Annotated in this window: 60 protein-coding genes (2 of these 60 cut by a window edge); 31 read left to right on the top strand and 29 right to left on the bottom strand. The window is 61.6% G+C overall.

All coding sequences use genetic code 11. From position 1 onward, the window contains the following. The 3 genes in view from ACN9MW_RS28630 to ACN9MW_RS28640 are tightly spaced (at most 23 nt apart) and all read left to right on the top strand, a layout consistent with a single transcriptional unit that may run on beyond the window. Positions 1-290, top strand: the 3' portion of a protein-coding gene (locus tag ACN9MW_RS28630; protein ID WP_426165303.1) for a hypothetical protein. 82 nt of this gene lie to the left of the window's left edge; the window shows 290 of its 372 coding nt (coding positions 83-372); the start codon falls outside the window, past its left edge; it ends in the stop codon at positions 288-290. Then, entirely contained in the window at positions 265-825 is a 561-nt protein-coding gene (locus ACN9MW_RS28635) for an exonuclease (RefSeq protein ID WP_426172326.1), read from the top strand. The genes ACN9MW_RS28630 and ACN9MW_RS28635 overlap by 26 nt, the downstream gene beginning before the upstream one ends. Positions 826-848: 23 nt before the next feature. Next, entirely contained in the window at positions 849-1,493 is a 645-nt protein-coding gene (locus ACN9MW_RS28640; RefSeq protein ID WP_426165305.1) for a hypothetical protein, read from the top strand. Positions 1,494-1,499: 6 nt separating this feature from the next. Here ACN9MW_RS28640 and ACN9MW_RS28645 read toward each other — a convergent pair whose 3' ends face one another. Next, entirely contained in the window at positions 1,500-2,048 is a 549-nt protein-coding gene (locus ACN9MW_RS28645) for a prolyl hydroxylase family protein (protein WP_426165307.1), read from the bottom strand. A gap of 99 nt (positions 2,049-2,147) precedes the next feature. Here ACN9MW_RS28645 and ACN9MW_RS28650 point away from each other — a divergent pair, with 99 nt between their 5' ends. Genes ACN9MW_RS28650 through ACN9MW_RS28670 form a run of 5 tightly spaced genes read left to right on the top strand, consistent with a single transcriptional unit; the run spans position 2,148 to position 4,531 of the window. Then, positions 2,148-2,888, top strand: coding sequence for an NUDIX hydrolase (locus ACN9MW_RS28650; RefSeq protein ID WP_426165309.1), 741 nt, complete (start codon positions 2,148-2,150; stop codon positions 2,886-2,888). Between the two features lie 4 nt (positions 2,889-2,892). After that, positions 2,893-3,216, top strand: a complete 324-nt coding sequence (locus ACN9MW_RS28655) for a hypothetical protein (protein ID WP_426165311.1) — start codon at positions 2,893-2,895, stop codon at positions 3,214-3,216. 14 nt (positions 3,217-3,230) lie between these two features. Further along, complete coding sequence (locus ACN9MW_RS28660; protein ID WP_426165313.1) at positions 3,231-3,662, top strand: HD domain-containing protein; 432 nt, start codon at positions 3,231-3,233, stop codon at positions 3,660-3,662. After that, complete coding sequence (locus tag ACN9MW_RS28665; protein ID WP_426165314.1) at positions 3,659-4,105, top strand: hypothetical protein; 447 nt, start codon at positions 3,659-3,661, stop codon at positions 4,103-4,105. Before ACN9MW_RS28660 ends, ACN9MW_RS28665 begins: the two co-directional genes overlap by 4 nt. A gap of 21 nt (positions 4,106-4,126) precedes the next feature. After that, positions 4,127-4,531, top strand: coding sequence for a cupin domain-containing protein (locus ACN9MW_RS28670; protein WP_426165316.1), 405 nt, complete (start codon positions 4,127-4,129; stop codon positions 4,529-4,531). 84 nt (positions 4,532-4,615) lie between these two features. Here the strand turns inward: ACN9MW_RS28670 and msrA are convergent, their stop codons facing one another. After that, positions 4,616-5,140 (bottom strand): peptide-methionine (S)-S-oxide reductase MsrA, encoded by a 525-nt coding sequence (gene msrA, locus ACN9MW_RS28675; protein WP_426165318.1) that lies wholly within the window; start codon positions 5,138-5,140, stop codon positions 4,616-4,618. Positions 5,141-5,291: 151 nt separating this feature from the next. On the opposite strand from msrA, the gene ACN9MW_RS28680 reads away from it, so the two are divergent. Both ACN9MW_RS28680 and ACN9MW_RS28685 read left to right on the top strand, forming a co-directional pair. Next, positions 5,292-5,798, top strand: coding sequence for a flavin reductase family protein (locus ACN9MW_RS28680; protein ID WP_426165320.1), 507 nt, complete (start codon positions 5,292-5,294; stop codon positions 5,796-5,798). Positions 5,799-5,834: 36 nt separating this feature from the next. Then, a complete protein-coding gene (locus ACN9MW_RS28685) occupies positions 5,835-7,013 on the top strand; it encodes an acyl-CoA dehydrogenase (protein WP_426165322.1) in 1,179 nt (392 codons plus the stop codon). Positions 7,014-7,099: 86 nt separating this feature from the next. Here the strand turns inward: ACN9MW_RS28685 and ACN9MW_RS28690 are convergent, their stop codons facing one another. From ACN9MW_RS28690 to ACN9MW_RS28700, 3 genes are read right to left on the bottom strand one after another with little or no spacing between them, the layout of a single operon-like run. Further along, the gene (locus ACN9MW_RS28690; protein ID WP_426165324.1) at positions 7,100-7,534 is read right to left on the bottom strand and encodes a hypothetical protein; all 435 of its coding nucleotides are present in this window, start codon (positions 7,532-7,534) and stop codon (positions 7,100-7,102) included. Positions 7,535-7,545: 11 nt separating this feature from the next. Next, positions 7,546-8,094, bottom strand: coding sequence for a hypothetical protein (locus ACN9MW_RS28695; RefSeq protein ID WP_426165326.1), 549 nt, complete (start codon positions 8,092-8,094; stop codon positions 7,546-7,548). Beyond that, positions 8,094-9,530, bottom strand: a complete 1,437-nt coding sequence (locus tag ACN9MW_RS28700; protein WP_426165328.1) for a hypothetical protein — start codon at positions 9,528-9,530, stop codon at positions 8,094-8,096. The genes ACN9MW_RS28695 and ACN9MW_RS28700 overlap by 1 nt, the downstream gene beginning before the upstream one ends. A gap of 96 nt (positions 9,531-9,626) precedes the next feature. Between ACN9MW_RS28700 and ACN9MW_RS28705 the strand changes: the two genes are divergently transcribed. After that, entirely contained in the window at positions 9,627-10,097 is a 471-nt protein-coding gene (locus tag ACN9MW_RS28705; RefSeq protein ID WP_426165330.1) for a group II truncated hemoglobin, read from the top strand. Here ACN9MW_RS28705 and ACN9MW_RS28710 read toward each other — a convergent pair. The 4 genes from ACN9MW_RS28710 to ACN9MW_RS28725 form a co-directional block, all read right to left on the bottom strand. Next, positions 10,075-11,202, bottom strand: coding sequence for an alpha/beta fold hydrolase (locus ACN9MW_RS28710; RefSeq protein WP_426165332.1), 1,128 nt, complete (start codon positions 11,200-11,202; stop codon positions 10,075-10,077). The two genes, ACN9MW_RS28705 and ACN9MW_RS28710, sit on opposite strands and share 23 nt — an antisense overlap. Positions 11,203-11,325: 123 nt before the next feature. Then, complete coding sequence (locus tag ACN9MW_RS28715) at positions 11,326-12,006, bottom strand: OmpW/AlkL family protein (RefSeq protein WP_426165334.1); 681 nt, start codon at positions 12,004-12,006, stop codon at positions 11,326-11,328. 21 nt (positions 12,007-12,027) lie between these two features. Next, a complete protein-coding gene (locus tag ACN9MW_RS28720) occupies positions 12,028-13,401 on the bottom strand; it encodes an SGNH/GDSL hydrolase family protein (RefSeq protein ID WP_426165336.1) in 1,374 nt (457 codons plus the stop codon). 170 nt (positions 13,402-13,571) lie between these two features. Beyond that, positions 13,572-14,489: a LysR substrate-binding domain-containing protein gene (locus tag ACN9MW_RS28725; protein WP_426165338.1), complete on the bottom strand. Its 918-nt coding sequence runs from the start codon at positions 14,487-14,489 to the stop codon at positions 13,572-13,574. A gap of 72 nt (positions 14,490-14,561) precedes the next feature. Here ACN9MW_RS28725 and ACN9MW_RS28730 point away from each other — a divergent pair, with 72 nt between their 5' ends. Further along, positions 14,562-15,905: a S41 family peptidase gene (locus ACN9MW_RS28730; RefSeq protein ID WP_426165340.1), complete on the top strand. Its 1,344-nt coding sequence runs from the start codon at positions 14,562-14,564 to the stop codon at positions 15,903-15,905. Here ACN9MW_RS28730 and ACN9MW_RS28735 read toward each other — a convergent pair. After that, complete coding sequence (locus ACN9MW_RS28735) at positions 15,865-17,286, bottom strand: alpha/beta hydrolase family protein (protein ID WP_426165342.1); 1,422 nt, start codon at positions 17,284-17,286, stop codon at positions 15,865-15,867. The genes ACN9MW_RS28730 and ACN9MW_RS28735 overlap by 41 nt on opposite strands. 397 nt (positions 17,287-17,683) lie before the next feature. Between ACN9MW_RS28735 and ACN9MW_RS28740 the strand changes: the two genes are divergently transcribed. The 3 genes from ACN9MW_RS28740 to ACN9MW_RS28750 all read left to right on the top strand — a co-directional run bounded on the left by ACN9MW_RS28740 (position 17,684) and on the right by ACN9MW_RS28750 (position 20,458). Next, positions 17,684-18,526: a hypothetical protein gene (locus ACN9MW_RS28740; RefSeq protein WP_426165344.1), complete on the top strand. Its 843-nt coding sequence runs from the start codon at positions 17,684-17,686 to the stop codon at positions 18,524-18,526. Next, entirely contained in the window at positions 18,499-19,374 is an 876-nt protein-coding gene (locus tag ACN9MW_RS28745) for a hypothetical protein (RefSeq protein ID WP_426165346.1), read from the top strand. Before ACN9MW_RS28740 ends, ACN9MW_RS28745 begins: the two co-directional genes overlap by 28 nt. Positions 19,375-19,471: 97 nt before the next feature. Continuing rightward, on the top strand, positions 19,472-20,458 hold the full coding sequence (locus ACN9MW_RS28750) for a T6SS immunity protein Tli4 family protein (RefSeq protein WP_426165348.1): 987 nt from the start codon (positions 19,472-19,474) through the stop codon (positions 20,456-20,458). A 5-nt stretch (positions 20,459-20,463) separates the two neighbouring features. On the opposite strand, the gene ACN9MW_RS28755 is transcribed toward ACN9MW_RS28750, so the two are convergent. The 8 genes from ACN9MW_RS28755 to ACN9MW_RS28790 all read right to left on the bottom strand — a co-directional run bounded on the left by ACN9MW_RS28755 (position 20,464) and on the right by ACN9MW_RS28790 (position 29,040). Continuing rightward, positions 20,464-21,477, bottom strand: coding sequence for an L-threonylcarbamoyladenylate synthase (locus ACN9MW_RS28755; RefSeq protein ID WP_426165350.1), 1,014 nt, complete (start codon positions 21,475-21,477; stop codon positions 20,464-20,466). Then, positions 21,474-22,715, bottom strand: a complete 1,242-nt coding sequence (locus ACN9MW_RS28760; RefSeq protein ID WP_426165352.1) for a 5-(carboxyamino)imidazole ribonucleotide synthase — start codon at positions 22,713-22,715, stop codon at positions 21,474-21,476. Before ACN9MW_RS28760 ends, ACN9MW_RS28755 begins: the two co-directional genes overlap by 4 nt. A gap of 4 nt (positions 22,716-22,719) precedes the next feature. Continuing rightward, entirely contained in the window at positions 22,720-23,208 is a 489-nt protein-coding gene (gene purE, locus ACN9MW_RS28765) for a 5-(carboxyamino)imidazole ribonucleotide mutase (RefSeq protein ID WP_426165354.1), read from the bottom strand. A 21-nt stretch (positions 23,209-23,229) separates the two neighbouring features. Continuing rightward, positions 23,230-24,126 carry a phosphoribosylaminoimidazolesuccinocarboxamide synthase gene (locus ACN9MW_RS28770; protein ID WP_426165356.1) on the bottom strand — a complete coding sequence of 299 codons (897 nt, stop codon included), beginning with the start codon at positions 24,124-24,126 and terminating at the stop codon, positions 23,230-23,232. 126 nt (positions 24,127-24,252) lie between these two features. Further along, a complete protein-coding gene (fba, locus tag ACN9MW_RS28775) occupies positions 24,253-25,317 on the bottom strand; it encodes a class II fructose-bisphosphate aldolase (protein WP_426165358.1) in 1,065 nt (354 codons plus the stop codon). Between the two features lie 52 nt (positions 25,318-25,369). Next, a complete protein-coding gene (gene pyk / locus ACN9MW_RS28780; RefSeq protein ID WP_426165360.1) occupies positions 25,370-26,839 on the bottom strand; it encodes a pyruvate kinase in 1,470 nt (489 codons plus the stop codon). Between the two features lie 64 nt (positions 26,840-26,903). Further along, positions 26,904-28,097: a phosphoglycerate kinase gene (locus tag ACN9MW_RS28785; protein ID WP_426165362.1), complete on the bottom strand. Its 1,194-nt coding sequence runs from the start codon at positions 28,095-28,097 to the stop codon at positions 26,904-26,906. A gap of 130 nt (positions 28,098-28,227) precedes the next feature. Further along, entirely contained in the window at positions 28,228-29,040 is an 813-nt protein-coding gene (locus ACN9MW_RS28790; RefSeq protein WP_426165364.1) for a helix-turn-helix domain-containing protein, read from the bottom strand. A 217-nt stretch (positions 29,041-29,257) separates the two neighbouring features. Here ACN9MW_RS28790 and ACN9MW_RS28795 point away from each other — a divergent pair, with 217 nt between their 5' ends. After that, on the top strand, positions 29,258-30,202 hold the full coding sequence (locus ACN9MW_RS28795; protein ID WP_426165367.1) for an alpha/beta fold hydrolase: 945 nt from the start codon (positions 29,258-29,260) through the stop codon (positions 30,200-30,202). On the opposite strand, the gene ACN9MW_RS28800 is transcribed toward ACN9MW_RS28795, so the two are convergent. The 3 genes from ACN9MW_RS28800 to ACN9MW_RS28810 form a co-directional block, all read right to left on the bottom strand. Then, positions 30,199-30,567, bottom strand: coding sequence for a VOC family protein (locus ACN9MW_RS28800; RefSeq protein WP_426165369.1), 369 nt, complete (start codon positions 30,565-30,567; stop codon positions 30,199-30,201). The genes ACN9MW_RS28795 and ACN9MW_RS28800 overlap by 4 nt on opposite strands. A gap of 86 nt (positions 30,568-30,653) precedes the next feature. Continuing rightward, positions 30,654-30,983 (bottom strand): AzlD domain-containing protein, encoded by a 330-nt coding sequence (locus ACN9MW_RS28805; protein WP_426165371.1) that lies wholly within the window; start codon positions 30,981-30,983, stop codon positions 30,654-30,656. Further along, positions 30,976-31,713, bottom strand: coding sequence for an AzlC family ABC transporter permease (locus ACN9MW_RS28810; protein ID WP_426165373.1), 738 nt, complete (start codon positions 31,711-31,713; stop codon positions 30,976-30,978). Before ACN9MW_RS28810 ends, ACN9MW_RS28805 begins: the two co-directional genes overlap by 8 nt. Positions 31,714-31,811: 98 nt before the next feature. Here ACN9MW_RS28810 and ACN9MW_RS28815 point away from each other — a divergent pair, with 98 nt between their 5' ends. The 5 genes from ACN9MW_RS28815 to ACN9MW_RS28835 are packed head-to-tail and all read left to right on the top strand — an operon-like array spanning position 31,812 to position 35,317. Next, on the top strand, positions 31,812-32,000 hold the full coding sequence (locus ACN9MW_RS28815) for a zinc-finger domain-containing protein (protein WP_057263119.1): 189 nt from the start codon (positions 31,812-31,814) through the stop codon (positions 31,998-32,000). Positions 32,001-32,021: 21 nt separating this feature from the next. Continuing rightward, the gene (locus ACN9MW_RS28820) at positions 32,022-32,444 is read left to right on the top strand and encodes a YybH family protein (protein ID WP_426165375.1); all 423 of its coding nucleotides are present in this window, start codon (positions 32,022-32,024) and stop codon (positions 32,442-32,444) included. 42 nt (positions 32,445-32,486) lie between these two features. Then, positions 32,487-33,449: a YheT family hydrolase gene (locus tag ACN9MW_RS28825; protein WP_426165377.1), complete on the top strand. Its 963-nt coding sequence runs from the start codon at positions 32,487-32,489 to the stop codon at positions 33,447-33,449. Positions 33,450-33,452: 3 nt separating this feature from the next. Continuing rightward, the gene (locus tag ACN9MW_RS28830) at positions 33,453-34,058 is read left to right on the top strand and encodes a DUF2946 family protein (protein ID WP_426165379.1); all 606 of its coding nucleotides are present in this window, start codon (positions 33,453-33,455) and stop codon (positions 34,056-34,058) included. A gap of 2 nt (positions 34,059-34,060) precedes the next feature. Next, positions 34,061-35,317 (top strand): hypothetical protein, encoded by a 1,257-nt coding sequence (locus tag ACN9MW_RS28835; RefSeq protein ID WP_426165381.1) that lies wholly within the window; start codon positions 34,061-34,063, stop codon positions 35,315-35,317. A gap of 4 nt (positions 35,318-35,321) precedes the next feature. Here the strand turns inward: ACN9MW_RS28835 and ACN9MW_RS28840 are convergent, their stop codons facing one another. Further along, positions 35,322-36,935 (bottom strand): M48 family metalloprotease, encoded by a 1,614-nt coding sequence (locus tag ACN9MW_RS28840; protein ID WP_426165383.1) that lies wholly within the window; start codon positions 36,933-36,935, stop codon positions 35,322-35,324. Between ACN9MW_RS28840 and moaC the strand changes: the two genes are divergently transcribed. Genes moaC through ACN9MW_RS28855 form a run of 3 tightly spaced genes read left to right on the top strand, consistent with a single transcriptional unit; the run spans position 36,915 to position 39,373 of the window. Beyond that, positions 36,915-37,391, top strand: coding sequence for a cyclic pyranopterin monophosphate synthase MoaC (gene moaC / locus ACN9MW_RS28845; RefSeq protein ID WP_426165385.1), 477 nt, complete (start codon positions 36,915-36,917; stop codon positions 37,389-37,391). The genes ACN9MW_RS28840 and moaC overlap by 21 nt on opposite strands. Continuing rightward, entirely contained in the window at positions 37,391-38,617 is a 1,227-nt protein-coding gene (locus tag ACN9MW_RS28850; protein ID WP_426165387.1) for an AGE family epimerase/isomerase, read from the top strand. The genes moaC and ACN9MW_RS28850 overlap by 1 nt, the downstream gene beginning before the upstream one ends. A 57-nt stretch (positions 38,618-38,674) precedes the next feature. Next, positions 38,675-39,373, top strand: a complete 699-nt coding sequence (locus tag ACN9MW_RS28855) for a flagellar brake protein (RefSeq protein WP_426165389.1) — start codon at positions 38,675-38,677, stop codon at positions 39,371-39,373. A gap of 31 nt (positions 39,374-39,404) precedes the next feature. Here ACN9MW_RS28855 and ACN9MW_RS28860 read toward each other — a convergent pair whose 3' ends face one another. From ACN9MW_RS28860 to recA, 6 genes are all read right to left on the bottom strand, one after another. Beyond that, complete coding sequence (locus tag ACN9MW_RS28860) at positions 39,405-40,049, bottom strand: FHA domain-containing protein (protein WP_426165391.1); 645 nt, start codon at positions 40,047-40,049, stop codon at positions 39,405-39,407. 63 nt (positions 40,050-40,112) lie between these two features. After that, positions 40,113-40,994, bottom strand: a complete 882-nt coding sequence (gene sucD / locus ACN9MW_RS28865) for a succinate--CoA ligase subunit alpha (RefSeq protein WP_155454657.1) — start codon at positions 40,992-40,994, stop codon at positions 40,113-40,115. Between the two features lie 13 nt (positions 40,995-41,007). Beyond that, positions 41,008-42,174: an ADP-forming succinate--CoA ligase subunit beta gene (gene sucC / locus ACN9MW_RS28870; protein WP_426165393.1), complete on the bottom strand. Its 1,167-nt coding sequence runs from the start codon at positions 42,172-42,174 to the stop codon at positions 41,008-41,010. Between the two features lie 58 nt (positions 42,175-42,232). Next, the gene (locus tag ACN9MW_RS28875; RefSeq protein WP_426165395.1) at positions 42,233-42,799 is read right to left on the bottom strand and encodes a DUF2889 domain-containing protein; all 567 of its coding nucleotides are present in this window, start codon (positions 42,797-42,799) and stop codon (positions 42,233-42,235) included. 131 nt (positions 42,800-42,930) lie between these two features. Further along, positions 42,931-43,389, bottom strand: a complete 459-nt coding sequence (gene recX, locus ACN9MW_RS28880; RefSeq protein WP_426165397.1) for a recombination regulator RecX — start codon at positions 43,387-43,389, stop codon at positions 42,931-42,933. A 130-nt stretch (positions 43,390-43,519) separates the two neighbouring features. Continuing rightward, a complete protein-coding gene (recA, locus tag ACN9MW_RS28885; RefSeq protein ID WP_426165399.1) occupies positions 43,520-44,593 on the bottom strand; it encodes a recombinase RecA in 1,074 nt (357 codons plus the stop codon). Positions 44,594-44,726: 133 nt separating this feature from the next. On the opposite strand from recA, the gene ACN9MW_RS28890 reads away from it, so the two are divergent. From ACN9MW_RS28890 to ACN9MW_RS28920, 7 genes are all read left to right on the top strand, one after another. Beyond that, positions 44,727-45,419: a response regulator gene (locus ACN9MW_RS28890; protein ID WP_426165401.1), complete on the top strand. Its 693-nt coding sequence runs from the start codon at positions 44,727-44,729 to the stop codon at positions 45,417-45,419. Further along, the gene (locus tag ACN9MW_RS28895; RefSeq protein WP_426165403.1) at positions 45,416-46,933 is read left to right on the top strand and encodes a sensor histidine kinase N-terminal domain-containing protein; all 1,518 of its coding nucleotides are present in this window, start codon (positions 45,416-45,418) and stop codon (positions 46,931-46,933) included. The genes ACN9MW_RS28890 and ACN9MW_RS28895 overlap by 4 nt, the downstream gene beginning before the upstream one ends. Beyond that, entirely contained in the window at positions 46,926-47,195 is a 270-nt protein-coding gene (locus ACN9MW_RS28900; RefSeq protein WP_426165405.1) for a DUF4212 domain-containing protein, read from the top strand. The genes ACN9MW_RS28895 and ACN9MW_RS28900 overlap by 8 nt, the downstream gene beginning before the upstream one ends. After that, the gene (locus ACN9MW_RS28905; protein WP_426165407.1) at positions 47,192-49,228 is read left to right on the top strand and encodes a sodium:solute symporter family protein; all 2,037 of its coding nucleotides are present in this window, start codon (positions 47,192-47,194) and stop codon (positions 49,226-49,228) included. The genes ACN9MW_RS28900 and ACN9MW_RS28905 overlap by 4 nt, the downstream gene beginning before the upstream one ends. 148 nt (positions 49,229-49,376) lie before the next feature. After that, the gene (locus ACN9MW_RS28910) at positions 49,377-51,347 is read left to right on the top strand and encodes an alpha/beta hydrolase family protein (protein ID WP_426165409.1); all 1,971 of its coding nucleotides are present in this window, start codon (positions 49,377-49,379) and stop codon (positions 51,345-51,347) included. A gap of 123 nt (positions 51,348-51,470) precedes the next feature. After that, entirely contained in the window at positions 51,471-53,438 is a 1,968-nt protein-coding gene (locus tag ACN9MW_RS28915) for an alpha/beta hydrolase family protein (RefSeq protein ID WP_426165411.1), read from the top strand. Between the two features lie 42 nt (positions 53,439-53,480). Further along, entirely contained in the window at positions 53,481-54,695 is a 1,215-nt protein-coding gene (locus ACN9MW_RS28920) for a 6-phosphofructokinase (protein WP_426165413.1), read from the top strand. Here ACN9MW_RS28920 and ACN9MW_RS28925 read toward each other — a convergent pair. Further along, positions 54,692-54,721, bottom strand: the end of a protein-coding gene (locus ACN9MW_RS28925) for a LysR family transcriptional regulator (protein ID WP_426165415.1). Its footprint extends 864 nt past the window's final position; only the last 30 of its 894 coding nucleotides appear in the window; the start codon falls outside the window, past its right edge; its stop codon occupies positions 54,692-54,694. The two genes, ACN9MW_RS28920 and ACN9MW_RS28925, sit on opposite strands and share 4 nt — an antisense overlap.

The raw sequence follows: 54,721 nt of genomic DNA on the forward strand, positions 1-54,721 counted from the left end.
GCTTAACGCTAACGCTTGTCTTGCTGTCCTATCTTTACAGGGGCTTCGTGAGGGCGCGCGTGGTTACCGGCGTGCTGCTTCTTGTCGCGACAATCTACGGCGCCGTTGCAGCGGCTTCGCTGCAGTCATGGGTCTTGTGGGCACTGCTTGCCTCGTATAGTTTCTCGCTGTATGTTGTATGCCTCTCGCCTTCAGTTCGAAAGTTCTTCGCAGCACAAAAAGCACAACGCACTCACATTCCGCAGGAAGTCCCTGCCAATGGCAATGAACGAAATTTACATCAGTACTGACGTCGAAACCGACGGACCGATTCCTGGCCCCCACTCGATGCTCAGCTTCGGATCCGCTGCATACACTGCGGATAAGAAACTCGTATCGACCTTCTCCGCCAACCTTGAGACATTGGAGGGCGCGGCGCCACACCCAGAAACCGCAAAATGGTGGGCAACGCAGCCGGACGCATGGGCGGCCTGCAGAAAGGACCTGCAGCCTCCAATGACTGCAATGCTCGCCTACGTGGAGTGGATTAAAGGGCTCAAGGGCAAGCCGGTATTCGTGGCATATCCGGCAGGCTTCGATTTTCTCTTTGTCTACTGGTACCTCATGCGTTTCGTCGGCGAAAGTCCTTTCAGCCATTCGGCCCTGGACATGAAGACTTATGCGATGGCGGTCCTCAAGACCGGATATCGCGAGAGCACAAAACGCAACATGCCAAAGGAATGGTTCGACAAGCTGCCGCACACACACGTGGCATTGGACGACGCAATTGAGCAAGGAGCGCTGTTCTGTAATATGTTGAAGTCCAACCTGCGCCAATCACGATAGTGCACGGCGGCTTACAAAAGCTCATGCTTTCCGCTAACTACACATCCGAAAATATCTGCCGCGCGCTTGGGCTGGGCGGCTTTGCGAACGATTGGCAACTTGCTGAATCCGATGAGTGCGTTCGCGTCCTATTAAAGCCATCCTTCCACCGAGAGGTCTGCATTTCTGTGCTGAGCAAGGCAGGAAACGTGTCGGTCTCCGTGGTCGCAGCGCTGTCCCAAATCTGGCTTCAGGATTGGCCCCTGCCACAGTTGACGCAGGTGGAACAGGAGGCCGGGGCCATCACCGAGCAGCAGTTCGTTCGTTTGTTGTCCTTGTTGAAATTGGCCGACAAGCAGGAACGCCCCTCGCGTACCGTCATCATGGATGGAATGCAGGCCCATACAGTCCTGCGCGTAGATCGTGAAGGCAAACTGAACCAGGAGCAAAACGTTAGCGAAGACGAGAGCTACACCTGCTTTGTCACAGAGGTAATCAAACAATCCCATGGCGCGATCAGTGGCGCCACAATTCGCAATGCCCTTGCCGATGCCGCGAGTTATGCGGGCTTACGGATCCCGCTCGAAGCAGTACCTCGACCAAAGGACCTTGTGCGCACACTGGTGCTGGGAAGCCAGGAGGAGTCGGCTCAACTCTTCGAGGCTCTTCGCAAGCAGCATGAAGGCTAAGACGATTTAGCTGGTCCTTTCATACATGACGTCAGACCTCAACACGTATTTGGTGCCCGCGCTGATCTCTGCTCCTTGGTGTGACTGATTGTGCGGGAAGACCAGCAGCATGCCTTCCTGCGGGCGCACGGTCTCCCACCTGAACTGGGTGTCGCCGCCTTCGAAGCCGGCATTCAGGTAGATCAGGAACGTGAGCAGGCTCACCTCGTCCGGCGACTTCTCGAACGAGCCATCCTTGTGCCATTTGAAGTACTCACCGCGTCCGTACCGATAAAAACGAAAACGTTCGTTCAGGCCGCTCAGGCGCCACTCACCCATGGTCGCTGGGAGCAACGGCGCGGCACGCGTGAATAGCAACTCGGCCAGGCATGGATCGTCGAAGATCACCCGGTCGTTGTTGCGAATGTCCGTGCGCCGAACCGATCCCATAGGGAGATTGACTTCAGAGGGCTGGTAGCCCATCTGCTCGCCCATTGCGATGTAGTGCTGACATTCGGCTTCATCGAGGAATTGATTTACCGTGAAGACGCCAAGACCCAGTTGTTCTGCTTTCATGATGTCGCCTTATTTTCTTTGTTAGTGCAAATAATACACTAAGTTATTTTCTTTTGACACTAAGGGGATTAAAATGGCCGCCTATGAGCGAGGACATCAATGAGCAGCCGCGAGACTGAGCAGGAATTTCTGCGGAAATACAATATTCATGACTTCGACGTGCCCCTGACCAGCGTCGACCTGGTCATTCTCACGATTCGAGAAAATGCGCTGCACGTCCTGCTGGTACGCCGAGGCGAACACCCGCACAAGGGACGCTGGGCGCTGCCTGGCGGCTTCATCGACGTTCACCGCGACGCCGACCTTGATGCCACGGCGCTGCGCAAGCTACGCGAGAAGACGGGCGTCGAGGCGCCCTACCTCGAACAACTGCAAGGCTTCGGCAGCGCTACGCGCGATCCGCGCGGCTGGTCCGCGACCTTCGCCTACTTCGCCTTGATCGGATCGGACGGCGTGGAGCTGCACCATGGTTCCGGCAGCGACGCGGCCAGTTGGCATCCGGTGGATGGCTTGACGGCGAAAGATGCGCTGGCGTTCGACCACGCAACGATCCTCGACGTGGCCCTGCAGCGCGTGCGCAACAAGGTCGAGTACACGTCGATCCCCGTGCATTTGCTGGCGCCCGAATTCACCTTGTCGGACCTGCAGCGCGTGTACGAAACCATCCTGGGGCGCGCGGTGGAGAAGAGCGCATTCCGCAAGCGGATCAAGGAGGGCGATTTCCTCGAAGAGATTCCAGGCAAGCAGCGCCACGGCAGCAACCGGCCGGCCCAGTTGTACCGCCTTCGCGCCGGCCATCCAACGGTCTACTTCAATCGCGTAATGAGCGCTGGAGGTTGAGCCTATGTTGAAGCCTCGCGTGGTACGCTATCTGCGCCCACTCTCGTATGTCCCGATCTTCCTTGTAATCGCCGCGCTTGTTTGGGACAATTTTCGTCCCAGGGGACAAGCCTGTCCAAGCATGTCTTGCGTCGGACAAGGCCTGGGCGAGGCGATGGCGCTGATGTGCGCACTCGTCGTGGCAATTATTCTGGGTGCTGTGCTCAACATCGCATCGTTCCGGCGCCAGGAATCGCCCAGGTCGACGCTGCGGAAGCTTGAACTTTGGCTGTTCGTGTCGCCGTTCATTCTGACGTTGGGATTCGTCATCCTCTTCATCCTCAGATAGCAGTAGGAGCCGCAATGTCTACCCTTGAGCGAGCCGTCGAAATTGCAGCTGCAGCCCATGCCGGCCAGGTCGACAAGGCCGGCCAGCCCTATATCCTGCATCCACTGCGGGTAATGCTTCGCGTCTCTACCAATGACGAGCGCATGGCAGCGGTGCTGCATGACGTGGTGGAAGACACGCCGGTTACATTGGCGCAGTTGACAGAGGCCGGCTTTCCAGCTGAAGTAGTCGAAGCCATTGAGGCGCTTACCAAGCGCTCCGGCGAAACCAGGATGCAGGCCGCGGCACGCGCAGCATTGAATCCGATTGCACGCGTCGTCAAGCTCGCCGACAATGCGGAAAACATGGACCTGAGCCGCATCGCCAACCCGACCGAGAAAGACTTCGCGCGGGTTGAGGAATACAAACAGGTTCGCGCCCTCTTACTGAATTCGGATTCAAATTGACACGCACGCTGGACATCGCACTTGCCCTTGGCCTCGGAGCAGTACTGCTCACGGCAGTTTTCATCTTCGGTGATCCAGCCTATCTGGGTCCATGGTATTACCTGCTGGCCTGGGGCGGCGTGATCGGCCTGATCCAGATTGGCAAAGCACCTCCTTTGTCTACTTTGGGCGCTACGACTGCCTTGACTGTGACCCTCCTCGGCTACTGGGCATGGCAAGCCTCGCTGCCGCGACCAGAGGGATTGCTTGGACTCGGCCATTTGTTCTCACTGCCCGGCCTTGCGCTGGCGGCAGTCGCTGTTGCAGTGCTCGCGCGGCGCCGTGGCTTGAAGCCTGCCAGCGCTTTTGCCGCGACCTTCGCCGCATGTTCCGCAGGTTTCTGTATCGCGCAGTTCATTGTTTGCAGGACTGCCCTCTATTGCGGGGCGATCTCGGGAATGTGATTTGCTGAAGGAGTTTCCGCCATGAAGACTGCTGTTGGACCATTCAATACCGTCGAAACTTACCTGCACCTTGGCCCTGATGGAACTTCGGTGCCACTTGAAGTCAACGAATCGTTCTGGCAAGACCTGACTTCGGGCGCATTCGCCCACCTCGGGCCGGGGCGGCTGGTATCGACTTATGACTTCAGCGAGGACTGGGCAAGCTGGGAGCAGCACCCGGCCGGCGAAGAAGTTGTCGCCCTGATTTCTGGCGCCATCCAATTCGTGCTGGAAGTGGATGGCGGCGAACGCAAGGTTGAGTTAGACCAGCCCGGTCAATTCCTCATCGTCCCACGCGGCACCTGGCACACGGCGAACATCGCGCGCCAGGCCAAGGTCCTGTTCATTACTCCCGGCGAGGGTACAAGCCACCGTCCAAGGGTTTGATGATGGCCATAGCATAGTTCAGCCCGAGATATGCGCCGAGTGAAATCGCTGCGAGCCTGACGGTGCCGGGCGGACGCCGGCTGGCTACTTGAGCTTCTCGGCGTACATCTTACGGAACTTGGCCACCTTGGGCGCCACCACGAAGGCGCAATAGCCTTGCAGCGGATGCTGGGCGAAGTAGTTCTGGTGGTAGTCCTCGGCCTTGTAGAACGGCGCGGACGGCGCCAGTTCGGTGACGATCGGCGCGTCCCAGACATGGGCCATCTCGGCGATCACCTGCCGCGCAGTGGCTTCCTGCTCAGGAGTTTCGTAGAAGATCACGGAGCGGTACTGGGTGCCAACGTCATTGCCCTGGCGATTCAGGGTAGTCGGGTCGTGAATGGTAAAGAAGATGACCAGCAGGTCGCGGTAGCTGACTTGGGCCGGGTCGAATTCCAGCCGCACCACTTCGGCGTGACCGGTTTCACCGGTACACACCTGTTCATACGTGGGATTCGGCTGCGCGCCGCCCATGTATCCCGATTCGACCTTGGTGACACCTTTCGCCTCCAGGTACACCGCCTCGGTGCACCAGAAACATCCACCGCCCAGGATTGCTACTTCAGCCATATCGCCCTCCTCACGTACCGGAAGTATTACTGTAGCGCAAATCGGCGCGCACTGCTCAAAAAGTGCCGCCTTAGCTAAAATCCCCGTCGCTTTCGCCAAAGGTTAGACTATCGTTCTTTGGCATAATCTCTTTGAAACAAACAGGTCCCGCATGAATACCAGCTCCCCACGCGCCGCCTCGCGCGAATTCGACAGTGTGCATTTTCGCCAGGCACTGTCGCAATTTGCCACGGGTGTGACCGTGATTACCACGCGGCTCGCTGATGGCAGTTTCCGTGGCTTGACGGCCAGCTCCTTCAATTCCGTCTCGCTCGACCCGCCATTGGTGCTGTGGAGCCTGGGCACCGGCGCCAACAGCCTGCCCATATTCAGCGGTAACTCGCACTATGTGATCAATGTGCTGAGCGCCGACCAGGCCCATTTGGCCAAGCTGTTTTCGACCCGCACGGAAGACCCGTTCGGCACGGTCGAATTCGAGCTGTCGCGCACCGGCCAGCCGATCCTGAAGGGCTGCACGGCGTGGTTTGAATGCCACAACCGCAGCCGCTACCCGGAGGGCGACCACGTGATTTTCGTGGGCGAGGTTGAACATTGCGAGTTTGCAGGAAACGCACCGCTGGTTTTCCACGGCGGGAAGTTCCGCGACCTGTTGAAATGATTGATTTTTTATAAACAAAGAGAGACAGGAAGCATAATGAGCAAAGCCGCATTCCACTGGGACGATCCCCTGCTGCTGAACGACCAGCTGACCGACGACGAGCGCATGGTGCGCGACGCCGCCGCGGCTTATTGCCAGGACAAGCTGGCTCCGCGCATCCTGGAAGCCTTCCGCCACGAGCAGATGGACACTTCCATCTTCCGCGAAATGGGCGAACTGGGCCTGCTGGGCCCTACCATCCCTGAGCAATACGGCGGCCCTGGCCTGAACTACGTGGCTTACGGCCTGATCGCGCGCGAAGTGGAACGTGTCGATTCCGGCTACCGCTCGATGATGTCGGTGCAGTCCTCGCTGGTGATGGTGCCGATCTATGAATTCGGCACCGAAGCCCAGAAACAGAAATACCTGCCAAAGCTGGCCACCGGCGAGTGGATCGGCTGCTTCGGCCTGACCGAGCCAAACCACGGTTCCGATCCAGGCTCGATGATCACCCGCGCCAAGAAGGTGCCAGGCGGCTACTCGCTGACCGGCTCCAAGATGTGGATCACCAACTCGCCGGTAGCCGACGTATTCGTGGTGTGGGCGAAGGACGATGAAGGCGCGATCCGCGGCTTCGTGCTGGAAAAAGGCATGAAAGGCCTGTCGGCCCCTGCGATCCACGGCAAGTTCGGCCTGCGCGCTTCGATCACTGGCGAAATCGTGATGGACGAAGTGTTCTGCCCGGAAGAAAACGCCTTCCCGGACGTACGCGGCCTGAAAGGCCCGTTCACCTGCCTGAATTCGGCCCGCTACGGCATCGCCTGGGGCGCGCTGGGCGCGGCGGAAGCCTGCTGGCATACCGCCCGCCAGTACACGCTGGACCGCAAGCAGTTCGGCCGTCCACTGGCGGCGAACCAGCTGGTGCAGAAGAAGCTGGCCGACATGCAGACCGAAATCACCCTCGGCCTGCAAGGCTGCCTGCGCCTGGGCCGCATGAAGGACGAAGGTACTGCCGCCGTCGAAATCACCTCCATCATGAAGCGCAACTCCTGCGGCAAGTCGCTGGACATCGCTCGCGTAGCGCGCGATATGCTGGGCGGTAATGGCATCTCCGATGAATTCGGCATCATCCGCCATATGGTGAACCTGGAAGTGGTCAACACCTACGAAGGCACGCACGACATCCACGCCCTGATCCTCGGCCGCGCGATGACTGGCATCCAGGCCTTCCAATAAAGCAAGAAATGTCCACCCGGGGTCAGGAACCGAGTGGACAAATGTTTCCTGCCAGCCCCGCCGCGAGCGGGGCATTTTATTGATGCTTAGACCGGCTGCGTGAGGAAATTGAGATTGGCCGCTGCGGTGGCTTTTCCTTTCGCAGCACCCTTCTTGCCGTCCGTCGACAGCTTCTGCCAACGATCGACGAAATCTGATAGCGCGTGCATCAGCGCGACTTGTCCCTGCGCCTTGGCGATGATCTCGCCGAGCTCCTTGTGCAGGCGGCTCGATTCATCCACGATCTTCTGCGTCGGCGATTCAGTCGACACCGGGCCAAAGCGATGCATGAACGCTTCATGCGCTTCGCGCAAGCGCGCAATCATATTGGCCATGTCGAGATAGGCTGCCGCGGCTGCGGCACGGGCGCCATCCGTGCTGCCAGGGTCGGAGGCAGCGTCTTCGAATTCATTCTGCTTTGCTTTGAGCCGCCGCAGGGAGTCGAAGTAGTCCAGCATGTATTGTTCGGTGAGTGACGCCATCTTCGCCTCCATTAATCATTGGCTTTCTTTTCTGCTTCTTCAATTTTCTTTTTGCCGTCTTCAATGCTGTCCTTTACAGCCTTGATGAAAGCCTGCAGTTCGCTGCGCCGGATATCCCAGCCGAGTTCCTCACCCATTTCCGCCAGCCTTGCCTGGGCAGTGCCGGTAGCGCTGCGGCTGTTTGGAATTGGCGTCAACAGGGCCGCAACTGCTGCTTCGTTCCTGGCGTTGGTATCCGAGTATTCGGCCTGGATCAAGGCCAGCCCTTCAGTATTTGCAACCAGGTTGTCGATCAGCGTTGCCGACAGCTTGTCGCCCGCCGCAACACGCGCCTGCAAGTCGCGCTGCTTTTCGCGATCGATGAAGGCGATTGCCTTGCGCTGGGCGAGCAGGGACTCGGCGCGGGCATCCAGGGAATTTTTCTCCACACGCCGGAATTCGCTCAACGAGGATTCAAGTTGGGCAATCAGGCCGACGCCGTGGTGTGCCTGCTCCATCGCCGGCTTTGGCGTTGAACATCCGCACAGCGCCAGCGCTACAGTCATCAAGAGGATACGCATTACTGAACTCCTTTCGCGATGAACAGCAATGCAATCGAGTTCACCAGGCTTGTAATGTCTTCCTTGCGCACACCCGCATCCCCATATTCCGCGAGCTGGTTGACGGTCGACGAAATCAGCACGTTCCACTGAGCGATATTCCCCTCCGCATAAGCGATGGCGCGCTCATGGTCGAGCGCATTGCGCTGGATATCGGTCTTGTTCACTTCCGCCGCCAGGCGCCCGTTGGCATCGAGGTAGGAGGCCGCACTCTTCCAGACCTTGGTCTTGTCTTCAAAGGCCTTCCCGGAAGTGGCTTTCGCCGTTTCGACCGGCGCCAACGCAGCCCGAACCTGCATCGCGGCCATCTCTGCGCTCACTGCCTGCAAGGCTTGATGACCGTAGCTCAGAGAGCGAAGCTGCTCGAGTTGCCAGTTCATTTTCGACTCGAGCAACTGCAACTCCATTGCCTGTAGTTGGGCGTCCTTGGCGGCGGCATCGGCTTTGGCCTGCTCGAGGTTGCGCAGCAAGAGCGCAGCAGCCAGGCGCGGCTTTTTCGTATCCGCAAGCGCCACGCGCGACTGGTCGAACCATTCAGCAAGGCTGGCCAAGGCAGCACCGGTCGCACTGCTCTCGCCCTTGCCATCGACGTTTCCCGCCAACGAAGCCAGAGCCGTATCAAGCGCTTTCACCTTTTGCTCCGACACGAACTGGCGCGAGACCGGGTCCGGCAGCTTCTCGATCTTTGCCAGCGCTTCACCAAGCTCCCTGGCGATGGACTTCAATTTGTCCTGTGCGCGCGAAGGATCGGCAGCGAGCTTTTCCAGCTCACCGCTATATTCCTTTGATAGCCGGGAAACCTGGTTACGCGCCTCGAGGCTCGCTGCCTTTGCACCGCCGATTGCAGCGCGGGCATCGGCAATCGACTTCTGCGTCATCGCCAATGCACCAGCCCTGAACTCGAAACTGGAGCCGGCAGTCATCCCGATACCGGAGCATTCATCAACGGCACTCATCCAGGCTGCGCGCAAGTATGCCGGCGCGCCAGCATGGGACTGCGCCCAATCGTCAAACGACTGCTTCGTCAGAACACCGCAAGCAGGCATCTCGACACCTGCACGCGTGAATTCGATTTCAGCGTCATGCAGGTTGCTCTTGGCCCTCGCCTCCTTCTTCAGGGCGGCGGTCCAGGCGACAGCAACTTGCGGCGAACCGGCCAGCGCCACCAACTGCTTCTCGATCGGGTCCTTCAATTGCGCTGCCACAGTGCCTTCAAAAACCATGGAGCGAATCAGGGCATCGCGCCTCGCTTTCTGCAGCGCCTCTTCTGTCCTGAGCTGTTCGGCCAACAGCGCTGCCTCCCCCTTACGCGCGGCGCCAAGCTGGCCGCCGATGTCGACCGACTTCCAGGCTTCCTTGACGGCCTCGCCCTGCTTGTGCCGAGTTTCGCTATACACTGCACAACCGGTGAGGCTGAAAAATGCCGGCAGCAATGCGGCAAAACATATCGTTCGAAATTGCAAGCTACTCTCCTCCTCTAAAGGACCGACACCATGCCCCAGGATCATGTTCCAACTTTGTACGATTGGGTTGGCGGCACCGAAGCGCTGAACCGCTTGACCACTCGTTTCTACCAGCACGTCAAGGCCGATGCACTACTCGGCCCAGTCTTTACCCATATGGGCGACCATCATCCCGCACACGTCGCGGCCTTCCTCGGCGAAGTGATGGGCGGCCCCACAGCATATTCCGAAGCACATGGCGGCCACGCACACATGATCCGGCAACACCTCAACCGCCACTTATCGCAGGAACAGCGCCGCCGCTGGGTGGCGCTGCTGCTGGAGACCGCCGATGAACTGTCGATGCCGGATGATCCTGAATTCCGCTCGGCCCTGGTGGGCTACCTGGAATGGGGATCGCGGCTGGCCGTCATCAACTCCCAGCCCGGTGCGACGGTCGATGCCGACCAGCCGATGCCGAAGTGGGGCTGGGGCGAAGTCAAGGGACCGTATAACCCTTAGTACTGCGCTTGCCCTCCTTCAGCGCCAGCGGGCGCACGTAAGTGAGCAGGCTGGCCAGCGTCTTGCCCGGTTCTTCCCACGGCATCATGTGGGCTGAATGTTCGAACCAGACGCTTTGCTTGTACGGCGCCTTGAGCTGCGCCATCCATTTCACCACCGGCTCGGTCGGCGTGGTGTAGTCATGCCGGCCGAGGAACATCACCACCGGAATCGGGAACTTCCTGATGGTGGAAAAATCCACCTCCGTCCACTCTTTCAGCACGGTGCCGAGCGTCATCTGGCTGCCTTCGCCGATCGCCTCCCAATCGGCCTGGTCGTACTCGGGCGACAGCATCGGCGCACGGAAGTAATACACCGAATCGCTCTTGTATGCGCTCAAGCCACCGTAATACTGCGGCCACTTGCGGGCAATGATGATGCGCTCGCGCGTAATCGGCTCGTTGCCGGGATACGGCGCGATGGATTCCATTTCCTTCAGCGCTTCGGCGTTGTTGTGCTTTCTGGCCTGCTCGATACCGAAGTCATAGCTGATCCGTTCGTTCTCGCGCATGTTGGCGATCTGGCCGATGCCGACGTAGGCATGGAACAGGTCCGGCCGCTTCAGCACGGCGCGCGTGGAAACCACGGTGCCCCAGCTATGGCCGACGATGATCAGCTTGTCCTTCTTGTACTTGGCGCGCAGGTGCTCCGCCACTTCGATCGCATCGTCGACGAAGCGGTCGATGCGCAAGGTGCCGGCCACCGCATCCTTGTCGTTGGCACGCAGGGTCTTGCCGACGGCACGCTGGTCGTAGTGCGCGACGGTGAAATACTCCTCGATGGGGCGCTGCCATTGCCAGGTCGTCGGCATGGCGGGAGACGCCGGACCACCGTGCACGAACAGGATCATCGGGTTGGCTTTGTCCTGGCCGCGCACATTGATCCACTGGTCGATGCCGCCGATTTGGGTCTTGTAGGTTTCCTGCACGCCTTCCGGCGCGACAATGCGGGTCAGGTCTTCCACGGCGGCGCGGGCGCGCAAGCAGGGCGGCGATTCGGCGCAACTCTGCGCCACGGCGGCTGTACTGAGACACAGGGCAGCAAAGCCCAGCCAGACTGTTTTCATGCGGGTTCCTTTCGACAAATGGATTTGCGAAATGCGCGATGATAATAGTGCAATTTTTGCGTCCCCGCTTGCCGCAGGGACGAAAAAAAAGCCGCCTTGCGGCGGCTTGGGGGGATGCCGGGCTTAGAAGCGGTAGCCAACCGACAGGCTGACTGCCAGCGGGTCCAGCTTGATGTCCAGCGTTTGCCCGGTGGAGAAGTGGGCGGTGGTCTTGAGCTTGGTCTTGACCACGTTCACGTCGGCGTAATAACGCTCGCCCAGCTTGGCGGTGGCGCCGAGCACCAGGCTGCCCGCGTGTTTTGCATCCAGCGAGTAGGTGGCAGGCTCGCCACCGGTGTTCAGCACGGCGGTCAGCTGGGCGGAGCCAGTCTCCTTGCGGAAGTAGGCGTAGGTGTAGCCAAGGCCAACGTAAGGACGCACCGTCGCATTCGGCTCGAACATGCGGTACTGCAGGAAGATGGTCGGCGGCAGCGCTTCGGCGGTACCAAGCTTGCCGGTGCCTTCGATCGAGCCGGCGCCGTACAGGGTGTGCTTGTACGGCACGCCCAGCATCAGCTCAGTGCTCACGTTATCGGTGATCATGTAGCCGACGCTGAAGATCGGCTTGGTGTCGGAACCCACCTCGGCCTTGATGCCTGGCTTGGAAGGTGCGGTGACGTCGCCGGAAGTGACGTCCGGCGAAATGCGGTTGACGCCGACCTTTGCCAGCCATTCACCCTTGGATTGCGCCGATGCGCCCGATGCTGCGCCCAGCGCGGCCATCACGGCCAGCAGCTTTACAGCGGTGTTGATGCGTTGTGTCATTGTGTCTCCATTATCCTTTGATTACAGCCAGCCCTTGGCTACCATTTTTTCCGAAACATAGCGTGCCAGCAGCAGGTGCAGGAACGGGGTCGGGTGCACGGTGTCGGCGTAGGAATAGTGGCTGACGTCGCCGGCCTTCAGGTTGCTGGCGTTGCAGCCCAGCGAATTGCCCAGCGGGTTCTTGGCAGGCGTCAGGTCGCAGGCGGTGTCGGTGACGTTGGTCAGGCCATACGGCGCCGGATTGGTTGCCTGGTCGTGGCTGACGCTGAACGTATCCACCAGCAGGATCTTGGCGTCGCCCGACAGGCCGGCCGACAAGGTGTCGTTGAAGGCCTTGACCATGCTGTCGATCAGGGCACGGGTGCTGGCCGATTGCGCCAGGCCGGACGGGGTGTTGGCGATGTCCGGCATATTGTTCACCACCACGAAGTTGGCGCCGTTGGCCACGATCTGGGTCTTGACCAGTGCCACCAGTTCAGCGCCCGCCTTGGCGATGTTCTGCACCAGGATCGGCGCTTGCGCGGCGGCGTAGTCGGCACCGGCCTTGGCGCCTGCGGCAGTCGCATCAGCCTGTGCCTTGACGACCATTGGGCCGTAAACGCTTGCCGAGACGGCGGCAGTATTGCCAGCCGAGTAGGCGGCAGTTACAGCGGCCTGCACGATGCTGGCGCTGGTGCTGCCGGCGCGTGCGGCTTCGGTGGCGATGGCCAGCGAGATGGATTGCACTGCAGTGGCTGGATCGGTGGCGCCGGCTGCCAGCTGGGTGGCCAGGCTGGTCGCAAAGACGGTGTTGCCTGCTGCAGTACCGGCGGCGGTAGCGCCAGCCGACAGTTGTTCAAGGCCGATCAGCACGTCGTTGTTGCCGCCCATGACGTAGACGATTTCATCGCCCTTGAATTTGCCGCCCACGGCAGCCAGGTGGTTCTTGACCTGGGTGACGATCGGCACGGTCAGCGCACCGAGCGGGCTGCCGGTCAGTTTGTTGCCGGGGCCGACAGGATTGGTCACACGAGCGCCGCCCTGCGCATAGCCATAGCAGCCTGCCTTGGCTTGCACTGGTACGCTGAAGCCCTTGGCCGCATCGCCATCGAGGCCGGTCACGGCCGGGCACGGTGCAGGCAGGCCGACTTGCGCGGCCATCAGCTCGGTCCAGTTCTTGCCGGTCAGCGCCGGATTGGATTTGGTGTTGTCACCGTTGATGGTGAAGGTGCCGCCGCCGATGGCTTGCACGGTGCCGACCTTATAGGTGCCCACGTCCGACAGGCTGTCGCCGAAAGAAACCTGGGCAGAATATTTGAGTTTAGGGCTTTGGTCGCCTGGGCGTGGGTCGCTGCCGCCGCAACCGGCAATAACTGCCGCTGCCATGACCGTCATGGCAAGTTTGAAATGACGCATTGTGTCTCCAGAGGGGATGATTTTTTATGTGCTTTGCGAACGCGCGTGCTATTCGCTGCCGAACTAATATGCCAGCTTGGACTTGCTTGTTACAAGTAGAAATTTGTAAAAACAACAGCCGTGCACAACCAAGGGGCGCGACTGTAGCAGCCACGCATCAGCATTGCAAGTCACTGTTCTTCCAGCCAGGCAGGACGGGCGAATTGCTGCTTCAGGAAATCAACGAAAAGGCGCGTGCGCTGGGGGCGCTGGCGGGCGTTGGCCGGCAGCAGGGCGACGATATCAGCCTCCGGCAACACATGGTCGGGCAATACGCGGCACAGGGCGCCGCTGCGCAGCTCACCCGCAACGTCCCATTCCGAGCGCAGCATGATGCCGTGGCCGTCGAGCGCCCATTGCTTGACGACGCGGCCGTCGTTGCAAGCTAGCGTGGGTTCGATGCGCAAGGTACGGAACTGGCTGGCGCCGGGCGGCATCAGCTTCCAGCGCGTGGCGTCTTCCTCATTCTCGCGCAAGGCCAGGCAGGCATGGCCGGCCAGTTGTTCCAGGCTGCGCGGGCTGCCGTGCCGGGCGAGGTAGGACGGCGCCGCGCACAGGTAGCGCCGGTTGCGCGCCAGCACTTGCTGGCGCAGGCTGGAGTCGCGCATCGCGCCGATGTGGATCACCACGTCCCAGCCCTCGTGCAGGCGCAGGTTCGGCCGGTCCGACAATTCCAGCTCGAAGGCCAGCGCCGGATGCTGCGCCCGGAAGCGTGCCGCCAGCGGGGCGATGTGCGCGCTGCCGAAGCCCATCGGCGCCAGCACGCGCAGACGCCCCGCCAGCTCATTGCGCTGTTCGTGCAGAGCGCGCTGCAAGGAGTCCATCTCGGCCAGGATCGTTTGCGCCCGTTCGGCCAGCAGCTGCCCCTGCTCGGTCAGCGCAATCCCCCGCCCCTGCCGGTCGGCCAGCTTGAGCCGCAGTTTGTCTTCGATAGCTTGCAGACGCTGGGTGACGGAAGACGGCGTCACATCCAGCAGGCGCGCCGTGGCCGACAGCGAAGGCTGGCTGGCCACGGCGCAGAAAAAACTCAGGTCGTCAGTGGAGAGCATTAAGGCTGACCTTAATCATGTAATCAAGAAATCTTAAGCACAGACTTTATTCCATTCATTAGAATTTCGGCAATGAAAATTCCTGCCCTCCTCCTTGCCCTCGGCGCGCTGTGCTGCGCCCCACTGCACGCCGACCCGGCGCGCTTCACGCCTGCGCAGTTGCAGCAGGACCTGCAATTCGTGCGCGAAGCCATCGAGAGCACGCACCCCGAGCCCGCACTGCGCTCCGGGCAGCAAGCCTATGAGCAAGCCTTCGAGGTGGCGCGCAGCAGGCTGGGCCAGCCCCTGTCGCGCGACGAGGCGTGGCGCGTGCTGGCAGCCATGAACCCGGTCTTCAACGATGCACATCTCGGCGTGGTGTTCCCCGACTGGCGCTCGGAAACGCGGGCCCACCTGCAGGCAGGCGGCAGGCTGTTCCCGTTCGAGGTCATGATCGATGGCCAGCAGCGCTTGCGCATCGTCGCTGCACTGGGCGGCGGCAGCTCCGCGCTGGCAGGCCGCGAGATCGGCAATATCAACGGCATGCCGGCGGCGCGCATCCTGCGCGAGCTGGGGTCGCTGGTGCACGGCGATACGCCGGCCTTTCGCAATAAACTGCTGGAGCGGCGCTTCTGGCTGTACTACTGGAAGAACTATGGCGCAGCGGAGCGCTTTACCCTGCAGGCCGGCGGGCAGGTACTGGAAGTGCCTGCAGCCTCGGTACTGCCGGCTGCGGTGGCAGGCGAAAAATCGTTCGAGCAGACTTTCCAGTTCCGCATCCTGCCAAGCGGAGTCGGACTGCTGACCGTCAACCAGTTCGCCTGGCCGGACAAGCAGCGCTTCTACGATTTCACGGAACGCGCCTTTACCAGCTTGCGCGATGCCGGCGCGCAGACGCTGTTGATCGACGTGCGTGAAAACGGCGGCGGCGACGACGATATGTGGAAGACCGGCATCCTGCGCTATATCGCGAACAAGCCCTACCGCAACGGCTCCAGCTACGTGAAGAAAGTGCTGGAAGGCCGCGCCGGCCCCGGCGAAAAAGTGGGCGACATCGTCAGCGGCAACGTCGATAGCTGGGTGCAGCCGGAGCCTGCGCATCCGCTGCATTTCAGCGGCAAGGTATTCGTGCTGGTGGGCGACCTGACTTATTCGTCCGCCATCCTGTTCAGCAATACGGTGCAGGACCACGGCTTCGCCAGTCTGGTCGGCGCCGCAGGCTATGCCTATGTGCGCCAGACCGGCGGCACGCAGAAACAGCACGTGCTGCCCAACACCGGGCTGGAAGTCGTGGTGCCGCGCTTCGTGCTCGACCGCCCGTCAGGCAAGCGCGAACCGGCGCTGCTGCAGCCTGACATCGTGTTGGCCGACGATCCCTTCGATCGCAACGCGCTGGTCAAGGCGCTGCTGGCGCATCCTGCCGCATCAACGAATTGAAGTAGTTGCGGGCAGCCAGCAGGCAGGGGGCGCCAGCCAGGCGGGCGTGATACGCATCCATCAGCAGTTCGTTGGCGCTGCGGCCGCTTTTCGGCGCATCTTCCTGCGCCCTCTTCATGGCCTCTTCGCTAATCAGCACGAAGCTGCGGCGGGCATCCCTGAATTCGTCCTGTGCGCCCAGCTCTTCCAGGTCGACCACGGTCGGTGGCGCGCCATGTTCGCTGAAATATTCCGCCGCAGCAGTGGCATTGAAAAATGGTACCGAAGGGTCCCTGCTGCCGCCGCACAGCAACAGCGGGCTTTGCGGCGTGTAGTTGCGCAGGTCGTTTTTCAACATCCATTTGCGCAGGTTGTTGGCAGGCGTGCAGTCGCCGTCGTCGCAAGGATGCTGTGCCAGGTCTTGCAGGTAGGCGTCGCGGTAGCTGGTGCGTACCAGGTGGGGATTGCTGAAGTAGACGGATGCCCCCCTGCCCTGCGGCAGCGAGTCGCGCGCGAAGAGGGCGGCCTTGGGCAGCTTGCCCTGCTTGAGCAGTTCCTTGCGCGTCATCGTGGTAGGGAACAGCGTTTCGATGCCGCTGGCGTACTGCAGCTCATACAGCTCCTCCGGCTTGCTGTAGATCGCCGCGCCGGCGCGCTGGGCGGAAGTGGCAATCAGCGGCAAGTAGATGGTGATGCCGGCATTCGGCTGGCCGCTGAATACCGTGTCGGAAAAGCGTGCCATGGCATACGGTCCGGACAATCCTGCGGCGGCAGTGACCTTGAATTCACTGCCTTGCTGCATGGCGCGCTGCGTGGCGAGCGTGACGTGGCCGCCCTGCGAGTAGCCGGCCAGGAACAGCTGCGGCGCTGCCTGGACCTTGAGCTGCGCCATCGCACTGCGGGCAGCGCGCATGGCGTCGATCATGTCGGCCGATTGCTGCTCGGCGTTCAGGTAAGGGTGGTAGGGCAGTGAAGAACCGTCATAGCCGGCGTAATTGGGCGCCACGACGATATAGCCTTGTGCGGTGAACAAGGCCGCCACCAGCTTGGCTTCGCCGCGCAGGCGCGCCATATTGTGGTCCTTGGCGGTCGAGGTGCCGTGCGCGTACAACAGCACCGGCCGCGGCCCCTGGCAAGCAGGATCTTCGCCGGACGGCAGGATCAGCGCGGTGCTGGCGTCCGTCGGCTCGCCGCTGCCGCCGATGGTGCTGTAACGCAGGCTGTAAGTGGTGATTGTGCAACGCGGCGTACCGGCAAATTGGGCCAGGGTGCTGCCGGCCTTCTCCAGCACTTCGGCCAGCATGGCCGGCTCGATGCGCTTGGAAGTGCTGAACACGCCGGTTTCGATGCGGGACAGGGTGGGGCCGGAAAGCAGGGTGCCGCGTTCAGGGACGGCCAGCATGGCGCGCGAGACGGAGGAGGATTCTGCTGCGGCGCAAGAAGGTGGAGGAAAGGCTGCAACCAGAATGGAAAGGTATGTCGCAATTTTCCGAATAGGGCGCATATTGGCCTCCGTGCATGTGCAGGAGAATGCCGCCCAACCTGAAAGCGCGGCACGTATGTATGTATGATGTAAGCATACTCCTCCAGCTACCCGGACAGCGTGCCGATTGGATGTGCTCCCCTCTCAAGCATCCACCGACAAGCATCACGCCTATGCAGGCGAATATCCGCAAGTGGTATTTCTGTCGTTGGCTCACAACATAGCTGACCAAGCACGTTCGCCTTATTGCGCATCAAGATCCGTGCAAGCCAATGTGCCACCATGGCTTTTCTGATCGCTTGACAAGGACTCAAGCATGGCCACCCAGCTATCCGTTGACATGAGTTCAGGAGGCAGAAAAGCCCAGGGATTCTGCACACCGAAGGTGGACAAGACGCCGCAGGTTATGCACGTGCTGCCGAAGCGCGTTATTCCAATTCTCTTCTTACCCGGAATTATGGGTTCGAACTTGCGCATGAACGCGGAGCGTCAACAGCGCTTAAAGAAATCCAATAACATCGCTTGGCGCCCGGACAAGCTGAATGAGGTAACAGAGTTCCTCGAAGCATCGCCAGTTCGGCGCCAACTGCAATTGGATCCCCAAGCAACGGAAGTGGATAGCTACGATGGCGGAATGGCGCCAACCGGGAATGGCCATGAAAATGCAGGTCAACGCCAGGACCACAGCAAGGTCAGAGTTGCACTACGATTCGAAATTGATTCTCCGTTACTGTCAGACGATCCGCCTTGCATCACGCCACGCAGGACGAAAGAGGAAAAGGCAAGGGAACGAGGATGGGGAGAAATACTCTTCAACAGTTATCGACACATCCTTGAGCGATGCGAACAGCATTTGAATCGCCCTGACCTCGATAGCTATTGGAAAAAAATCATTGGCCAAAATCCTGCTGGGTGGGGCGCTGCAGTAAATCCTGCGATCCCGCCGTTGACCGAAGAAGAATTCAGGGTCGCCACAAAGGATTGCTTGTTCCCCGTCCACGCCATGGGATACAACTGGCTGCAATCCAACGAAGACTCAGCACGCATCGTTTCGAGAAGAATCAGAACCTCATACTCGACTATCGAAGAAGGGGCTTTGCTTGTGAGAAGGTCATCGTCATCAGCCACTCCATGGGCGGTTTACTCGCCCGCGCATTGATTCATCCTGAAATGGGCAATATCAATGACAAGATACTCGGTATTGTGCACGGCGTAATGCCTGCACTAGGTGCACCGGCAGCATACAGGCGCATGCGCTGTGGCTTTGAAGAAGGCAAGATGGGGATGAACCCAGCGCCAAAGTTTCTGGGAAATTTCGGCAATGAAGTCACTGCAGTTCTCGGTAATGCCCCCGGCGGCCTTCAACTGCTGCCCAACTGCGCCTATGGGAATGGCTGGCTCGAAATTCGGCGCAATGGCCTTCTTGTCGATCAATTTCCAAAAAACGGCGATCCCTATGAGGAGATCTATTGCCTGCGTGATCGATGGTTCGGCTTACTGCGAGAAGAATGGCTGAATCCAGCGGGAAGTCAAAGTGCCGGGATCGCGAGAACTATGAAATTACTCCGTGAAGCCAGGCAATTCCATCTCGACTTAGCTGACACCTTCCACGAGCAAAGCTATGCGCATTATGGTGCTGACGCAGCACGCCCCTCCTGGGACAGGATCGTCTGGAACCTGAATGATACGAACGTTGATGCTGCATGGACAGACTATCGCATCACCAACGACAGCAGGCAGGGAAAGTTGGTGTTGGCCGGGAAAACATCCAAGGGTGTACCAGTTGATGGCATCAGCGCAGAACTGGGGCCTTCACAAGGAGCCGGCGATCAAACAGTCCCGCTCCGTTCATCGGATCGTCAACTCTTAAGCAATCGGTTCAAGGCGATCTTCCGCCAGACCGGTTATGAGCATCAGGCCAGCTTTAGCAATGACGATGCCTTGCATTCGACGATGTTCAGCATCATAAAAATTGCCGCCACAATGAAGTGGGGAAGCCTTGCGTAGCTTCATCACGTCCATGGCAATGCTACTAGCAATAGTTCTGTTTCTCCTGCCAGTCCACTCCACGTGGGCCGAATATCCACATACGGGGAACAAAAAAATGAACTCAACCTCGAACAGACTTGTCGAGACTAACGCAGAGACAAACACCATCTGCGCCGGACGATTCCTGATAGATGTGCCCAAAGGTGCTGCAGTTGTTTACGGTCCGGCGCGCGTCCCGTTTCATTTATCGAGGCTTGAAGGTGAAGGGGCAGGCCTGGACAGCGAAGTCAAGCGGGCGCTTGCAAAAATTGAGGAGAACCGAGAGTTCGCGCGAGGCCCATTGAAGAAAAAAGAGTCAATGCTGGGCAAGGTACTGCCTGGCATAGGAGGGCAACACAAGATGGTTATTGGCATCGGGCGCGGCAGCTTCGCCGATTACAACGTCCAGTCATTCCTCCGGCTTGGAAATGACCTGTTCTTGCAGGAGTATGAAGTTGACGGTGAAGGTGATGCGTACCTTGAAGCGGTAGCTTTACTGATGGAGGTCGCACGCTCTTTGCGCTTTCGTCCTTCCGACGAAATTCCAAACGAACCAGGACTTTGCCTGGACGGAGCTTTCCTCCGCGAGCCTGCTCGCTATATGCTGGAAGAAGTCACGCTAGGCATTCGACTGAAGCAATTCGAAGACGTCCACATGTCAATCGAAATGACGAAGAAGGAAATCTTTATTGAGTCGGATGCGTTGGAATCCAGGATGAACCGTGCCAAACAAGCGGCCTTCGCGTCCGGCATGGGAAAGTGGTACTCACGAATCAAATTCCTTCGACGCGGTTACCGTCACATAGGGGGATGGGAAGGGTTCGAAGTGCTTGCCCATAAACCCGCGCAAGAATTTGAAGGCGAAAGCCATGAATTCGCCTTCCAAAGCCACGGTGAGCCCAAGAACCCTTTGCTGCCAGTGCTTCAGATTGAATTGCACACCGGCGTCAAGGGAAACACCACAGGAGGTACCAAACCCTCCATCAGTGACGAAGAAGCAGTCTTCCTGTGGGACTCGATCATTGGCTCGATCAGGCCGAGGCCAGTTAGTGGGCAGCGCTAAGCGTTTTACGACTTCAGGAAACGCTCAATAATGCCGGTCGAACCGAAAGCGGCGCGGCGCAGGCGATCGTTGACGCCCAGCCAAGCATCGCCTGTCGGCGGTGCTTCCACGAGGATCAGCTCAACCTGTTGCTGGTCCATCGCGCGCAACGCGGCATACACGCCATAAGCATACCCCTTTGGCTCGGCAGGGAGCGTCACATTTGGTTGAGACAACACAAACGGCGAGTAGTGGATCAGCGCGGCACACCGCCCTCGCAGCTTGAGTTCCGCAAGGGTTTTTTCGATGTCGCCAGTGGGCAACAGTGCCACCGGCGCTTTCGGCGCGTAATGCGACTCCAGGGTGCCGGAAGCACGCGGCGCGGCCTGGTCGGGCTGGCGCGGCATGGTGCCGATCACGTCGGCAATCTGCTGCGCGGTAATGTGGCCGGGACGCAGCAGCACCGGGCCATGGCTGGCCAGGCGCGACATGTCGAGGATAGTTGACTCGATGCCAACCTGGCTCGATCCGCCATCGAGGATGGCCGCCAGGCGCGGGTCGTCGCCGAATTCGTCATGCACGTGCTGGGCGGTAGTCGGGCTGACATTGCCGAACTTGTTGGCCGATGGCGCGGCCACTCCGCCCTTGCCTTCCTTGAATGCTTGCAGCAGCTGCATCGCCACCGGGTGCGACGGGCAGCGGATGCCGACCGTATCCTGGCCGCCGGAAACGGCGTCGGGAATATGCGCGTTGCGCTTGAGGATCAGGGTCAGCGGGCCGGGCCAGAAGGCGCGCACCAGGGCGCGTGCTTCGTCGGGCACTTCGGTGGTCCAGTAATCGATGTCGGCGCCGGGGGCGACGTGCACGATCACGGGATGGTCCTGCGGGCGGCCTTTGGCAGCGTAGATCTTTGCGACAGCGGCCGGGTTCTCCGCATCCGCACCGAGGCCGTACACGGTCTCGGTAGGGAATGCGACCAGGTCGCCATTCGCCAGCGCAGCTGCTGCGCCGGCGATGTCGCGGGATGCGGCGTCGGTCATGCTTCGATCCCGAGGATGGCGCAGGCGGCGTTGAGGTGCTGCTGCGCTTCGGCCAGGGTCGGCGCGACGAACGTCAGGTGGCCCATCTTGCGGGCACGGCGCGGTTCTTCCTTGCCGTACAGGTGCAGATTGGCGCCTGGCAGCGCCAGCACCTTGTCCCACGCCGGCTCGCGCACCGTGCCAAGCGGGTTGAAGCGCGCTTCAGCGCCGGGCAATGGCAGCCCGGTATTCTCCACCGGATCGGCGACCACCTCGGCTTCGTACCAGATATCGCCCAGCAGGTTCAGCATGACCGCCGGCGAATGCTGGCGCACATCGCCCAGCGGCAGGCCGGCCATGGCACGCACCTGTTGGGCGAACTGGCTGGTGACGCAGGCATCGATGGTGTAGTGGCCGCTGTTGTGCGGGCGCGGCGCCATTTCATTGACCACCAGCGAGCCGTCGGCCAGCACGAAGAACTCGATGCACAGCACGCCCACGTAGCCCAGTTCGGCCACGATGGCTGTCGCCGCCGCCTGTGCCTTGGCGGCGCAGTCGGCGGTGATGTTCGGACCCGGCACGGTCGTGGTGAACAGGATGCCGTCGCGGTGCACGTTTTCGGCGATCGGGTAGACCACGGAGGCGCCGTCGGCGCCGCGCGCCGTCAGCACGGAAACCTCATACGCCAGCGGCAGCATCTTCTCCAGCAGGCAGGTGACCTGGCCCATGCCTTCGAAGGCGGCGCGCACGTCGTCGCGTGACTTCACGCGCACCTGGCCCTTGCCGTCGTAGCCCATGCGAACGGTCTTCAGGATGCCCGGCAGCAGGTCATCGGGAATCGCATCGATGTCGGCATCGGTGGCGATGACCTTGTGCGGCGCCGGCATCACGCCCGACTTGGCCGCGCTGGCGACGAAGAAAGCCTTCTCCGCAATGCGGTCCTGCGCCACGGACACGCCGTGCGCATTCGGCGCCACGAAAACCGATTGCGCCAGGCGCGACAGGCTGTCGGCCGGCACGTTTTCGAACTCAGTGGTCACGGCAACGCATTGCGCAGCCAGTGCATCGAGGCCGGCGGCATCGCTGTAGCCGGCATTGATCAGGCGGTTCGCCGCCTGCCCCGCAGGGCAGTCGGCGGACGGTTCCAGCACGGCCACGTTGTAGCCCATGCTCTGCGCGGCGTGCGCGAACATGCGGCCAAGCTGGCCGCCGCCCATGACACCCAGCCACGCTGGAGGATTTTTTACATCGGTACTCATACGCTTACAACGGCAAAGTCATGGCCTTGGCGGCCTCGGTTTGCGAGGCGCGGAACTCTTCCAGCCTGGCAGCCAGCGCGTCGTCGGTGGTGGCGATGATCGCCACTGCGGTCAGGCCCGCGTTGGCAGCGCCGGCCTCGCCGATGGCAAAGGTCGACACCGGCACGCCTTTCGGCATCTGCACGATGGACAGCAGCGAGTCTTCGCCGCGCAGGTACTTGGACGGCACGGGCACGCCCAGCACCGGCACGATGGTCATGGCAGCGACCATGCCCGGCAGGTGGGCCGCACCGCCGGCGCCGGCGATGATGGCGCGCAGGCCGCGCGCACGGGCGCTCTTGGCGTAGGCGTACATCTCGTCCGGCATGCGGTGGGCTGAAATCACCTGCGCTTCATACGGCACGCCGAACTGCTTCAGCATGTCGACGGCATTCTTCATTACGTCCCAGTCCGAGGACGAGCCCATGATGATGCCGACCAGTGGTTTGCTCATTGGCTGATTCTCTGGCATGGCTTATACCTTCAGCTTTTCGCCGGTCAGGCGTTCGATGGCTTCGAAGTACTTGGCCTGGGTCTTTTCGATCACTTCCGCCGGCAGGGCTGGCGCCGGCGGGGTCTTTTGCCAGTCCTTCAGGGTTTCCAGGTAGTCGCGCACGAACTGCTTGTCGTAGGACGGTGGGGAAATGCCTGGACGGTAGGAGTCGGCTGGCCAGAAGCGCGAGGAGTCGGCGGTCAGCACTTCATCCATCAGGTGCAGCACACCGTTGTCGTCCAGCCCGAACTCGAACTTGGTGTCGGCGATGATGATGCCCTTGGTTGCTGCGTAGTCGGCGGCGGTGGTGTACAGCTTGATCGCCACTTCGCGGATCTTGGCGGCCAGTTCGGCGCCGATTTTCTTTTCCATCTCTTCGAAGGAGATGTTTTCATCGTGTTCGCCCAGGTCTGCCTTGGCAGCCGGGGTGAAGATTGGTTCTGGCAGCTTGTCAGCTTGCTGCAGGCCTTCCGGCAGTTTGATGCCGCAGATGCTGCCGGTCGCCTGGTAGTCTTTCCAGCCCGAGCCGATGATGTAGCCGCGTACCACCGCTTCCACCAGGATAGGCTGCAGGCGCTTCGCTACGACTGCGCGGCCTTTGACCTGCTCTACTTCGTCCTGTGCCACGACCGATTCCGGGGTGACGCCGGTCAGGTGGTTGGGGACGATGTGGCCCAGTTTCTCGAACCAGAAATCGGACATCTGGTTCAGGACCATGCCTTTGCCGGGGATCGGTTCGTTCATCACGACGTCGAACGCGGACAGGCGGTCGGTGGTGACGATCAGGATCTTGTCGGTGCCGACGGCGTAGTTGTCGCGCACTTTACCGTGGCCCAGCAGGGGGAGGGATTTGATGGAGGATTTGTACAGGCTGTTCATGGCGGGGGTACTTTGAGATTTTTAAACCGGTAAACCGGTGTCAGACCCACGGGGTCTGACACCTGATGCGGCGCTGGCAGACCTGGTGTCTGACCCTGCGGGTCAGACACCGATTTGCCGGTTTTATTACTTGACGATCTGGGCCAGCTCGCCGGCCTTGTAACGCTCAGCCATCTTCTCCAGCGAAATCGGCTTGATCAGCGACGCGCGGCCTTCGCAGCCGAATGCCAGGAAGCGTGCCTTCACCACTTCTTCAGCAGCAGCTCGGGCTGGCTTCAGGAAGTCGCGCGGGTCGAACTTCGATGGGTTCTCGAACATGTACTTGCGCACGGCAGCGGTCATGGCCAGGCGGATATCGGTGTCGATATTGATCTTGCGCACGCCGTGACGGATGCCTTCCTGGATTTCCTCGACAGGCACGCCGTAGGTTTCCTTCATGTCGCCGCCGAATTCGCGGATGATGGCCAGCAGTTCCTGCGGCACAGAAGACGAACCGTGCATCACCAGGTGGGTGTTAGGGATGCGGGCGTGGATTTCCTTGATGCGGTCGATCGCCAGGATGTCGCCGGTTGGCTTGCGGGTGAACTTGTAGGCGCCGTGCGAGGTGCCGATCGCGATGGCCAGCGCGTCACACTGGGTCTTCTGCACGAAGTCGGCAGCTTGCGCCACGTCGGTCAGCAGCTGTTCGCGGGTCATGGTGCCTTCCGCGCCGTGGCCGTCTTCCTTGTCGCCCTTCATGGTTTCCAGGGAGCCCAGCACACCCAGTTCCGCTTCCACGGTCACGCCGATGGAGTGGGAGAACTTCACCACTTCCTTCGACACTTCGACGTTGTATTCGTAGGAAGCCACGGACTTGCCGTCAGCCATCAGGGAACCGTCCATCATCACGGACGAGAAACCGGACTTGATTGCAGCCATGCAGACTGCCGGCGACTGGCCGTGGTCCTGGTGCATGACGACAGGGATGTGCGGGTAAGCTTCGATTGCCGCGTCGATCAGGTGACGCAGGAAGGCTTCGCCAGCGTATTTACGGGCGCCAGCCGAAGCTTGCATGATCACCGGCGCGTTGACGGCGTCGGCGGCAGCCATGATGGCCTGCACTTGTTCCAGGTTGTTGACGTTGAAAGCCGGGATGCCGTAGCCGTTTTCAGCAGCGTGGTCCAGCAGTTGACGCATGGATACGAGGGACATGGTAGTACTCCAATAACAATAAAGAAATCGTTAGCGTTCGTTATCGAGCCGATCAGCGGGCAGATTCGGCGCGGTGAGTAAACTCACCTACTTTCACGATACGCAGCGCGTTCGTGCCGCCCACCTTGCCCATCGGCGCACCCCAGGTAACCACAATCATATCGCCCTTCTGGGCAATACCCTGTTTTACCAGGAGGTCTTCCGCAGCGCGCAACACGACGTCGGTCGGCGCATCCTGCATCAGTTGGTGGGTGCAAACGTTACGGTACAAGGCCAGCTTGCGCTGGGTGGTGGTGCTCGGCGTGAGCGCAATAATCGGGGTGTCGATGTTGTGGCGGCTCATCCACAGCGCGGTGGAGCCGGATTCGGTCAGGGCCACAATCGCTTTCACGCGCAGGTGGTGCGCGGTGAACAGGGCGCCATAGGCGATCGACTGGTCGATGCGGGTGAAGCGGGCGTTCAGGAAGTCCGCATCGAGTTTGTTGTATTCGGATTGCTCGGCTTCGGTACAGATGGCCGCCATCATTTCCACAGTTTCCACCGGGTATTTACCGGAGGCAGTCTCAGCCGAAGTCATCACGGCATCGGTACCGTCCAGCACGGCATTCGCCACGTCGGACACTTCGGCGCGGGTCGGCACGGCGTTGAAGATCATCGACTCCATCATCTGGGTCGCAGTGATGGCGATCTTGTTCGATTCGCGCGCCATGCGGATCATGCGCTTCTGTAGCGCAGGCACAGCCGCATTGCCTACCTCGACAGCCAGGTCGCCGCGGGCCACCATGATGCCGTCGGAGGCGTTCAGGATTTCCTGCAGCGCCGGGATAGCTTCAGCACGCTCGATCTTGGCGATCATCATCGGCTTGAAGCCGAACGGCTCGCCGGCGATATTGGCCAGCTGGCGCGCCATTTCCATGTCGGTGGCGTTTTTCGGGAAGGAAATCGCCAGGTAATCGGCCTGGAACGACATTGCAGTCTTGATGTCTTCCATGTCCTTGGCGGTCAGCGCCGGCGCGGTCAGGCCGCCGCCCTGGCGGTTGATGCCTTTGTTGTTGGACAGCTCGCCGCCGATCTTCACGGTGGTGTAGATTTCGCTGCCGACAATCTTGTCCACGGTCAGCACGATCAAGCCATCGTTCAGCAGCAGCACGTCGGCCGGCTTCACATCGGTTGGCAGGCTCTTGTAGTCCAGGCCCACGCGCTCCTGGTTGCCCAGTTCACCGTTCTCGCCCCACTTGGCATCCAGGATGAACTTGTCGCCCTTGGCCAGCTCGATCTTGTTGTTCTCAAACTTGCCGATACGGATCTTCGGACCCTGCATGTCGGCCATGATTGCCACTTCCTTGCCGCATTCCGCAGCCGCCTGACGCACCAGGTTGGCGCGATCGATATGATCCTGCGCCTTGCCGTGGGAGAAATTCAGGCGGACCACGTCAACCCCTGCCTTGATCATCTGGATCAGGATGTTCAGGTCGGTCGAAGCTGGGCCGATAGTTGCGACGATCTTGGTACCACGTGCCATGAAGGTTTCCTTCGTGTGAGCTTGAAAAAGTTCAAAAGGCGCCTTGCGGGCGCCTTTTACCGTGTTACTGGGCGCGTTGCGCCAGGATTTCCACTGCCGGCAGGGTCTTCCCTTCCAGGAATTCCAGGAAGGCGCCGCCGCCGGTGGAGATATAGCCGATCTTGTCGGTGATCTGGTACTTGGCGATGGCAGCCAGGGTGTCGCCGCCGCCGGCGATCGAGAAGCCCTTGGAGTTGGCGATCGCCATGGCCAGGGTCTTGGTGCCTTCGCCGAACTGGTCGAACTCGAACACGCCGACCGGGCCGTTCCAGACGATGGTGCCGGCTTCGGCGATCTGGGCGGCCAGCTTGGCGGCGGTCTTGGGACCGATGTCCAGGATCATGTCGTCGTCGGCCACATCAGCCACGGCCTTCACGGTCGCCGCTGCGGTTGGCGAGAATTCCTTCGCGCACACCACGTCTTCAGGGATAGGCACCTGGGCGCCGCGGGCAGCCATGATGTCGATGATGGCCTTGGCTTCAGCAACCAGGTCGGCTTCCGCCAGCGACTTGCCGATCTTCAGGCCGGCAGCCAGCATGAAGGTGTTGGCAATGCCGCCGCCAACGATCAGGTTGTCCACTTTGTCGGCCAGCGATTTCAGGATCGACAGTTTGGTCGACACTTTGGAACCGGCCACGATGGCCAGCAGCGGACGGGCCGGCGCGCCCAAGGCCTTGCCCAGCGCATCCAGCTCGGCAGCCAGCAGCGGGCCGGCGCAAGCGATCGGCGCGAACTTGGCGATGCCGTGGGTGGTCGCCTCAGCGCGGTGCGCAGTACCGAAAGCATCGTTCACGTACACATCGCACAGCTTGGCCATTTTCTGGGCCAGCTCATCGGAATTCTTCTTTTCGCCCTTGTTGACGCGGCAGTTTTCCAGCAGCACAACCTGGCCGGCAGCGACTTCCACGCCATCAACCCAGTCCTGCTTCAGCTCGACCGGCTGGCCCAGCAGTTCGGACATGCGCTTGGCGATTGGCGCCAGGCTGTCTTCCGGCTTGAATTCGCCTTCGGTTGGACGGCCCAGGTGGGAGGTAACCATGACCTTGGCGCCAGCGCCCAGGGCCGCCTTAATCGCCGGAATCGAAGCACGAATGCGTGTATCTTCGGTGATATTGCCCGCATCGTCCTGCGGCACGTTCAGATCTGCACGGATAAAGACGCGCTTGCCCTGCAGCGCGTTCTGCGCTACGAGGTCTTCCAGGCGGTTGAATTTCAGCATGGTTACTCAGGGGTCACAGTTGGAAAGAGCGCTATTTTACCTTAAGCCGGGGCCCCTTAGCCGCATGTTAAGCTCGGGCAAGGCCGATATTTAGTTGCCAACAAGAAAACAAAATTCGGGGTCAGGTCTGTCATTTGGACACCAAAGCCACACTTTTGATCTTCCTCAATCCATCGGCGCGCAATTGTGCAGGTGTCAGGCCCAGGACCTGGCGAACGCTGCGGACCATATGGCTGGGGTGCGCGAAACCCGCTTCCAGTGCGATCTCGGTATTTGTCTTTTTGCCTTCCTGCAGGAGCTGGCGGGCGCGCTCGGCGCGGCGGACCAGGACGTAACGATGCACGGGCATGCCGGCTGCCTGGCGGAACAGTTCCTTGAAGTGAGAAACACTGAAGCCGGCCACGACAGCCAGCTCGGCCAGTCTCAGGTCGTGGTCAAGGTTGGCTTCGATATAGTCCTGGATGGCGCGCAACTGCCAGGCAGGCAAGGCTCGGGGCGGCGCTGCGGATGGGCGGCGGGAGGCCAGCGTCTGCAGCGCCAGCAGCCGTGCCGCCAGCGCACTGGCCAGGCTGTCAGCGAAGATACGGCCGCAGGGATGTCCCTTTTGCTCTTCCGTTTGCATCATCCAGCCAATGCGTTCGATTTGCGGGTCGCGGATGTGGATGGCTGGCGCCAGCCCGGCATTCAGGCGCATATGTTCCGCCGTGTCCTGCAGCAGGGATGGATTCAGGCGCAACAACAATGATGTGGCGGGTGCAGTCAGCGTCCAGCGTGTGCTGGAGCCGGCGGGCACCACGCAGAACTGGCCGTGCAGCCGAGTCCCCAGCCGCTCGTACCGGCCAGCGCGGTAACTGACCGGCACCGGAGCGCCAAGGTGCAGGCACAACACATGACGGCCATCGACCGGCGAGTCGAAGCGGCCATGCGGAACTGGCGAAGTCAACACATCCAGTAGCGGTACCTCGTCCCGCACTGGGTAACACGAAGGCCTGGTCGTCATTGCTTCCTCTCACGCAGGAAATGGGAGAGTGCGCCATTTCCAGCGATGAAGCAATAAAAAATCAGCCGACTGTGCTCGCCAGCGGCTGTTTATGCGCGCAGCCTCCCAGGCTTGCCGATAGCATCGATTTCACCACTCAGCTACCGCATGGAGACCGCAAGTGAAACGCCGTGACTTTTTATCCCTGACCGCCACCGCCCTCGCCGCCAGCGCGGCGCCACAACTATCCATTGCCGCCGCCACCACCGAGGTCGCCAAATTCCGTGCTGCGCGCCGTTTCGCAAAACTGCCCTTCGGCCGTATCGCCTACGCGGAGCGCGGAACCGGCCCGGCAGCAGCGCTGTTCCTGCACGGCGCCCCGCTGAACAGCTTCCAGTGGCGTGGCGCACTGGAGCGCCTGTCGGCATACCGACGCTGCATAGCGCCCGACTTCATGGGCCTCGGGTATTCGGAGATCCCCTCTGGCCAGTCGCTGGCCGCATCCGCCCAGGCCGAGATGCTCGCGGCCCTGCTCGACCAGCTAGACACCCGCACCGTGGATATCGTCGCCAGCGACAGCGGCGGCGCCGTAGCGCAACTGTTCCTGCTGCGCTACCCGCAGCGCGTGCGCAGCCTGATGCTGACCAATTGCGACATCGAGCCGCATAGTCCGCCCGCCGAGATCGCGCCCGTGCTGGAAATGGCCCGCCAGGGCACGCTGGCCGGCGAAACCGCCAAGTGGCTGACCGACCAGTCCATGGCCCGCGCCACGTTTGGCGCCGCCGTCTTCCACAACCCCGCGCAGCTGACGGATGAAATCATCGAGTACTATGCAGCGCCACTGGTGAGTTCACCACTGCGGCGCGCGCAATACCACGAGTTCCACAACGCCCTGTCGCCCAACCCGCTCGCCGGCATCGAGGCCCAACTGCGGCGCAGCACTGTGCCGGTGCGCATGGTGTGGGGCGCCAGCGATACCATTTTCACGATGGCCGATGCGCACTACCTCGACCAGCTCTTCCCGCATTCGCAAGGCATCCGCGCCATTCCGGAAGGAAAGCTGTTCTTCCAGGAAGAATTCCCTGACATCATTGCGGAAGAAGCACGCAAGCTGTGGAAGGCCTAGCAGCGAATTTCCAGGTTGTGCCCGTCTGGATCCTCGAAATAGCAAGCCAGCGCCAGCCCGCGTGCGCCGTATTGTGGCTGGGGCTGGCTGCAGTTGCGGTCCATATGATTGCCGCCGAATGGGATGCGGCGTTCACGCAATTGCGCCATCACTCGTTCGAAATGTTCGGGATCGACGCGGAAGGCCAGGTGCAGATGCATGGTGGGCGGCTCCGCCAGCAGATCCAGCGTGAAGCCCTCATTGACGCGCACCACTTCGAACGGCCCTACCCTGCCTTCGTGTTTGAGTCCAAGCACATCCGCATAAAAGCGGATTGACTGCATTGAATTGCTGACGCGCAAGATCATGTGGTCTATTTCTGCCATGTGCCCTCCCATAAAATGGACAGGTTATCTTTGAGATTGATCAATGGTGCGTAGCGGATGTCCAAATGACAGACCTGACCCCGAATTTAAGGCAACAGCAGGCGCAATGCGGTAAAGCAGGCCATGCCAAACACAATGGTCTCCAGCATGTTGCGGCGAGCGAAGTAGTAGGCGATGGCGGCTGCGCCGGCCAGCAGCTTGTAGTTATGGATGCTGAACTCGACCGTGCCCTGCGAGCCGAGCAGCAGGTCGGGGCCGATGATGGCGGCCAGCGCGCAGGACGGCGCATAGCGCAGCATCTCCTGCACGCGGGTGGGGATTGAGACGTGCTCGCCAATCACCCAGAACGAGGAACGGGTGATCGCGGTGGCGCAGGCAAGCGCGGCAATCGTCAGCCAGATTTCAATATCAGTCATCGGCGGCCTTTCGTCGTTCGATCATTCCTTCCACCACCATTGCAGTTACCATGCCGACCAGCACGGCTGCCAGCAAACCCAGCTTGTAGGGGAAGCCATGCGCCAGCACCGCGGTCACGCCAGCGGCCAGCGCGCCGCACAGTGCGGGCCGGGTCGCTACCATCGGCACGGTTATGCAGACAATCGCCAGCGTGCCAGCAAAGCCCAGCCCCCATTCGGCCGGCACGGCGCTGCCAAGGAAAATGCCGGCGATGGAGCCGGCCTGCCATGCGACAAAGTTTGGGTATAGCAGGCCGCGCAGGTATGACACTTTGCCCATTGCGGGCTTTTCAGTCGGATAGCGCTGCAGGAACATGGCGGTGGTCATGTCGCCGGCGCCGTAGCCAAGCAGGAAGCGGCGCCACAGCGGCAGCCTGGCGAAGTGCGGCGCGAGCAGGGCGGCGAAGATCACGAAGCGCAGGTTGACCACCAGCGCGGTCAGGAAGATCACCCAGATCGGTGCGGCGGCTGCAATCAGGGGCAGCGAGGCGAGTTGCGCGGAACCGGCAAACACCACCAGGGTCATGCCCAGCGCCTGCGCCACGGTCAGCCCGGACTTGACCATGGCCACGCCTACCACGAGGCCCCAGGCGGCGATGCCGAACAATGTCGGGGTCCCGTCTTTCAGCCCCGCGCGCCAGGAGGGCTCGTGGTGGGCCGCGACGTCGGGCAGGCTATCTGGAGAACTCATTGGCAAGCGCAGGGGAAAGCCGACATTCTACCGATGAATGCTTCTCGCTGCCGGGATGCATTAAAATCGTGGTTTTTGATCTCGCGGAGTGTTATAAAATGAGCAACGCCACCCAGCCAGTAGAACTCGATGGCAAAGACTTGCCGGCCTACTGCCCGAATCCAGCCATGCCGCTGTGGTCTTCACACCCGCGCGTGTTCCTGGACTTCAAACATGGCGAAGCAAAATGCCCGTACTGCGGCACCCAGTACAAGCTGAAACCAGGCGCCGACGCCGGCCACCATTAATCACCCTTCCCCGGAGCCCGGATGGCAGCGCGTAAACACCAGAATGGCAGTGCGGCAGAAGTCGAAGCGGCCTTTTACGATGCCTTGAACCGGGCCGACCTGGAAGCCTTGATGGCGCTGTGGGCGGACGATGAGGAAATCGTCTGCATCCATCCCGGCGGCCCGCGCCTGATCGGGCACCGCGCCATCCGCGATTCCTGGAGTGCACTGTTGGAACATGGCGGGTTGCAAATTCGCCCATCCCAGCTGCATGAGACACACAACCTGATGAGTTCGGTGCATACTGTGGTTGAGGGCGTCACAGCGGCAAGCGGCGAGCCGGCGCACCTGATTGCGACCAATGTGTACGTTAAGACACCGAAGGGTTGGCGCATTGTGTTGCATCATGTGTCTGTAGCGCCGGGACCTGTTCCCGTCGATCCGCGCGCTCAAATACTGCACTAAAAAAAGGGGGACCGGGCCCGCTGGGCCGGTCCCAGCCGCGCCATGAACTACATCGCCCCATTCTGGCTGCCGAGCGGCCACTTGCAGACCATTTATCCGGCTACCTGCATAGCCAAGCCCGACGTCCGTTTCCGCCGCGAACGGTGGCATACGCCGGATGCGGATTTCATCGATGTCGATTTCGTCGACGGCCAGCCGGGCAAGCCGTTCGTGGTGCTGTTCCATGGGCTGGAAGGCTCTTCCGACAGCCACTACTCGCGCGCCCTGATGGCGGAAATCACGCGCCGCGGCTGGTCGGGCGCCGTGCCGCATTTTCGCGGCTGCTCCGGCGAGCCGAACCTGGCGCCGCGCTTCTACCATTCCGGCGATTCCGGCGAACTGGACTGGATCATTCGCCGCCTGCACCCGCACGCGAGCGGCAAGTTCTACGCATGTGGCGTGTCGCTGGGCGGCAATGTGCTGCTGCGCTGGCTGGGAGAATCGCAGCACCAGGCCGAGTTTGTCGACGCGGCCTGCGCCGTCTCGGCGCCGCTCGACCTGGCGCAGGGCGGCAATGCCCTGTCGCGCGGCCTGAGCCGCCTGTACACGCGCATGTTCCTGCAAACGCTGAAACCGAAATGCGTGGCCAAGCTGCAGCAGTTCCCCGGCCTGTTCGACCTTGATGCACTGATGGCGGCGCAGGACTTGCACGCCTTCGACAACGTGGTCACGGCGCCGCTGCATGGCTACCGCGATGCGGACGACTACTGGGACCGCGCCAGCGCCAAGCATGTGCTGACCGATATCACGGTGCCGACCCTGGTGCTGAATGCGAAGAACGATCCCTTCATGCCGGGCGAATATTTGCCGCGCAAGGCTTCGCGCCAGGTGGTGCTGGATTATCCGGATGAAGGCGGCCATGTGGGCTTTGCCACCGGGCGCTTGCCGGGCAGCCTGGACTGGCTGCCGCTGCGCATGCTGAAATTCCTGACCGCCATCGAGGCCACTGAAATGGCCGAGGCTTGAACCATGGATGAAATAGTCAAACAGGCGATGGCCAAGTGGCCCAATGTGCCGCACTGCTACGGCTGGCTGGCGCTTGATGCGCGCGGCAACTGGCGCATGCGCGACGAGCGCGCGCAGCATTTCAACGAGGCAGGCGACAAGCTGACCAACCCGGCACTGGTGAGCTTCATCACACGCAATTACCAGTGCGATGAACTGGGCCGCTGGTATTTCCAGAACGGGCCGCAGCGCGTCTACCTGAACCTGGAAACCACGCCTTTCATCGCGCGCACCGATCCGCTCCACGGCTTCGTGCTGCATACCGGCGCGCCGCTGGGTGAAGTCGATGCGGCCTGGCTGACCGAGGCCGGCGAACTGCTGCTGCGCAGCGGCGACGTGCTGGCCCAGCTCGACGACCGCGATTTCGCGCAAGTGCTGCCGCAACTGGAGTTGAATGGCCGTCCGGTGGGTGACAACGCCCTGCTGGCTTGGCTGGATGCCGCGGCCAGCGATCCTGCCAGCCTGTCGCCACTCACCTTGCGTGTCGGCGAGCGCGCAGTTCCGCTGGCGGCCATCGCGCGCGACAGTGTGCCGGCCGCCTTCCACTTCCAGCGCCTGCCGCAAGCTTGACGATGCCAGGTACGAAACGTTTAAGGGCTTGCGCGACCGCAGTCACCCTGGCATTTTCAAGCGCCCAGGCTTTGGCCGAACCGGTCTCGAACTGGATCGGCGGCTCATATGTCAATGTGCGCGAGGCCGCCAACAGGAATGCGCCCGTACTCGACCATCTGGTGATCAACACGCCGGTGGCCTTGCTCGCGCAGCTGGACGAATTTTGCGAGATCTCCTGGGGCGCGCAGAAAAAGGGATACGTGGCCTGCAAGCTGCTGCGAGCGAAACCCACCTCGCTGGCGGAGGTCGTTGGCCAATCAGCTGCACGTACATTCTGGATCGAGCCTACCTTTGAGCACCTGGTTGGCGCGGCGGCGAATTTTGAGGCGGAAATGCTGCCTGAGAAGCACAAGGCGCGGGAAGAGCAATTCCTCGCCAGCGGCAGTTGGGAAAATCCACCGGCGCTGTCGCGCTACGCGATACCGGAGCTGGAAGCGATGAAGTCCATGCTCGCACAGGGCGTCATCGCGCCACGCGGACTATGGAGGCCTGCGCCAGCCTGGGAGAATTATCCTGGCCTGGCTGGCCTGGATCCGCTGAACCAATGGCTTTACCGGCAGATCAAGCTGGTAGCGGTAAAGCCTTCCTACTTCAAGTCCCTGAACGATGTTGCCAGTCCAAAGGCGACACCGGAAACGCTTAGCGCCCAGTTCTCCATTCGTTGGAAACTGAAGGTGGACAGCGCGTCGGATTGGGTCGGCGACAGCAACAGCGGCCCAATGCGTAACGGCGTGTGGGATATCGGCAAGGTGACGCAGCGCCTGGAAAAGCCCGTGTACGCTTTGGTGATCAGCGACAAGGGCGACGCCGCCAGCCTGCCAAGCGACGCAGCATTCGAGGACATTGCGAACGGAGACCAGGCGGTTTGCGCAGGAACACACCACATTCTGCCGCTGGATTCCGGGCAGCTTCCCGTATTGCGCACATTGCTGCCGCTGGACATCAGGAAAGCCCGCATCACCGCCAAGGCGCAGCTGCTATCCCCGCCGAAAACCGGGGATGGGGAGCCAATTTACCGCCGGGCGACCGCTACCTACATCGACCTGGATCGCGACGGCGTCAATGACATCGCCGTCTGGGATGCAATCAATACGCAGTTTGGCGCAGGCGATGGCCCCGAGGGCAGCGAATACCACGCGAAATTCATCTTCATCAACGTGGGCGGCGCCTGGCACCTGCTGGAAATCGACCAGGACGACCCGCCGTGCGGGTGCTGAGCGCTCAGTCCTTGTCTTTCTTCTTATCGCCCAGCATTTCCTTGCGCTTGGCTTGCAGCTCGCGTTCGCGGGCATCGATCACCGACTGGTCGTAGTAGGTCGCGTCGGGCGCCTTGCGGGCCAGCGCCAGCTGGTCCAGCGCCGCCAGCACGCCGCCCAGCAGCACGTACGATTCCGCCAGCGAGATATGCTGCAGGGCGATCTTGCCCTGCTTGGCATAGGCCTGCGCCATGTAGTCGTGCAGTTCCGGCTCGCGACGATACATCTGCAACTGATCGCGCAGGAAGCGCGTGGCCTCGTCGTATTTGCCGCCCTTGATCAGGGCGTCGGCATACTGCCATACCAGGCCGCGCGACAGCGGGTAGCGGCCCTGCGCTTGCTTCGCCTCCTCGATGGCCGCTGCAATCACTTCCGGCTTGTTCTCCTGCGCCAGCTTGATCTCCAGCGACAAATAAGCCAGCGCCGAATCGGTCGTGCCGCGCGGGATCGGCGTGCTGAACGCGCCCGCAACCGGCGGCTTGTCGATGGTGGCGCGCGCCTTGTCGAGCCATTCCTGCGCGGCAGCGAACTCGGAGCGCTTGAGCGATACCATGGCCATGCCGTACTGGCCGGCGGCCACGTTCTGGCGGCCCGGCAGCTGGATCTGGTTCCTGAATACCGCTTCCGTGTCGGACAGGCCCTTGCTGCTTTCATCCTGCAGCACCCGGGCGCGGGCGCGGATCAGGTGGAAGTCCATGCCGTCCACGCGCTGGCTGAATTTCTGCTCGCGGATGCGGGCCTGGATATCGGCGATCCGTTCGGTGGTCAGCGGGTGGGTCAGCAGCCAGGGCGGCATCAGGTCGCTATACATGCGCGTGCTGTTCTGCATGCGCTGGAAGAAGGACACCATGCCGCTGGCGTCATAGCCTGCCGCATTCATGATCTGGAAGCCGACGCGGTCCGCCTCGCGCTCCGCATCGCGGCCGAAGTTCAGCTGGCGCTGGATCGCCAGGCCCTGCCCGCCCATGAAGACGCCGATTGCCGCATCGGAACTTGACTTGGCGGCCAGCGCCGCCAGCAGCATTGCCGCCAGGGGAATCAGGGCATCGTTCTTCTGCGCCCCAAGCTGGCGCGCGATATGGCGCTGCGCCACGTGGCCGATCTCGTGCGACAGCACCGAGGCCAGCTCGGATTCGTTTTGCGCCGCCAGCAACAGCGCCGAGTGCACGCCGATATAACCGCCGGGCATGGCGAAGGCGTTCAGGTTCTTGTCGCGGATCGCGAAGAAATAGTACTCGAGGTTGGCGTCGCCGCGCGCTCCCGGGCGTGCATCCACCAGCCTGGTGCCGAAGTTATTCAGGTACTCGATGATGGGCGGATCATCCAGGTAGTCGCGCTCGAAGCGCAGGCTTTGCATGATCTCCTCGCCCAGGCGCTTCTCCATCACCGGCGACATGTCCTCGCGCGAGGCATCGCCCAGCGTGGGCAATTCCGCCTGCTGCGCCTGCCCCGCCGGAGCGGCGATCAGCAGGCCGGAAACCAGTGCCGCCAGCAAGGGACGGCGAAAATGTAGTGCATTCACAGTGCTATCATACCCGTTCAACAAGAGAGCTACGCGATGACCGAACACCTTACTCATTTTGACGCTGCCGGCCGGGCCCATATGGTCGATGTCGGCGCCAAGGCCGAAACCCACCGCATTGCCGTCGCCACCGGCAGTATCCGCATGAAGCCGGAAACGCTGGCGCTCATTCTATCGGGAACCGCCAAGAAAGGGGACGTACTCGGTATTGCCCGCATTGCCGCTATCATGGCGTCCAAGCGCACGGCCGACCTGGTCCCCCTGTGCCATCCCCTGGCCCTGACCCGCGTTGCAGTGGACTTTACCACTGATGAACCCAGCAACACCGTCCATTGCCGCGCCCAGGTCGAAACCTACGGCAAGACCGGGGTGGAAATGGAAGCGCTGACTGCGGTGCAGGTCGGCCTGCTCACCGTCTACGACATGTGCAAGGCCGTCGACCGCGGCATGGTGATGACCGATATCCGCGTCACCGAGAAAGCGGGCGGCAAGTCCGGCGACTGGAAAGCCTGATGCTGCGCCGCGCGGCCGTCGCATCATTTCTTGCCCTGCTCGCAGCATGCGAAAGCAATGAAGCCGGGCATGGCAGCCGCGCTGCGATGGCCGAGGTGGCGAACGCTGAGTGGCACCGCAAGGACCTCAACGCCCACCTGTCACGCTGGCTGGCAGTGGCGCCCACGCCTTCCGGCCTGCTGCAAGGGCAGTTCGATCGCAACTGGCAGCCGCCGAGCAAGATCAGCGGCGACCTGACCCTGCACAGCCGGCTGGTGTACACCATGCTGGTCGGCTATGAATCTACCGGCGATGCGCGCTACCTGGAAGTGGCGCGGCGCGGCACCGACTTCCTGCTGTCGTCTTTCCACGACCCGCTGCACGGAGGCTTTTTCCAGGTGCTCGATGTCGGGGGCAAGCCGGCCAGCATGAGCAAGAACACCTACGGCCACGCGTTTGCCCTGCTGGCGCTGGCACACGCTGCGAGGGTGACGGGCGAGCCGAAATACAAGTCGGCGGCGCTGGCCGCGTGGCAGGACATCCGCCGCAACTTGCGTGAACCAGGCGGTGGCTTGCGCGGTTCCGCGCCGCGCGATTTTGCGCCGAAGCAGGAAGGCAGGCACTCGCAGAATCCCCTGATGCATATGTTCGAAGCCCTGCTGGCCCTGATCGATGCGACCGGCGACCAGCAGGTGGTGGCCGATGCGCGCGAGCTGGGCGACTTCGTGCTGAACCAGCTCATGGTTGGCTTGCCCGACGGCGGCGCCTATATCCCCGAGTGGTATGACGAACAGTGGAAACCGCTCACCGACGGCGACGGCTTTACCGACCTTGGCCACCAGTTCGAATGGAGCCACCTGCTGCGCAGCGCCGAGGCGCGCGGCCTGCCGCCTATCTATTCGGGCGTGGCAGACCGCCTGCTGAAGTTCGCCGTGGCGAAAGGCTATGACGAACAGGATGGCGGCATCTTCAACCGCATGTCGCCCAGCGGGCAGGTGGACCGCAGCAAATACTGGTGGCAGCAGGCGGAAGGCATGAAGGCTTTCCTGGCCGTGGCGCAGCGGCCGGACATGGCGCGGCGCTACCATGAAACGCTGGAACTGGTGGACAAGGAAATCCTCGACCGCGAAAACGGCGGCTGGCGCTTCGGTGCGAAGGAGACTTGCAGCGGCGGTTGCAACAAGATGCAGCCCGACCCGTATCACCTGGTCGGCCTGGACTGGACTGTCCTATCGACAAAGCAATAGTTGATGCGCGGCCCTATTGTACAATGGGCAATTGCTCATAAATAGACAATAACGAAGATGGCGGGCGAAAACAAATTGCAGGAATATGCGTTTGAACAGATGAACCTGCAGGTTGGCGGGCGCATCCAGTTGATCACCCATCGCACGCTGCGGCCCATGCAGCATTTCTCGACCGTCATTGGCTGGGTGCGTGACGAGTACATGATCGTCAAGATCCCGATGGAGAACAACGGGCCGATCGCCGTTACCGAGGGCGACAAGCTGACGGTGCGGGTGTTCTCGGGCGTGAATGTCTGCTCCTTCTCGACTGTCGTGCAGCGTGTGTTCCTGCGGCCGCTGATGTATGCGCACGTGGCCTTTCCCAGCGAAATCCAGGGCACCAGCCTGCGCGCGGCAATGCGGGTGAAGGTCGAAATCCCGGCCAAGATGTCGCGCGATGACGGCCATCATGCTTCTGTCTTCCTGGTGAACCTGAGCGTGTCCGGCGCGCTGATCGAATCGGCCCAGCCTTTGAGCCGCGAGGGCGAGACGGTGCAGCTGGACTTTACCCTGCTGGCGCCGCCGGACGACCGGCAAGTGCGCATCAATACCCCGGCGCTGGTGCGCAACGCCACGGTCGCGCAGTCGCAGAAGGGAGACGGGAAGGATGTGTTCAGCTATGGCGTGCAATTCATCGGACTCGATCCGGCACACTTCACCCTGCTGCAAAACCTGACTTACGAGGCCATGCTGGCCGACCGTCAAAAAATCGTCTGACCGGTCCAGGGGACCACTTCAACTTTGAACGTCAGCTGAGGCGGAATGCCATCAGGATGCCGCTGAGGTCGAGGATCTCGCCACCCTTCAATGGGTGCGGCTGGCGCGGCATCGGGTCGCCGTTCAGCAGGGGCGATTTGTCGCCTTCCACGTGGGCGACGGAATAGCCTTCCAGGGCGCGAGTGATGACCACCACTTGCACGCCTGGCCGGCCCAGGCTGGTGACGGCCTTGGTCAGGCTCAGGGTCTTGCCGGCGTTGCTGCCGTTCAGGACTTCGATATGGGCGAGCGGCAGTTCGGCGAACTGGGTGTTCGGCGCGGCGGCCGGGGCCGATGGCGGAACCGGCATGGCCGGGATGGTCGCTGCTGCGGCGGCCAGGGGGCGGATGCCGTCGCTGACGAATTCGAGGTGGTACTTGGCCATCTTGATCACATCCTTGTTCTGCAGGAAGTGCTTGCCGATGCGGTGGCCGTTCACAAATGTACCATTTGTGCTTTGCAGGTCTTCCAGGAAGGAATCGTCCAGGATGGTGGTGACGAGGGCATGCTCACCACTGACTGCGGGGTGATTCAGGACAATGTCGTTATGCTTATGGCGGCCGACGGTCATGCGCTCCTTGGTGAGCTGCACTGTCTGCTCGATAACACCTTCTCGCATCACGAGTAGTTTTGCCAAATCGATATCCTCCGGGTAAACAAAAACGGGGAGCCGAAGCTCCCCGTTATCATACAGCTACTATTACAGCATTGCCTTCAACAGACGAGCCATTTCGGAAGGATTCTTGGTAACCTTGATGCCGCAGGCTTCCATGATTTCCAGTTTGGCTTGTGCAGTGTCGGCGCCGCCGGAGATCAGCGCGCCGGCGTGGCCCATGCGCTTGCCTGGAGGAGCGGTCACACCGGCGATGAAGCCAACCACTGGCTTCTTCATGTTGTCCTTGATCCAACGGGCTGCGTTGGCTTCGTCCGGACCGCCGATTTCGCCGATCATGATCACAGCGTCGGTGTCAGGATCGTCGTTGAACATGCGCATCACGTCGATGTGCTTCAGGCCGTTGATCGGGTCGCCGCCGATACCCACGGCGGAAGACTGGCCCAGGCCCAGTGCGGTCAGCTGGCCGACTGCTTCATAGGTCAGGGTGCCGGAGCGCGAAACCACGCCGATACGGCCTTTCTTGTGGATGTGGCCAGGCATGATGCCGATCTTGATTTCGTCAGGGGTGATCAGGCCTGGGCAGTTAGGGCCCAACAGCAGGGTCTTGGAACCTGCTTTAGCCATGCGGTCTTTCACTTCCATCATGTCGCGGACTGGGATGCCTTCGGTAATGCAGATGGCCAGGTCCAGTTCAGCTTCTACGGCTTCCCAGATGGCAGCGGCTGCGCCTGCTGGTGGAACGTAGATCACGGAAACGGTTGCGCCGGTTTCCGAAGCTGCTTCCTTGACGGATGCGTAGATTGGGATGCCTTCGAAATCTTCGCCGGCTTTCTTAGGGTTCACGCCAGCAACGAAAGCTTCTCGGCCGTTCGCGTAGTCGCGGCACATGCGGGTGTGGAACTGGCCGGTCTTGCCGGTGATGCCCTGGGTGATGACTTTGGTGTCTTTATTGATCAGGATAGACATAGTGATTCCTTAATTATTTACCGGCAGCGGCAGCAACAACGCTCTTGGCTGCATCTTCCATGGTGTCAGCGGAGATGATTGGCAGGCCGGAGTCGGCCAGCATCTTCTTGCCCAGGTCTTCGTTGGTGCCCTTCATGCGGACGACCAGCGGTACTTGCAGGGACACGGCTTTGGATGCGGTGATCACGCCTTCGGCGATCACGTCGCAGCGCATGATGCCGCCGAAGATGTTCACCAGGATGGCTTTCAGGCCTGGGTTCTTCAGCATGATCTTGAACGCTTCGGTGACTTTCTCGGCCGTTGCGCCGCCGCCCACGTCCAGGAAGTTGGCTGGCTCGCCGCCGAACAGCTTGATGGTGTCCATGGTTGCCATGGCCAGGCCGGCGCCGTTCACCAGGCAGCCGATGTTGCCGTCCAGGGAGATGTAGGCCAGGTCGAATTTCGAAGCTTCGACTTCGGCTGGATCTTCTTCGTCCAGGTCGCGGTAAGCAACGATTTCCGGGTGGCGGAACAGGGCGTTGGAGTCGAAGTTGAACTTGGCGTCCAGGGCGATGACCTTGCCGGAACCGGTCAGGATCAGCGGGTTGATTTCAGCCAGGGAAGCATCGGTTTCCCAGTAGGCTTTGTACAGGCCTTGCAGGTTGGTCACCGCGTCGGCGATCGAGCCTTCCGGCACGCCGATCTTGGCGGCGATGCCGGCGGCTTCAGCGTCGGTCAGGCCAACGGCTGGATCGATCGCGATCGAGTGGATTTTTTCCGGGTGCGATTCAGCGACTTCTTCGATGTCCATGCCGCCTTCGGAGGAAGCCATCAGGACTACGCGCTGGGTGACGCGGTCGGTCACCAGGGAAACGTACAGTTCCTTCTTGATGTCGGCGCCTTCTTCGATCAGCAGGCGGCGGACTTTCTGGCCTTCAGGGCCGGTCTGGTGGGTCACCAGCTGCATGCCCATGATCTGGTCGGCGTACTCTTTCACCTGTTCCATGGTCTTGGCAACTTTCACGCCGCCGCCTTTACCACGGCCACCTGCATGGATCTGTGCCTTCACGACCCACACTGGGCCGCCCAGGGTTTCAGCAGCTTTCACTGCCTCTTCCACGGACATGCACGGAATACCGCGCGGTACGGTCACTCCGAACTTTCGGAGGATTTCTTTGCCTTGATACTCATGGATTTTCATGCTGGCTTTCCCTTCTTTCGAATACCTGTTTGTTGGTTAGATGTATTTTGTACAGCACCTAGGCTGCTTCCGTCTTGTTGACGTACCAGCGTGGGTAGAACTCGGCAACTGCCCCGCCATCGGTCTTGAGGGCGTGGCACTTGTCAAGTTGGAACGGTTTTTCTGTCGCAGTGCTGGAGCGCTCGTTCACTGGCCAGACATCGTTGGCAAAGGCTTGCACGGCTGCCGTCGGCAGCACCAGGGCCAATTCTGTCAGGTGGGTACAGCCTTGTACGCCGGCCAGCCTTTCCTTGACTGCATGGCGAAAACCCTTCATCAGGTTCAGGCCGATCAAGGCTTTGTAGGCGGGGCCGATCGTGTTGCAATGGCCAGGATAGGGAACAGCGTCCGAACTTGCTTCGGCATCGACGATGGTCAGCTGCTTATCGACGGTCACGCGCAGCCACAGGTCGTGCAGGGCTTCGTTGCCCTTGCGCGGGCCCGATGCCAGCATGGTGTCGAAGGATTTGATGTCCGTGATATGGGCGTCAAGATCCCACAGGCCATCCTCGCGTGAATACGCCTGGATGTCTATGGCGCGCGTGTGCCGCAGCGCTCGTCGGGAGACAGGATTTGACAAGGACATAAGACCGATGCCACTCAAAAGTGGCCAAAATTATAAGCAGCTAATCAGTACGCCGCAGCTTCTACGGACAACCACCGCACCCGCGGTGCTGCATAAAACTCTCGAAGTGTAGCATACCTTCCGAGGCCAATTTAAAAGTCCTCGTCGGGCATGGTGCCCTTCATGGCGGTGCGGATGGCCTTTTGTGAGAAGCCGCGCGACATGAGGAAGCGCAATTGCTTCTGTCGGCCTTCGGGATCTTCGGCCACTTCGCCGAATTTGCGGCGCCAGACTTCGCAGCAGCGCTCGACTTCGTCTTCTTTCAGGCTTTCCTTGACTTCGGCCAGCATGTCGCCGCCGATGCCGTGGTGCTGCAGCTCGGCCACGATGCGGCTGTTGCCGTAGCGGGCGGCGCGGCGGTGCACCAGGTTTTCGGAGAAGCGCTCTTCCGAGAGCCATTTGTTTTGCTCGAGGAAATTCAGGAGGGCTTCGACGTCGTCGCCCTCTTCCGCGTGGCGCTGCAGCTTGCGGGCGAGCTCGAGGCGGCTGTGCTCGCGCTGGCTGAGCAGGCGCAGGGCACGGGCTTTTAGGGTGGGTTTGGGGAGGGGCATCTGTTAAACCGGTAAACCGATGTCTGACCCGCAGGGTCAGACACCTTCTGATCTACGGCCTGTGGCTCCGGCATACCAGTGTCTGACCCTGCGGGTCAGACGGGACGGCCATCCGGCTGCCTTACCGGTTTTAGTCGACCGCGCGCAGCTTCGGCGCTTCTTCGCCATCATCGGAAACGGCCGGCAGCTCACGCACGCCCAGCGCCGCACGTACCTTGTTCTCGATTTCACGCGCCAGTGCCGGACGCTCCTTGAGGAAGGAACGGGCATTGTCCTTGCCCTGGCCGATACGCTCGCCGCCGTAGCTGTACCAGGAACCCGACTTCTCGACGATCTTGGCTTCCACGCCCAGGTCGATGATTTCGCCTTCGCGCGAGGTGCCTTCGCCATACAGGATGTCGAAGTGGGCTTCCTTGAACGGCGGCGCAATCTTGTTCTTGACCACCTTGACCTTGGTCTCGTTGCCGATCACCTCGTCGCCCGACTTGATCGAGCCGGTACGGCGGATGTCGAGGCGCACGGAAGCGTAAAACTTCAGGGCATTGCCGCCGGTGGTGGTTTCCGGCGAGCCGAACATCACGCCGATCTTCATGCGGATCTGGTTAATGAAGATTACCAGGGTGTTGGTGCGGTTGATGGTGCCGGTCAGCTTGCGCAGCGCCTGGGACATCAGTCGCGCCTGCAGGCCCGGCAGGGAGTCGCCCATATCGCCTTCGATTTCGGCTTTCGGGGTCAGCGCGGCAACGGAGTCGACCACGATCAGGTCCACGGAACCGGAGCGCACCAGCGCATCGCAGATTTCCAGGGCTTGTTCGCCGGTGTCCGGCTGGGAGATCAGCAGCTCGTGCAGGTTGACGCCCAGTTTTTGGGCATACACCACGTCCAGCGCGTGTTCCGCGTCGATGAAGGCGCAGGTGCCGCCCATTTTCTGCATTTCAGCGATCGCTTGCAGGGTCAGGGTGGTTTTACCGGAAGATTCAGGACCGTAGATTTCCACCACGCGGCCGCGTGGCAGGCCGCCTACGCCCAGCGCGATATCCAGGCCCAGGGAGCCGGTGGAGACAGTCTGCACTTCCTCGATCGGGGCGGATGCGTCCATGCGCATCACGGAGCCTTTGCCAAACTGCTTTTCAATCTGGGCCAGTGCGGCCGCCAGGGCCTTGGCTTTTTCCGATGCAGGTACTGCGCCTTTTTTGTCGTCCATGATGATCTTTCGCGGGCTAAATGAATTGGGTCACTACGTTGTACAGGTGGTACTGTATAAAATTACAGTGCTTTTGACAAGCCCCTTTTTGCAAACTTTGCGAAAAGTCAAACGGCTGGAGTACAGTAGCCCCATGCGTATCCTATTAGCCGAAGATGACAGCGTCCTCGCGGACGGCCTGACGCGCTCGCTGCGCCAGTCCGGCTATGCGATCGACTGCGTAAAAAACGGGCAGGAGGCGGACACGGCCCTGTCCACCCAGGAATTCGACCTGCTGATCCTGGACCTGGGCCTGCCCAAGATGTCCGGGCTGGAAGTGCTGCGCCGCCTGCGCACGCGCGGCTCGCTGCTGCCGGTGCTGATCCTGACCGCCGCCGATTCGGTCGAGCAGCGGGTCAACGGCCTCGACCTGGGCGCCGACGATTACATGGCCAAGCCGTTCGCGCTGTCCGAGCTGGAAGCGCGGGTGCGCGCCCTGACCCGGCGCGGCCAGGGCGGCGGCTCCACCGTCGTCAAGCACGGCCCCCTCACCTACGACCAGGTCGGGCGCAGCGCCTATATCAACGAGCAGATGCTGGACCTGTCGGCGCGTGAACTGGGCCTGCTGGAAATCCTGCTGGCGCGCACCGGGCGCCTGGTGTCGAAAGAACAGCTGGTGGACCACCTGTGCGAATGGGGCGAAGAGGTCAGCAACAACGCCATCGAGGTGTACGTGCACCGCCTGCGCAAGAAGATTGAAGTGGGCGGCATCCGCATCGCCACCGTGCGCGGGCTCGGCTACTGCCTGGAGAAATTCAACCCGCCGCAACCGCCGGCTGCACCGTGAACGGCGAGCAGCAGGCCGCCGACTGGGACCATGCCCCGGCCGCCGAAGAGAACGAGATCCAGCACTCGCTGTTCGGCGAGATCCTCGACTGGATGCTCGCTCCCCTGCTGCTGCTGTGGCCAATGAGCATCGCCATCACCTACCTGGTGGCGAAGTCGATCGCCAACCAGCCCTTCGACCATGCGCTGGAAGACACCGTCACCGTGCTCACGCAGCAGGTGCGCGAAGTGGCCGGCGTGATTCCCCGCCTGCCCGGCCCGGCGCGCGACATCCTGCGTGCCGACGACGTGGACAATATCTATTACCAGGTCAGCAGCCCGACCGGCGCCCACGTCGACGGCGACCGCGACCTGCCGCCGCCGCCGAAGCAGGATCCCGAGCTGCAGGACATCCGCGCCGGCGCGGTCCTGTTCCGCAACTCCACCCTGCACGGCACGCCGATCCGCATCGCCTGGACCTGGGTCAACCTGGAAGAAGACAAGGCGCAGCCGCAGCGCCTGGCCCTGGTGCAAGTCGGCGAAACGCTGGAAAAGCGCGCCAAGCTGGCCAATGAAATCATCAAGGGCGTGATCCTGCCGCAGTTCATCATCCTGCCGATCGTGCTGGCCCTGGTGTGGTTTGCGCTGTCGCGCGGGCTGCTGCCGCTGCGTGAACTGCAGGAGCGCATCCGCGCCCGCCCGTCGGACGACCTGAGCCCGATCCCGCCGCGCCAGGTGCCGGAAGAAATCACGCCGCTGGTCAAGTCGCTCAATGAAATGCTGGAGCGCCTCAAACTGTCGATCGATTCGCAAAAGCGTTTCATCGCCGACGCTGCGCACCAGATGAAAACCCCGCTGGCCGGCATGCGCACCCAATCGGAACTGGCGCTGCGCCAGACCGACCAGGCCGAGGTGCACCGTTCGCTGGAACAGCTGGCCAAGTCGTCGCAGGCGGCCACCCGCCTGGTCAACCAGCTGCTGGCACTGGCACGCGCCGAGAACCAGCCGCAGGCCGGCACCGCGATGGAGCCGCTGGAGCTGGGCGAAGTGGCGCGCAGCACGGTGCACGACTGGGTGCAGGCGTCCTTCAACTACGGCATCGACCTTGGCTATGAACCGCCGACCGAGGACGTGCCGATTTCCGGCAACGCGATGATGCTGCGCGAGATGCTGTCCAACCTGATCGACAATGCCTTGCGCTACACGCCGCGCGGCAGCGCCGTCACGGTGCGCGTGCGCCGCACAGGCAGGCATGCCCTGCTCGAAGTAGAAGACAACGGCCCCGGCATCCCGGCGGCGGAACGCGGCCATGTGTTCGAGCGCTTCTACCGCATCCTGGGCAGCAATACCGAGGGCTCCGGCCTGGGCCTGCCGATCGTGCGCGAAGTGGCGCAGCAGCACGATGCGGAAGTCGACCTGTTCGCCAACCCGCGCACCACCGACCCGAAATATCCGGGCTGCCTGTTCCGCGTGACGTTCCCGCTGCGCGTGCCGGACACGCCGCCCGAAGAAGAAGAGGTACCGCATTTTGGATAAGCTCGAGCGCCACTGGCGCCGCGTACGCCGCATGACCGGCTGGCTGCTGGCCACCTGGCTGCTCACCACGTTCTGCATCATTTTCTTCGCGCGCGAATTGAGCGGGCTGTCGATCTTCGGCTGGCCGCTGTCGTTCTACCTGGCGGCGCAAGGCGCTTCGCTGATCTACCTTGCCATCATCGGCTTCTATGCCTGGCGCATGCGCGCGCTGGAGCGGCGCTATAGAAGCGAGCAGTTGCGCGAAAGCGGGGGCCAGGCATGAGGACGCCCTTCTTCCGCAAGCTGCAGCGCTACTACACGATCTTTACCGGCTGCTTCGCCATGTTCCTGCTCGCGCTGGCGATGCTGGAAAAGGAAGGCATGCCGCGCCTGTGGATCGGCTACCTGTTCATGTTCGCCACCATCATCCTGTACGCGGCGATCGGGGTGATCAGCCGCACTTCCAACGTGGCGGAGTATTACGTGGCGGGAAGGCGAGTGCCCTCGCTGTTCAACGGCATGGCCACGGCGGCCGACTGGATTTCGGCCGCGTCCTTCATTTCGCTGGCCGGTGGCCTGTACCTGCACGGCTTCGACGGCCTGGCCTACATCATGGGCTGGACCGGCGGCTACTGCCTGGTGGCGCTGCTGATCGGGCCCTACCTGCGCAAGTTCGGCCAGTACACGATCCCCGACTTTTTCGCGGCGCGCTACGGCGGCGGCTACAACGGCCGCGCCGTGCGGCTGATGGCTGTCGGCGCCACCATCATCGTTTCCTTCACCTACGTGGTGGCGCAGATCTACGCTGTGGGACTGATCGCTTCGCGCTTTACCGGCGTCGATTTCTCGGTCGGCATCTTCCTCGGCCTGGCGTCGATCCTGGTGTGCTCCTTCCTGGGCGGCATGCGGGCCATTACCTGGACGCAGGTGGCGCAGTACATCATCATCCTGGTGGCCTTCCTGATGCCGGCCATGTGGCTGGCGGTCAAGCACGGCGGCAATCCGGTACCGCAGGTCGCCTACGGCAAGCTGCTGCCCAAGCTCAGCGCACGCGAGACACAGCTGGCGCGCGACGAGAAAGAGGCCGAGGTGCGCGAAGTGTTCCTGCAGCGCGCCGACGATTTCGGCGTGCGGCTGCACGGCTTGCCCGCCTCTTGGGATTCGGGCCGGCTCGAGGCGCAGCACAACCTGGACATGGTCAAGCAGCGCAATGGCTCGCTGCTGGAAATCCGCGCTGCAGAACGGGCACTGGCCAACTATCCGAAAACCGTGGAAGACGCGGCCGTCGTGTGGACCGCGCAGCGTAACTACAACCTGGCGCGCGGACGCGAACTGGTGAAGCACGCCGAGCCTTTTCCCGGCGCCGACCGCGAGCAGTCGGACCAGAAGCGCAACAACTTCCTGGCGCTGGTGTTCTGCCTGATGGTGGGCACGGCGGCCCTGCCGCATATCCTGATGCGCTCCTACACCACGCCTTCGGTGCAGGCGACGCGGGTGTCGGTGTTCTGGACCCTGTTCTTCATCCTGCTGGTGTACCTGACCATCCCGGCGCTGGCGGTGCTGGTCAAGTACGACATCTACAGCTCGCTGGTGGGCAGCGACTTCGCCCACCTGCCGACCTGGGTCTCCTACTGGGCCAATGTGGACAAGACCAGCCCGCTGCTGTCGATCAGCGACATCAACCTGGACGGCATTGTGCAGCTGGCGGAAATCCAGATCGACAGCGACGTGCTGGTGCTGGCCACGCCCGAGATTGCCGGCTTGCCGTATGTGGTGTCGGGACTGGTGGCGGCAGGCGGGCTGGCGGCAGCGCTGTCGACCGCCGACGGCCTGCTGCTGGCGATCTCGAATGCGCTTTCGCATGACGTGTACTACAAGATCGTCGACCCGCAGGCATCGACCCAGAAGCGGGTGACGATTTCCAAGCTGCTGTTGCTGGCTGTGGCCTTCATTGCCGCCTATGCCGCCTCGACCAAGCCGGGCGACATCCTGTCCCTGGTGGGGGCCGCCTTCTCGCTGGCAGCATCGACGCTGTTCCCGGCCCTGGTGGCCGGCGTGTTCTGGCAGCGCGCCAACCATCAGGGCGCAATGGCCGCGATGGTGGCCGGCTTCTTCACCTGCCTGTACTACATGCTGCATGCCAACCCGGTACTGGGCGGCAGCCTCAGCGGGCAGTGGTTCGGCATTGCCGCCAATTCGGCCGGCGTGTTTGGCGTGCCGGCCGGCCTGGCAACGCTGGTGGTAGTCAGCCTGCTGACGCCGGCGCCGGATGCGCGCACCTTGTCGCTTGTGCGCCACATCCGCACGCCAGAATAAACGAATGTTACATTTGGCTAGTAGTTATGATTGCCAATAGAGTAACATTCGTTTCCTGTGAATATCCCATCGCACGCTCTGGAGATGCTGCTGCCGCAGCAGCATCCCCACTAGAAGCCTTCGCCGACAACCCCTGCATTCTTCTACAATGATCAAGTATTTCCTGGCCGGACTGGCTACCGTGGCCGGACTGGCCCAGGCTGCGCCGCCAGCCCAGCATTTCTTCGAAGCGGCGCGCTACAAGGAAGCCCGGCTCTCGCCGAGCGGCCGCTACCTGGCGCTGCGCGTCGGCAGCAACGAGACCCGCGATTCGCTGGCTGTGATCGATACCGACACTTTGCAAGTGGTGAGCACCAAACGGCTGGCCGAATACGACGTTGGCCACATCTGTTGGGTCAACGATGAGCGCCTGGTCTATACCGTCACGGACAAAGACGCGGCGCCGGGGGACCGTCGCGTTGCCCCGGGACTCTATGCCATGAGCCGCGACGGCAAGGAAACGCGCCAGCTGGCTGAACACCACGGCGGCAATCAAAGCACAGGTTCGCATATCAGGTCGCGGATGGAGCCATGGAATACTTACCTGATGGATGAGGATGGCGCCCAGGATTCCAACATCATCTACGTCGAGCGCCCGATCTGGACGGCGAAGGCCGGCTACGACATCGAGCGTACCGAACTGGTCAAGCTCGACACCGCGAGCGGCCAATCCAGCGTGCTGTCCCATCCAGGCATATCGCAGGGCTGGATGCTGGACCACAAGGGCGTGCCGACGATCATGGTGTCTTCGAAAGACGGCAATGAGACCATCAATTACCGCGACGCTGGCGGCGAATGGCGCGACGTCGCGACCCAGGCAACCTACGGCAGCAGCTCACAAGGCCTGTCGCCGATCGGTTTCTATGACGACAAGCGCCTGCTGGTCAGGACCCGCAAGAACGGCGACAAGGCCGCGCTGTACCTGATGGACCTCGGCACGGGCAAGATCGATGCCGAGCCATTGGTGGCGATGGCGGACTTCGACTTCAACGGCCGCATGGTGTATTCCCAGCAGCGCCTGGTCGGCATCCATTACCTGGCCGACGCCCGCTCCAGCGCCTGGTTCGACCCGGCGCTGCAAGCGGCGCAGAAAGAAGTGGACCGGCAATTGGCTGGCCTGGTGAACATCATCACTCCGCCGACGCACCCGGACAGCGCCTGGATGCTGGTAGCCAGCTACTCGGATCGCCAGCCGCGCTTCTATTCCCTGTACAACAGCAACACCCGTGAAGTCAAAGGCCTGGGTGGCACGCACCCGGACATCAAGGCCGCCGAAATGGGCGCCCAGGACATCGTCAAGTACCGCGCCCGCGACGGGCTGGAGATCCCGGCCTGGCTGACATTGCCGGCCAAGGGCGGCAAGAAGCTGCCGATGGTGGTGCTGGTCCATGGCGGGCCTTATGTGCGCGGCAGTGAATGGGGCTGGGATGCCGATGGGCAGTTCCTTGCCTCGCGCGGTTACGCCGTGCTCGAGCCGGAATTCCGCGGTTCCACCGGCTACGGCCTGAAGTTGTTCAATGCAGGCCGGAAGCAATGGGGCTTGAAAATGCAGGACGATATTGCCGACAGCGTCAAGTGGGCGGTGGACAAAGGCATCGCCGATCCTGGGCGCGTGTGCATCATGGGCGGCAGCTATGGCGGTTACGCCACGCTGATGGGCCTGGTCAACGATCCAGGCGTTTATCGCTGCGGCATCGCGTACGCGGCCGTCACCGACATCCCCCTGCTGTACGACAGCGGCATGGCCGTCCTGTCCGACCTGCCACCCGATTACAAGACCTACGGGGTGCCGGTGCTGGTGGGCGACCTGGAAAAAGACGCCGCGCAGTTCACTGCAACTTCGCCGCTGAAGCAGGCGGCACGCATCAAGCGCCCGCTGCTGCTGGCGCATGGCACGGATGATCGCCGCGTCCCCTTCCCGCACTACACCAAGCTGCGCAGCGCGCTGCAGGAGGCCAAGGCCGATGCCGAATTTGTTGAATACATCGGCGAAGGCCACGGCTGGAGCACGTTGAAGACCCGTCTCGACTTTTGGGGCCGGGTCGAGAAATTCCTCGACAAGCATATCGGCCAGAAATGATAGGGCAAGCCGTGGCGGACCCGGTTCGCCCGCCACGGATCAAGGGGAAAGTTACATTTGGCTAGTTTTTAAAGCTTGCCATTCCAGTAACATACATTTCCCACAACAGTATTGGCAGCAAGCATGATGATCAAGCATTTTCTTCTGTCCCTGGCCGCCGTCGGCGGCCTGGCGCACGCGGCCCCGCCGCTGCAGCAATTCTTCGAACCGGCCCAATTCAAGAACGCAGTCCTGTCGCCGAGCGGTCGCTACGTGGCACTGCGCGTCGGTAACAGCACCATGCGGGACGGCATGGTCATCATCGACAGTGAAAGCCAGGCCACAGTCGGCGGTGCTCGCCCGAGCGAATATGATATTGGCGATATCCGCTGGGTTAACGACAAGCGCTTGGTGTATAGCGTGTACAACATGAAACGCAAATCGGGCGAGGACTATTTTGCCCCCGGCCTGTACGCCGTTGACCGCGATGGCAAGAACACGCGCCAGCTGGTCTCTCACGACTGGACCTCAATCAACGACAAAATGGTCCGTGTCGAGCCGTGGAGTACCTATTTGATGAACGAAGAGGGCGCACAGGATTCGGATTTCATCTACATGCGTCGCCTCGAGTGGAAAGACCATTTCGTCGAACGCACCGACTTGGTCAAGTTGAACACTTCGACCGGGCAGGCCACCCTGGTCAATAGGCCTGCAGCTGCGAAAAGCTGGTTGCTGGACCAAAAGGGCGCCCCCAACGTCATGGTGTCCAGCAAAGAAGGCATGGAAACTGTCCACTATCACGACCCCGCCAGCGGCACATGGCGCGCCTTGGGCACCTTCCCGGCCTTCGACAGCGGTGAAGGCGGCGTTGCACCAATCGGCTTCGTCGACGAACAGCAAATGCTGGTCAAGGCCCGATTGAAAGATGACAAGGCTGCGCTGCACACCATGGACCTGAGCAACGGCAAGGTTGACCCGGCGCCGCTGGTCTCGCTGAGCGACTACGACTTCAGCGGCGAAGTGGTGTACTCGAACAAGCGCTTGCTTGGTATCCATTACCTGGCTGACGCGCGCAGCAGTCTCTGGTTCGACGCGGGCATGAAGGCGGCCCAGGCCGACGTGGACAAGAAGCTGGCAGGCACGGTGAATTTGATCACCCCGCCGGCAGCGCCGGAAGTGCCATGGCTGCTGGTTGAAAGTTATTCCGATCGCCAGCCGCGCACCTTCTCGCTATACAACAGCAAGACCGGCCAGTTGAAAGTGATTGGCGTGAGCCGGCCCGACATCAACCCAGCTGAAATGGGGCGCCAGGAACTGGTCAAGGTCAGTGCCCGCGACGGCATGCAGATCCCGGCCTGGCTGACAAAGCCGGCCAAAGGCGGCAACAAGCTGCCGATGGTAGTGCTCGTGCATTGGGGCCCGTACGTGCGCGGCAATGAATGGGGCTGGGACGCCGACGCCCAGTTCCTCGCCTCGCGCGGCTACGCCGTGCTGGAACCGGAATACCGCGGTTCGACCGGCTTCGGTTACAAGTTGTTTGCCGCGGGCCTCAAGCAATGGGGCCTGAAAATGCAAGACGATATCGCCGACAGCGTCAAGTGGGCTGTTGAAAAAGGCATTGCAGACCCTGCCCGTGTTTGCATCATGGGTAGCAGTTATGGGGGCTACGCTGCCCTAATGGGCCTGGTCAACGACCCTGGGTTGTACCGCTGCGGTATTGCCTACCAGGCTATCACCGACCTTCCGCTGATGTATGACGGCGGCATGTCCTTGCGTGGCGACCGGCAGGGCGATTACAAGACCAACGACGTGCCGATGCTGGTGGGTGACCTGAAAAAGGATGCCGCGCAGTTAGCGGCGACATCGCCCCTGAAACAGGCGGCCCGCATCAAGCGTCCGATTCTGCTGGCACATGGCACTGACGACCTCCGGGTCCCTTACGCGCACTTCAGTAAAATGCGCTGGGAACTGGACGATGCCAAGGCCAATGCCGAATACGTGAAATACGAGGGGGAAGACCACTGGTTCACCCTCAAGACCCGCCTCGACTTCTGGGGCCGGGTCGAGAAATTCCTCGACAAGCATATCGGCGCGGGGGCAAAAACGGAGTAAGCTGGCGGCTCGTCCGTCACTCACTTCGAAGGAGGCAGCGCGATGTCGTCTGGCAAAATCCTGGTCGCACAAGGGGGCGGTCCGACCGCCGTGATCAACCAGTCGCTGGTCGGCGTCGTGCTCGAAGCGCGCCGCTTCCGCAACGTGACGCGCATCTACGGTGCGCTGCACGGCGTGCGCGGCATCGTCAACGAGGACTTCGTCGACCTGACGCAGGAGACCAGCCATAACCTGGAACTGGTCGCCGCCACCCCTTCCTCCGCCCTCGGTTCCACACGCGACAAGCCGGACCTGAAGTACTGCGAAGAGATCTTCAAGGTGCTGAAGGCGCACGAGATCGAACACTTCTTCTACATCGGCGGCAACGATTCCTCGGATACCGTGCGCATCGTGGCCGAGCAGGCGCAGGCTGCCGGCTATCCGCTGCGCGCCATCCACATCCCCAAGACCATCGACAACGACCTGGTGGGCAATGACCACACGCCGGGTTTCCCCTCCGCTGCGCGCTTTGTGGCACAGGCCTTTGCCGGCGCCAACCTGGATAACGCTTCGCTGCCGGGCGTGTACGTGGGCGTGGTCATGGGCCGCCATGCCGGCTTCCTGACGGCAGCTTCCGCACTGGGCAAGAAATTCCCGGACGATGGGCCGCACCTGATCTACCTGCCGGAGCGCGTATTCTCGATCGAGCAGTTCCTGGCCGACGTCAAGGACACTTACGCGCGCTACGGGCGCTGCGTGGTGGCGGTGTCGGAGGGCATCCACGATGCATCCGGCGCGCCGATCGCCACCTTGCTGGCGAAGGAAGTGGAGCGCGATGCGCATGGCAACGTGCAGCTGTCCGGCACCGGCGCGCTGGCCGACCTGCTGTGCGACGAGATCAAGGACAAGCTGGGCATCAAGCGCGTGCGCGGCGACACTTTCGGCTACCTGCAGCGCTCCTTCATCGGTTGCGTGTCCGACGTGGACCAGCGCGAGGCGCGCGAAGTGGGCGAGAAGGCCGTGCAGTTCGCCATGTGGGGCGACCGCAACGGCTCGGTGGCGATCAAGCGCACCGGCTTTTATTCGGTCGACTATGAGCTGATGCCGCTGGAAGCGGTGGCAGGCAAGACGCGCACCATGGAAGATGAATTCATTGACGAGAAAGGCACCGGCGTGACCGATGCCTTCCGCATGTACCTGCGCCCCCTGCTCGGATCCGGCATGCCGGACGCCTATCGCCTGCGCCCGGCGCCGGTGCCGAAGATCCTCAAGCGTTAGAACATCGCCGGCAATTCCGCCGCCAG

The sequence above is a fragment of the Pseudoduganella sp. R-34 genome (genome assembly GCF_049904655.1).
Lineage (GTDB): Bacteria > Pseudomonadota > Gammaproteobacteria > Burkholderiales > Burkholderiaceae_D > Rugamonas.

Bases quoted from the DNA above. Each gene is read 5' to 3' on its own strand.
- ACN9MW_RS28635 (WP_426172326.1), top strand. From the start codon at position 265: ATGAACGAAATTTACATCAGTACTGACGTCGAAACCGACGGACCGATT.
- ACN9MW_RS28640 (WP_426165305.1), top strand. From the start codon at position 849: ATGCTTTCCGCTAACTACACATCCGAAAATATCTGCCGCGCGCTTGGG.
- ACN9MW_RS28645 (WP_426165307.1), bottom strand. From the start codon at position 2,048: ATGAAAGCAGAACAACTGGGTCTTGGCGTCTTCACGGTAAATCAATTC.
- ACN9MW_RS28650 (WP_426165309.1), top strand. From the start codon at position 2,148: ATGAGCAGCCGCGAGACTGAGCAGGAATTTCTGCGGAAATACAATATT.
- ACN9MW_RS28655 (WP_426165311.1), top strand. From the start codon at position 2,893: ATGTTGAAGCCTCGCGTGGTACGCTATCTGCGCCCACTCTCGTATGTC.
- ACN9MW_RS28660 (WP_426165313.1), top strand. From the start codon at position 3,231: ATGTCTACCCTTGAGCGAGCCGTCGAAATTGCAGCTGCAGCCCATGCC.
- ACN9MW_RS28670 (WP_426165316.1), top strand. From the start codon at position 4,127: ATGAAGACTGCTGTTGGACCATTCAATACCGTCGAAACTTACCTGCAC.
- msrA (WP_426165318.1), bottom strand. From the start codon at position 5,140: ATGGCTGAAGTAGCAATCCTGGGCGGTGGATGTTTCTGGTGCACCGAG.
- ACN9MW_RS28680 (WP_426165320.1), top strand. From the start codon at position 5,292: ATGAATACCAGCTCCCCACGCGCCGCCTCGCGCGAATTCGACAGTGTG.
- ACN9MW_RS28685 (WP_426165322.1), top strand. From the start codon at position 5,835: ATGAGCAAAGCCGCATTCCACTGGGACGATCCCCTGCTGCTGAACGAC.
- ACN9MW_RS28690 (WP_426165324.1), bottom strand. From the start codon at position 7,534: ATGGCGTCACTCACCGAACAATACATGCTGGACTACTTCGACTCCCTG.
- ACN9MW_RS28695 (WP_426165326.1), bottom strand. From the start codon at position 8,094: ATGCGTATCCTCTTGATGACTGTAGCGCTGGCGCTGTGCGGATGTTCA.
- ACN9MW_RS28705 (WP_426165330.1), top strand. From the start codon at position 9,627: ATGCCCCAGGATCATGTTCCAACTTTGTACGATTGGGTTGGCGGCACC.
- ACN9MW_RS28710 (WP_426165332.1), bottom strand. From the start codon at position 11,202: ATGAAAACAGTCTGGCTGGGCTTTGCTGCCCTGTGTCTCAGTACAGCC.
- ACN9MW_RS28715 (WP_426165334.1), bottom strand. From the start codon at position 12,006: ATGACACAACGCATCAACACCGCTGTAAAGCTGCTGGCCGTGATGGCC.
- ACN9MW_RS28720 (WP_426165336.1), bottom strand. From the start codon at position 13,401: ATGCGTCATTTCAAACTTGCCATGACGGTCATGGCAGCGGCAGTTATT.
- ACN9MW_RS28725 (WP_426165338.1), bottom strand. From the start codon at position 14,489: ATGCTCTCCACTGACGACCTGAGTTTTTTCTGCGCCGTGGCCAGCCAG.
- ACN9MW_RS28730 (WP_426165340.1), top strand. From the start codon at position 14,562: ATGAAAATTCCTGCCCTCCTCCTTGCCCTCGGCGCGCTGTGCTGCGCC.
- ACN9MW_RS28735 (WP_426165342.1), bottom strand. From the start codon at position 17,286: ATGCTGGCCGTCCCTGAACGCGGCACCCTGCTTTCCGGCCCCACCCTG.
- ACN9MW_RS28740 (WP_426165344.1), top strand. From the start codon at position 17,684: ATGGCCACCCAGCTATCCGTTGACATGAGTTCAGGAGGCAGAAAAGCC.
- ACN9MW_RS28745 (WP_426165346.1), top strand. From the start codon at position 18,499: ATGGGCGGTTTACTCGCCCGCGCATTGATTCATCCTGAAATGGGCAAT.
- ACN9MW_RS28750 (WP_426165348.1), top strand. From the start codon at position 19,472: ATGAACTCAACCTCGAACAGACTTGTCGAGACTAACGCAGAGACAAAC.
- ACN9MW_RS28755 (WP_426165350.1), bottom strand. From the start codon at position 21,477: ATGACCGACGCCGCATCCCGCGACATCGCCGGCGCAGCAGCTGCGCTG.
- ACN9MW_RS28760 (WP_426165352.1), bottom strand. From the start codon at position 22,715: ATGAGTACCGATGTAAAAAATCCTCCAGCGTGGCTGGGTGTCATGGGC.
- purE (WP_426165354.1), bottom strand. From the start codon at position 23,208: ATGAGCAAACCACTGGTCGGCATCATCATGGGCTCGTCCTCGGACTGG.
- ACN9MW_RS28770 (WP_426165356.1), bottom strand. From the start codon at position 24,126: ATGAACAGCCTGTACAAATCCTCCATCAAATCCCTCCCCCTGCTGGGC.
- fba (WP_426165358.1), bottom strand. From the start codon at position 25,317: ATGTCCCTCGTATCCATGCGTCAACTGCTGGACCACGCTGCTGAAAAC.
- pyk (WP_426165360.1), bottom strand. From the start codon at position 26,839: ATGGCACGTGGTACCAAGATCGTCGCAACTATCGGCCCAGCTTCGACC.
- ACN9MW_RS28785 (WP_426165362.1), bottom strand. From the start codon at position 28,097: ATGCTGAAATTCAACCGCCTGGAAGACCTCGTAGCGCAGAACGCGCTG.
- ACN9MW_RS28800 (WP_426165369.1), bottom strand. From the start codon at position 30,567: ATGGCAGAAATAGACCACATGATCTTGCGCGTCAGCAATTCAATGCAG.
- ACN9MW_RS28805 (WP_426165371.1), bottom strand. From the start codon at position 30,983: ATGACTGATATTGAAATCTGGCTGACGATTGCCGCGCTTGCCTGCGCC.
- ACN9MW_RS28810 (WP_426165373.1), bottom strand. From the start codon at position 31,713: ATGAGTTCTCCAGATAGCCTGCCCGACGTCGCGGCCCACCACGAGCCC.
- ACN9MW_RS28815 (WP_057263119.1), top strand. From the start codon at position 31,812: ATGAGCAACGCCACCCAGCCAGTAGAACTCGATGGCAAAGACTTGCCG.
- ACN9MW_RS28820 (WP_426165375.1), top strand. From the start codon at position 32,022: ATGGCAGCGCGTAAACACCAGAATGGCAGTGCGGCAGAAGTCGAAGCG.
- ACN9MW_RS28825 (WP_426165377.1), top strand. From the start codon at position 32,487: ATGAACTACATCGCCCCATTCTGGCTGCCGAGCGGCCACTTGCAGACC.
- ACN9MW_RS28830 (WP_426165379.1), top strand. From the start codon at position 33,453: ATGGATGAAATAGTCAAACAGGCGATGGCCAAGTGGCCCAATGTGCCG.
- ACN9MW_RS28835 (WP_426165381.1), top strand. From the start codon at position 34,061: ATGCCAGGTACGAAACGTTTAAGGGCTTGCGCGACCGCAGTCACCCTG.
- moaC (WP_426165385.1), top strand. From the start codon at position 36,915: ATGACCGAACACCTTACTCATTTTGACGCTGCCGGCCGGGCCCATATG.
- ACN9MW_RS28840 (WP_426165383.1), bottom strand. From the start codon at position 36,935: ATGAGTAAGGTGTTCGGTCATCGCGTAGCTCTCTTGTTGAACGGGTAT.
- ACN9MW_RS28850 (WP_426165387.1), top strand. From the start codon at position 37,391: ATGCTGCGCCGCGCGGCCGTCGCATCATTTCTTGCCCTGCTCGCAGCA.
- ACN9MW_RS28855 (WP_426165389.1), top strand. From the start codon at position 38,675: ATGGCGGGCGAAAACAAATTGCAGGAATATGCGTTTGAACAGATGAAC.
- sucD (WP_155454657.1), bottom strand. From the start codon at position 40,994: ATGTCTATCCTGATCAATAAAGACACCAAAGTCATCACCCAGGGCATC.
- sucC (WP_426165393.1), bottom strand. From the start codon at position 42,174: ATGAAAATCCATGAGTATCAAGGCAAAGAAATCCTCCGAAAGTTCGGA.
- ACN9MW_RS28875 (WP_426165395.1), bottom strand. From the start codon at position 42,799: ATGTCCTTGTCAAATCCTGTCTCCCGACGAGCGCTGCGGCACACGCGC.
- recX (WP_426165397.1), bottom strand. From the start codon at position 43,389: ATGCCCCTCCCCAAACCCACCCTAAAAGCCCGTGCCCTGCGCCTGCTC.
- recA (WP_426165399.1), bottom strand. From the start codon at position 44,593: ATGGACGACAAAAAAGGCGCAGTACCTGCATCGGAAAAAGCCAAGGCC.
- ACN9MW_RS28890 (WP_426165401.1), top strand. From the start codon at position 44,727: ATGCGTATCCTATTAGCCGAAGATGACAGCGTCCTCGCGGACGGCCTG.
- ACN9MW_RS28905 (WP_426165407.1), top strand. From the start codon at position 47,192: ATGAGGACGCCCTTCTTCCGCAAGCTGCAGCGCTACTACACGATCTTT.
- ACN9MW_RS28910 (WP_426165409.1), top strand. From the start codon at position 49,377: ATGATCAAGTATTTCCTGGCCGGACTGGCTACCGTGGCCGGACTGGCC.
- ACN9MW_RS28915 (WP_426165411.1), top strand. From the start codon at position 51,471: ATGATGATCAAGCATTTTCTTCTGTCCCTGGCCGCCGTCGGCGGCCTG.
- ACN9MW_RS28920 (WP_426165413.1), top strand. From the start codon at position 53,481: ATGTCGTCTGGCAAAATCCTGGTCGCACAAGGGGGCGGTCCGACCGCC.